Origin of the sequence: Mesorhizobium sp. AR07 (genome assembly GCF_024746815.1) — a bacterium.
Classification (GTDB): Bacteria; Pseudomonadota; Alphaproteobacteria; order Rhizobiales; family Rhizobiaceae; genus Mesorhizobium.
The window spans coordinates 2,156,682-2,213,066 of sequence record NZ_CP080525.1; the positions used below are offsets into that span (position 1 = coordinate 2,156,682).

Consider the following 56,385-nt stretch of genomic DNA (forward strand, 5'->3'; position numbering starts at 1 on the left):
TTCCAGCACTATGCGCTGTTTCCGCACATGACCGTCGGCAGGAACGTCGCCTATCCGCTCACCTTGCGCGGCATGGACAAGCCGACGCGCGATCGTCTCGTCGCGCGCGCCCTGGACATGGTCAAGATGGCCGACTTCGCGCATCGTTATCCCTCGGAGCTTTCCGGCGGCCAACAGCAGCGCGTGGCGCTGGCGCGCGCCATCGTCTTCGATCCGCCACTGTTGCTGATGGACGAGCCGCTCGGCGCGCTCGACAAGAAACTGCGCGAATGGCTGCAGCTGGAAATCAAGCGCATCCACCGCGAACTCGGCACCACGTTCGTCTATGTGACGCACGACCAGGAAGAGGCGCTGGTCCTGTCCAACCGCATCGCCGTGTTCAACCAGGGGCGCATCGAGCAGGTGGGAACCGGCCGCCAGCTCTACGACGAGCCGGCGACATTGTTCGTGGCGAAGTTCATCGGTGAATCGACCAGCTTGCGTGGCGATGCCGAAGCTTCCGGCGGCGAGACCGGCCTGACGATCGCCGGCCAGAAGATCGTTGCCGGCGGCAAGCTCGCCGGCGGCAAGAAGCCGGTGGTGCTGCTGCGGCCGGAAAAGCTTTCGCTTGCCAGAACGAACACGCCGCCAGCCGCCGGGCAAAACAGCCTCACCGGTCAGGTCAGCGAAGCGATCTATCTGGGCTCGGGTTCGAAATACCAGGTGACGCTTGGCGACGGCTCGGTCGCCATTGTGCGCGCGTCCCTGGAGGCCACGCCGTTCTCGATTGGCGACACAGTCGATCTGCGCTGGTCGGTCGTCGATGCAAAGCTTCTTGCCGACGACGACCGCGCCGACATGACGATGACCTGACCGCTCAATTCCCCCCGCAGGATTTTTAGACATGGACGCCAAAGTCAACGGCAACATCTCGTTCTGGTATGCCGACATTGGCGGCCTGCCAGCCTATCGCGCGCCGCTTCCAGGCGACCTCGAAGCCGACGTCTGCATCGTCGGCGCCGGCTACACGGGCCTGTGGACGGCCTACTATCTGAAGCAGGCCGATCCTTCGATCCGCATCGCCATCGTCGAAAAGGAATTCGCCGGCTTCGGCGCGTCCGGCCGCAATGGCGGCTGGCTGTCCGGCGGCTTCAGCTGGTCGCGCGAGAAATACCTGCGGACGTCGACCCGTGGCGCAGTCATCGACATGGAAACCGCCATGCATGGCACGGTGAACGAAGTGATCGCGGTGACCGAGGCCGAAGGCATCGATGCCGACATCCGCCGCGTCGACAATCTGACGGTTGCCACCAACCCGCCGCAGCTGGAACGGATCAAGGCTGCTTATGCCGATGCGATCGGCTGGAGCGTGCCACAGGATCGCGTCAGCCTGATCGGCCAGCAAGAGGCCAGCGCCCGCATCAACATCCGGAATGTGCTTGGCGGTTATGTCCACCACGGTACCGCGCGCGTGCAGCCGGCCAAGCTGGTGCGCGGCCTGTCGGAAGCCGTCGAGCGCCTTGGCGTGCCGATCTACGAACAGACTGCCGTGACGGGCATCGAGAAGGGCAAGGTCACGACCGATCGCGGCACGGTGCGTGCGCCGATCATCATCCGCGCCACGGAGGGGTTCACGGCCGGTATATCCGGCAATGAGCGTCTCTGGCTGCCGCTCAACAGCGCGCAGATCATCACCGAGCCGCTGCCGCAATCGCTGTGGGACGAGATCGGCTGGCAAGGCCACGAGCTTCTGGGCGATGCGGCACACGCCTATTGCTACGCCCAGCGCACCCGCGAAGGCCGCATCACCATGGGCGGGCGTGGCGTGCCCTATCGCTACGGATCGCGGACGGACGTGCGCGGCCAGACACAGCAGGCGACGATCGAAAGCCTGCACGCGATCCTCACCCGCCTTCTGCCGCAGACCAAAAAGCTTCGCATCGACCACGCCTGGTGCGGCGTGCTTGGCGTGCCGCGCGACTGGTGCACGACGGCCGGCCTCGATCTTGAGACCGGCATCGGCTGGGCCGGCGGCTATGTCGGGCTCGGCGTGTCGAGCTCCAACCTTTCGGGCCGGACGCTGCGCGACCTCATCCTGCGCCGCGACACCGAGCTGACCCGCCTGCCCTGGGTCAACCGCCAGGTCAGCAAATGGGAGCCCGAGCCGATGCGCTGGCTCGGCGTCCACTCGATGTATCAGCTCTACCGCGTCGCCGACGAGCGCGAGGAAGCCGACCTCCGGCACACGTCGAAACTGGCGGCCATCGCCGACCGCATCACAGGGCATTGAGCCCCGCGGCGCCGCACATCAGATTGACTAGCATTTTCAGTGCCTACCCGGAGACTGTCATGACCGCCTTCCAGACCTTCGCCCATCTCGCCTCGATTGATCTCGGCGAGCCCGAGCCCAAGCCGACCTCGATCAGCGGCGATCAGCTCGAAGCGTCGAGGACATTGTGGACGTCGCCGGACGGGACACTCGAAGTCGGCGTCTGGGAGTGCACGCCCGGCCGCTTCACCGCCTCGCGCGACACCAATTCCGAAACCTGCCATATCGTGTCGGGCCGGGTCTCGCTGCATGACCCCGATGGCCGCAGCAGGCAAGTCGGTGCCGGCGAAATGCTGGTTCTGCCGAAAGGCTGGAAGGGCGAATGGACGATCCACGAGCCGACGCGCAAGCTCTACATCATGCACTTCGAAGCGGCGTGAGCCGGGTGACGAGTTCCACCCCTTGTCATCGTTGGGCAATCGCATATGGATTCTTGCGAAGAAGGACCCCCACCCTAACCCTCCCCACAAGGGGGAGGGAATGCTGCCGCGCGCCTTTGTTCATCATACTCGGCGTCGAACTTGGGCAGTTTGCCGAGATCAGCGTCTATAGGAGACTCCCCTCCCCCTTGTGGGGAGGGGTTGGGGGTGGGGGTATTCGTAAGGCGAAAGCCTCGGCTTCCCATATGCGATTGCCCTGCATGTCATTGGGATGGAGCTGGCTCTAATCGCCTGAACGATCATCCCTGGTGGCGGTCGGCTTGGCTTCTATTGCGTGCCGCAATGTATCGTTGATCCGGTCCTGCCAGCCGGGCCCATCCGCCTGGAAATGGTCGAGCACGGCCCGGTCGATCCTGATCGAAACAAGCTCCCTGATACCTGGAGCGGCCGAGGGCTCGCGAACCGGAGCCACCGGCTTCTTGATCGGCTTGAAGGCGGCTTCGGCGGCCGTCATCGGATTTGTCGGTCGGCGCGGGGGATTTGCCATTGGGTGACCCTGACTGGAGGCGACTCATGCTCGCCGTTGAGGCTGCACGCTTGGCACCACCATAGCCCAACTGGCGCCACCGCGCAGGCCCATTTGGCCAGGACCTGTCTTCGATCCCCTCCTCTCAACCCGCCAGCGATTTCTCGCCGACATTAAGGACGGTCGCCCCGCAGCCATCGAATTGCAGAGATGCAACGTCGCCGCACGACGACTGCCACGCAATTGATAGCGTTTTCCCCTCACCTTGCCCTCTCGCAAATAATTCTGTGGATATTTGTGTTGTTACGCGTTGGTGTCGTATCGGCCAAGTGAAGGAGGCGTAACAGTAAGCAACTGGATCGGGGGGATTCATGAACAGGTTGCTTGCTGGCGCGGCTTTGCTTGCCGCTGGTGTATTCGGCGCGGATACATCTTTCATTTCTTATATTAGCGGAAGCGCGGGAATGGGTGCTCTTGCGCAAGAGACGCAAGGCACCTCGCTGCAACCTGGCGCGCCTGTGGGCTACGGCAACGGTGGCGCAGCACTGGGCAACGGGCAGCCGGCATTGGGTACGCCGGCGCCAACCTCATCAGACACTGCTACCCCCACTACGGATACAGCGTCAGGCGGGATCGAAAATCCGGACGCGGCGGCCAAGGTCGGCACCGAGCCGGCCGATACCACGGCAACCGATGGTGAGGCAGCACCCGAGGAGCCGGCGGTGGCACAGGCGGCGACCGCCACGGCTCCAGCCACCAGCGGCGATCCCGAGGCTATCGGCACGCCGAAGGTGGATCTGCCGAAAGCCGGCGGCAACGGCAATCTCGGCTATGCCATCGGCATCGATGTTCCCGCCTTCCACGGCATCGAGCCGCGGATCGCCTTGAACTACAACTCCTCGCGCAAGACCAAACTTGGCGGTCTCTATCAGGGCTGGCTGGGCTATGGCTGGGGGCTGGATGGCTTCGACGTGATCGAGCGGGCAAGCCCGGGCTATGGCATGCCGGCCTTCGATGACAACGACATCTATCTGCTCGACGGTCAGGCGATGGTCGCCTGCACCGCTGGCATGGTATCGCCATCCTGTTCGACCGGCGGCACGCATGCGACCGAAAATGAATCCTATCGCCGCATTGCGCTCAACCGCACCACCAATGAGTGGAAGGTGACGGACAGGGATGGCACCGTCTCGACCTTCAAGTCGGTCGGCGTCGTCGCAGGTTCCCCCCCGCCCAACGCAAACCTGGCCTTCGCTTACCGCTGGGTGCTGACCTCGGTCATCGACACCAATGGCAACACCGTCACCTATGGCTACGCCTGCCCGACGGTGCCGGTCTGCTACGCCACGACGGTCAGCTATAACGGCACGTTCATCTGGCTTCACTATGAGCAGCGGCCAGATACGATTCTGATGGGCAATGGTCTCGGCATTTCCGAGACGAATTTGCGCTTGAAGACGGTCAGTGTCTGGGTCAGCAACAGGCTGCGTGGCGCTTACCGGATGGTCTACGACCAGGCGCCGTTCTCCAACACCCCACGGCTCACCAAGGTCGCCCGCTTTGGCAGCGAGTGGACTGTCGAACCCGACGGCGACATCACCGGTAGTGGCAGCTCGAAATGGATCGGCCAGATGACCTATCAGGACACCGATGGGGTTTATTCGACGGTGGCTGGCCCGTTCATCAAGGGCAGCAAGGAAAACCCTAGGGAAAACCCTAGGGAAAACCCTCGAGATGTCGGCGATCTGGATGCGGACGGTCAAGATGAGATTTATGGCGATTATACCGAAACCACAACCACAGGAGGCCGCGACCCGACAACCACAACGACAAGAACAAAGTATGTCTACAAATTCAATTCGAACGGAACTTCTGCCGGAATCGTATCACAACAGATAGATTCTGACGGTGGTAGCGACCATTTTTCTCAGCCGGGTCGCTTTATCGCAGCCAAGAACACGATGGATTTTGCCGATACAGTTATCCACGCTTATACCAATGGCGCTACCGGTCACGTTGCCTATACGGCATCGCCATCGATCATCAAGACGGATGCAGCACTGGGGTTGGTGAAGGTCTCTTGTTCACCGGGCTATGAGGCTGTTTGTAGCGCGCTTCCAAATACCCCAAATACCTCAAAAACCAACCCTGACACTTCACCGTGGCCCATTGTAACCGACGCTGATGGTGACGGCATTGATACGCTCAACCCCATCTGGAACGGCGGCGACGCCTTTAGTTTCGCTGGCGTCGGTGATTTCCGTGGCAATGGCCGTCAGCAGCCGCTTTTGAGACTCGGCGGGTCCTTTCAGAAGGGTGTGCTGTCGAATGGCAAATGGCAGCCGAGCGGATTGTCATTTGCGGGCGGCGTGGTGGGCGATATCAATGGCGACGGCGCGTCAGATATGTTCCAATACGGCGACAACGGCGCTGCAACCGTGTGGCTGTCGACCGGAGTTGGCTTCAAAAGCTATTCGGTCGCCGCGATAGCGGGCCTGACTGCAATCCTTCGCGACTTCGACAATGACGGGAAGGCGGACGTTATTACGATTGGTGGCAGGCCATTCGATACTCAACCCGACAGAACCGACACGGTCAAGGTGTTCTCACTACAGCCTTCGTCGACTTCGATGACGCCGGTGGAGTTCACGTTGCCTACCGCGATGACAGCCGGCACGCTAGTTGGCGACTTCAACGGCGACGGCCTGCCTGATTTCACCGACTACACCAACATGTTCATCTCGAACGCCGGCACGAGCAACCCGAACCTGTTGAAGCAGATCACCACCGAGCTCGGCGGCACGGTTGCGGTCGAGTATGCCCCGTCATCCACTTGGGCGAACAACTACCTGCCGCAGGTGGTGCATGCGGTGTCGAAACTGTCGGTCGGCGATGGTCGTGGCCAGACGGCGGTGAGCACCTACACCTATGCCGGCGGCAAATACGATCCGGCGGCGCGCAAGTTCCTGGGCTTCGCCTCGATCGTCGAGACCCGGCCGCTGGCCAATGGCGAGACAGCACCGTCGAAGATCGAGACCACCTACCGCCAGGATCTGGCAAGCTACGGACTGCCGTCGCTGACGGTATGGAAGGACGGCTCGGGCGTGGTGCGCAAGCAGGTCGCCGAGACCTATGTGGCCGATGCGGTGAACAAGCCCTATCGGGTGTTCAACACCAGCACGCTGACGACGCTGACCGAGAACCTTTCGCTGTCGACCAGGGTCGATCGTTACTTCGACAGCTATAACAACGTCAATTACCTCGATGATTGGGGCCGCACCGATGTCAGCGGCGACGAGACGCGCACGGGATACTTCTTCGTGCCGAACACTTCAGCCTATATCGTGTCGCTGCCAAGGGCAGTCACGGTGCGACCGGCGCTCGACAATACGAGCCCGCTCATCGGCTATCAGGAGAACTATTACGACGGCAATACGGGCGATAATGTCACGGCGCCGACCAAGGGCAATCTGACCTGGAAGCGGAACTTCCAGAACCCCTATGCCTCGCCCCAGCAAGTCGCCAGCACGGTCTTCACCTATGACGGCTATGGCAACAAGGTCTCCGCCGCCGATGGCCTCGGCAACAAGACCTTCTGGGAGTATGACGCGACCTATCATCTTTATCCGGTAACCGAGTGGGCACCACGCTATTTCACCAGCGGCGGACAGCCGGCCGATACGCGGTTCTTCTCGACCGCGACCTACAATGCCATATGCGGGCAGCCGGCGACGAAGACCGACTGGAACGGCATCGTCCAGACCTTCACCTATGATGGGTTCTGCCGGCCGTCTTCCGTCAGATCCAGCGCCACCGGCGCCTATGTCATCACCAGCTTCCAGAACGAGGGCAATTCGCTCTATCAGTCGATCGTGAAGTCCACGGCGCTGCCCAATGGCGCCGGCAGTTATTACACCGCGGCCTATTATGACGGGCTTGGCCGGGTCTGGCGCACGCAAACACCAGGCGAAACGGCAACCGGCCCGGTGCGCATCACCGACACCGACTACGATCAGCGCGGCAATGTCGTGCGTTCGGCCTTCCCGAGGTTTTTAGGCGAAACGGGGCAGTGGACCTACAACGCCTATGACCGGGCCGACCGGCCGACAACGACGGTCAACCCCGATAACAGCCAGCGCACCTATGGCTATTACATGGAAAACAGCACGGCTTTCGCCACGCCGCTGTTCCGCAGCCAGGGCATGACGGACGAACTCGGCCGCTTCACCGCGCGCTATTACTCGGCGCATGGCGACGAGGTTCAGGTCGTTCGCGACGGCACGGGGCTGGCAGTTGGAGAGCAACGCAGCTACGACCGGTTCGGACGGCTGCTAACCGTCACCGATGCCGGCGGCGCGCGCTGGACCTATACCTACGACATGCTCGGCAACCGGCTGTACGCTTCCGACCCCGATCTCGGCACCTGGACCTACACCTACGATGCCGCCAATCGGCTCACCAGCCAGACCGACGCCAGAGGCATGGTCACCTATCTGGCCTATGACCAGATGGGGCGGCTGCTTGTGAAGACGGTTGCCACCAGCCCGGGTGGCAGCCAAGTGACGTTGACGTGGAACGCCTACGACCAGGCGGCGGCCAATTTCTACAACATCGGCCAGTTGACGACCTCGACCAATTCGGCGGCGACGCAAGTCTACAACTACGATGGCCTCGGCCAAGTGGCACGGCAGGATGCCACCATCGCCGGTATCATCCACTCCACCTACACCCCGCGCGATGGCTCGGGGCAGGCTTTGTTCAAGCAATACGCACCGGTGCAGCTCGACTTCGGCACCAACGCCAGTCATTTGCTATACACCGCCAACAATCTGCTCTATTCGGCCCCCGGCTTCATCACCTCGACGATCTACGAGGCCGATGGCCAGACCAAGGAGATCACCTACGCCAATGGCGTGAAGACGTCCTTCACCTATTCACCGACGCGGCGCTGGCTGACGCGCGTGACCACATCGAAGGGCGCGACCATCCTGCTCGACGATCAGTATGCGCGCGACAGTCTCGGCCGCATCACCGGCATCACGGGGCGAACATCAGCCGACAGCTGGAGCTATATCTATGACGGGGTTGACCAGCTGGTTTCAGCCGACAATGCCGGCGACTACACGCTGGACGAGGGTTTTGCCTATACGCTCAATGGCAACATGACGGCGCGCTGGCGCGCCGGCTACTACACCTATCCCTCGGCGGGCGCAGCTCGTCCGCACGCCCCCATCACGGTCGGGTCGAAAACGCTGGCCTATGATGCCAATGGCAACATGACATCGGACGGCAGCCGCACGCTCGCCTGGGACGAGGCCAACCGGCTGAAGACCGTCACGCTCTCCTCCAACAATGTCAATCTCGCCTATGGACCCGACGGGGCGCGGGCGAAGAAAAGCTCCGCTTTCGCCACCACGCTCTATCCCGACGCCTCGGTCGAGATCGACCCGGCGGCACCGGGGGCGAAATACACCCGCTATCCCCATCCCGACATCAAGGTCATCGACGGCGTCAAATACTTCCTGCACCGCGACCATCTGGCCTCAGTGCGCATGGTCACCGATGCCGCAGGCAACATTGTCGAGCAGACCAACTACGCCAGCTACGGCGAGCGCCTCAACACCGGCTTCCAGACGCAGAAGAGCTACATCGGCGAGCGTTTCGATCCCGAGACCGGCCTGGTTTATCTCAATGCCAGATACATGGATCCGCTGCTGGGGCGGTTTATTTCGCCGGATGACTGGGATCCGACGCTGCCGAGAGTTGGTACCAACCGGTATGCATATGCCGGGAACGATCCGGTTAACAAGAGCGATCCGAATGGGCACGTTTTCGGAGATTGGTTCCATTCTCAAAGTGATCGAGATGCCGAAAACAAATCCGGCGGTGACAGCATGCAGTCAGCCGCGGACAAGATGAAAGAGAAAGGCGGTATTCTAAATAACTACACAGCAGATCAACTGGCGAAAGAAGCAGCCCGGTATCGCGCTCGTGTTGGCAAGACGACGGCCCAACTGATGGGAATGGATTTTGAACATTTTCTGGCAAATGTGCCACCTATCGTGGGTGGGCCAGTGCCAACGAGCGCAGCCCTCTCGGAAGCTAGTTCTGTGTCGAGCCTCCGGGTTAAGACATCGGCGGAAGTCAATACCGAGTTGGCAGTGCCTTCCGAAGCTTATAATAGGGCTAGGCATTACGGGAAGACACCGACTGCTGCCGACAGGAAAGCAGCTGGTGTTGGACCTGATGAGGTTTTGGACCACCAACCCTCATTGGTAGAACGATACTATAACGGCGATCCGAAATTGGGTGAGAAGCCAGGCTTTCAAATGACTACGGCTCAGCGAAAGGCGAGCGGAGCAGATAGAAATAGAATGAGCCCACAGCCGCGTACAGAATCTAGCGCGCAGGGCGGCTATTTAAGTAATTTTTCCAAAGAAGTGAAGAAAGCGTTGGGCTTATGAGCTGGATTGATAAGATAGAAAATCACTACGAAATTGTATGGAAATCAAGGGGTGAGATTTGCGAATTTACAAATGGTCCCATTGACGCCCTTCCCGAGGGGTTTACCGTGCGAAAATTTCGACCCCATGCTGGTCGTGATATGTGGACCTTTGCAACCTGCGGCATGTCTCTGCAGAAAGATAAAAAGCCAATAGAACTGCACATATTCAGTCCAAAAGACAGTGTTGAGATCGTCGAGTTGCTCTTTTCTGCGGCACACTTCCACCGCACTGCTGAATTTTTAGGACTTTGGCACACTGTAAATTTTGGAAGATCATGGCTAGACGATTCTTTATGCACACACGGGTTAGTTTCTCTCCCATATCTTGATGGACCACTATTAGAAAATTTGGAATTAAACTCATTTTTGATTAAGTTTTATTGGCTTATACCAATCAGCCCCTCGGAGGTTGAATTTAAAAAGGCGAATGGCTTAGAGGCCCTTGAAGCAAAATTTGAGCAGGCAAATTTTAATTATATTGACCCTAGGAGACGAACTGTGGTTTAGAATTACGGTGACTAGAATTTGACGGTGCACTCATGTGATTTACGGTGACAGTGCACTTTTTACCATGTCCGCCCAGCCGTCATCATGTGTAAACTGGCCCGCGCCCGCATTGTCGTTCCCGGTCTGCCGCACCACGTGACGCAGCGCGGCAACGGTCGCGCCAAGGTGTTTTTCACACCCGACGACTATGCGCTCTACAAGACCCTGCTGGTCGAGCATTGCCGGCTCACCGGTGTCGGCTTCTGGGCGTGGCGCCTGATGCCGAACGCGGCAGCCAACCCGAACAACAAAAGCTGTGGCTAATCAGCCTCCCGTGCCTTCGCTGATATCCGCATCCCACCAGCAATTGGTGTAGTCTCACCCTGAAAACCCCAGCTGAGAATCAGCCGGGTGGCGGGCGGCTGGTTGTGGCGACACTCAACGCGCAGGGTCTGGATTTCTGGGACTGGTGGCTCGATGAGCTGCGAGGGGTCTGGTCGCGGGTCGCGCCCAGGCAAAAGAAACCGTCCACCGGCGACTGGATCGTCAGCCTGGCGGATGACGGCATCCGCGCCCGCGAGGCCAATGCGCCGGAGTTCCAGTCGATCCCGTTGGCGCTGACCGCCTCCTCGGACGAGATCCTGGCGCTGCTCCAGGGCGGCCCCCGGCGCAAGCGGCCGACCTTCGATGTCGTGATCCAGCCCGGACTGTTCCTGACCCGGCAACTGGCGGCGCGGCGGCTGCCGCTTCGGCAGGCGCGCGACATGGCCGAGCTCGACCTTCTGGCCTCGACGCCGATCGATCCGGCGCAGGTGCATGTCGTCTTCGCCAGACAGGTCGGGGCCAGGCAGGTTGGGGCCAGGCAGGTTGGGCAGGACTGCTGCTACCATGTCGTCAAGGCGAAGACGCTTGCCGCGGTGCTGGACGCGGTCCGCCGGGCTGGCGGGTCGGTCCGGTGCCTGTCGCTGTCGCAGCCGGACGGCGCGCTGCTGGCCGATCCGCTCAGCCTGGCCGCCATCTGGCCACCGACCGCGCGCGACCGGCGCGTCAGGACCGCCGGGATGGCGGCCTGTTCGATGCTGGCCGCGGCCGTGCTGGTCACCTTCGCTCATGCGCATTGGCGCAGCTGGCAGGCCGGCGCGGAGCTCGACGCGCGGATCGCCGACGCACAGGTGCTGGCCAAGGCGGCACGCAGCGCGCTGCAGAAGCGCCAGGCCGGCATCGAGCAGATCGAAAAAATCCGCCAGGAAAAGAAGACCACGCCGTCGCTGGTCCGCGTCTGGGGCGAACTGACGCATCTGCTTCCCGACACCACATGGCTGACCGATCTTTCGGCCAAGGGCGACGACCTGACCATCACGGGATTTTCCACGTCCGCCGCCGAATTGATCCAGCCGCTCGACGCCTCGCCGCTGTTTTCGGCGCCGGAATTCGCGGCACCGGTGGTCAAGGTTCCCGGCCAGGACGGCGAACACTTCACCATTTCGGCAAAGATCGGAGCGCTCTGACCATGCTCTCCGCCATCCTCAACACAAGCCCGCCGATCCGTCGCCTGATTGCGCTGGCCATCGCGGCGGTGGCGGCCTGCGCCCTGGCCTGGGTGGTGTTCGCCGCGCTCGACAGCGTCGCCGAGGCGCAGGCCGGGATCGAGGAAAAGCGCGAGCTTCTTGGCCAGTTGCAAAGCGTGGCGGCACTGGCCAAGCGCCTCGACAGCGCCGTCAGTCCGGTGGCCGCGGCAAATCCCGAATTCCTCACCGGCGGAAGCGAAGCGGTCATTCGCGGCGGGCTGCAGACCCGGCTGAACGCGATTGCCGCCGCCAACGGGGTGAGTGTTCTTTCAGCCGGCAACGCGCCGGCGCTGACCGAAGCCGGCGTCGATTTCATCGGCCTGCGGGCCAACCTTTCGGGACCGCTGGAGGGCATCCACAACGCGGTCCTCGCCATCGAAACGTCGCTGCCGGTGCTGTTCATTCGCGAGGCCACCTTGCGCACGACCGATGTCGGACCGGCTGCCGGGCGGACCGGCGACCCGGAGATCTTCGCCGAGATCCTGTTTTACGGCCCGTTGCAAACGCAGATCACGCCGCCCGCCGGGGTCAAACCATGACCTCGAAATTCGCCGCCCTGGCAATCGCGGCCATGATCGCGGGCCTCGCTTTGGTCAATGTCGCGCTCTACATCTCGCCGGTCGACATCTCGCCGGTCGCCTCCGGCAAGGGACATGACGGCGGATTGGCGGCCGCGGCCGGATCGCTGCAGTTTCCCGAGGCCGGCAATTTCAGCGAGACGTTCGAGCGTCCGCTGTTCACGCCGACGCGCCGGAAATTCGTGCCGCCGCCGGTCGCGCCGCCGCCGGTGGAGGTTGCGGCAGCACCCGTCGTGCAGTCCCCGCCCCCGCCGCCGCCCGAAGTCGCGCCGGCCGTTGCGCCTTCGCTTCTGGGCATCAGCATTCAGGGCGGAGCGGCAAAGGCCCTGCTGCGCGTCGCCGGCAGCGAAACCGCGATCTGGTATGGCAATGGCGAGACCGTCGACGGCTGGACGGTGTCGACGATCGACAAGGATCAGGCAGTGCTGGAGCGGGCGGGCAAGGTGGCGCGCATTCCGCTTTATCCGCCATGGAAGAATGTCCCGCCACCCGCAAATATCCCGCCCCCGAGCGAACCGCAATTATGAGCGGCCGCACATCTCATGAAAGCGCAAACGCAAGCGCCGGGGACGAAAGCGCTGGCAGCGGCTTTTCGCTGGTCGCCGTGCTGGTGTTCATGCTGATCGTCTCGGCGATCGTCGTGCCCTTTGCCGTGACGGCGAAAACGCGGCTGATGATCGCCAACAACGAAGTCGAGCAGGAGCGCCTGTCGCTGCTTGCCGAAGGCCTGGGCAATGTGGTGGCGAGCGAATTGATCGATGGCTTGGGAGCAAAAATTTTTGAGCTGGATTTCACGCCGGCCGCCTGCCGGGCGGGTGATCTCAGCTTCGATGTCCGTGTCCAGGATCATGGCGGGCTGATCAATCTCAATGCCGCGGACGACACGCTGCTGGCGCTCGGTTTCGCATCGCTCGGCTTCGAGCGGCAGACAGCGCAAGCGCTGGCCAAGGCGGCGATCCGGTTTCGTGACAGTGCCAAGCCGTTTGCTGGCAAGCCGCAGCCCAGAAGCCCGGCCGGGCCGCCCGAAGACAAGCAGGCGCCGTTCGAATCGGTGTCCGAGCTGCAGGAGTTTTCGGCCCTTGCGTCGATGTCCTTGCAAGACCTCCACGCTGTTTTCACGGTCAACTCGGAGCGCAGCACGATCAGCGCCGATCGTGCGCCAAACCGTCTTCGCGCTTTTCTTGCCCGCGGCAGCAGCGCTTCGGTCACCGAGGCGGCGGCCGATGCATCGGCCTACACGGTCGAATTGGTCGTGAGACGAGACGGAGCCGGGATCACGGGCGAAGCCGGGTTCATCATCAAGAGGTCTCCGGCCGACCCCAAGGCGTTCTGGCGCCTCTCCCGAAGCCCGGTCACCGCAGCCGCCGCATCGCCGGAAGCCGCCGGCACCGCAGGTTGCGAGGTGCTTTTCGGCGCCGAGGCAGCGCAGATCCTGCAAGGGTGGAGCTCATGAACGCCTCTTCCCAGACCCAGGGCCAGCCCCAAAACCAGACCCCGGGGATCGAGGCGTTTCTTGCCTTTCTCGAGGGCGAGAAAATGCTGACCGCGCACGCGGCCCAGCGCGCATTGGGGGCATCGCGAACATCCGGACATCCGTTCGATACGGTGATGACCGAACTCGGGCTGATCGGCGAGCAGGAGCTTGCCGACAGCCTCAGCCGCTACCTGAACGCACCGACGCCGGTCGAGATACCCGAACAGGTCAGCCCCGAAATGCTGGCAAGCGTGCCGCTGGCCTATCTGCGCGAAAACGCGATCCTGCCGCTGCGGATGGATGCCGAGCAGCTGGTTGTCGCCGTGGCCGATCCGTTCTCGTCGGCAACCATCGACGCGCTCGCCTTTCACTATGAACGGACATTGGCGCTGCGCATCTTGCCGAGGCGCACGATTGGCGAATGCATCGATCGCATCGAGCAATCGGCCATGGCTGCCGTTTCAAATGGCGGCAGCGGCGGCGAAACCCTGGATTTCGGCCCCGACGACCTCGAACGGCTGAAGGATTTCGCCCGTGAGGCGCCGATCGTCCGCTTCGTCGCCGAGACAATCCACAAGGCGGTCGATGCGAGAGCCACCGACATTCACATCGAGCCGCTCGAGGACCACGTCCGCATCCGCTTCCGGCATGACGGCATGCTGTCCACCGTCGACACCGCCTCGATCGCGATGCTGTCCGGCATCTCCACCCGCATCAAGATCCTGTCGCGGCTCAACATTGCCGAGCGGCGCCTGCCGCAGGATGGGCGCATGCGCATCGCCGTGCGCGGCCGCGACGTCGACCTGCGCGTCTCGATCATTCCGTCGATTCACGGCGAAGCCATCGTGCTTCGAATTCTCGATCGCGCAGGCGTCGAATTGCGGTTGGAGAAGCTGGGTTTCGACGGCGCCGCGCAGGCGAAAATCCGCTCCATGTCGCAAGCCGCCAACGGCATCGTGCTGATCACCGGGCCGACCGGAAGCGGCAAAACGACGACGCTCTATTCCATCCTCGCGGAGCGTTCGCGGCCGGATGTCAAGATTTTCACCGTCGAGGATCCGGTCGAATACCGGATGGCGGGCATCACCCAGCTGCAGGTCAATCCGGCGATCGACCTCGACTTTGCCGCCGCCCTGCGTTCGATCCTGCGGCAGGATCCCGATATCATCCTGCTCGGTGAAATCCGCGATCGCGAGACGGCGCAAGTCGCGGTGCAGGCGGCGCTGACCGGCCATCTGGTGTTTTCGACGCTGCACACCAACAGTGCCGCCGGCGCCCTGACGCGGCTTCGCGACATGGGCATCGACGGCTATCTGCTCGGCGCGACGATCCGGGGCGTCATCGCGCAGCGGCTGCTGCGCCGCATCTGCCCGGCCTGCCACGGCGCGGAACAAACCAGCCCGGCCTGCCGCACCTGCAACGGCTCCGGCTACAGCGGGCGCACGGTGACCTACGAAATGCTGCAGGTGTCGCCGCGCATCGCCGAACTGATCGACCAGGGTGCCGGTGAAATGGAGATCGGGAAAATTGCGGCCGAGGACGACCTCGTGCCGATGTCGGTCCACGCCACCGCACTTGCCCGGTCGCGGGTCACCACGATGGACGAGGTCCGGCGGGTCATCGATCTCGCGGGAGGTGGCTGATGCCGGCCTTTGCCTATCGCGCCTATCTCGTCGACGGCAGCACCGAGACCGGCGTCCTCGATGCGTCGACCAAGCAGGATGCCGCCCGCAAACTGGCGCAGCAGGGCCGCCGTTCCTATCATCTTGCCCCGGTGAACGGCGACAGGCAGCAGCTTCGCCTGCCGGGGCGCAGCGCGCTGACCTTTACCCGAAGGGTCGATCTCAGCCGCCTGTTTTCCGAGCTTTCGGTGCTTCTGAATGCCGGTTTCACGGTCGACCGCGCCTTGAGCGCCTTCATCTCGGGCCAGGCCAACCACCAGCGGCGCCAACAGCTGCAATCGGTGCTCGATCTGACGACAGGCGGCCGGCCGATCGCCGAAGCCTTTGCCGGCCTGCCGGGCATCACCTCCGACGTTGCCGCCTTGCTCGCCAGCGGCGAACGCAGCGGCAAGATGGCCTATATATGCCAGCGGCTGGCGGATGCGTTCGAGGCAACGGCCAAGCGCCGCGCGGCAATCGTCGAGGCGCTGGCCTATCCGGCTTTCCTGCTGCTGGTCATGAGCGGCGCGCTGGTCATTCTGGCCACGGTTCTGGTGCCGGCGCTGGAGCCGATCTTCGAGGGCTCATCCGCCCCAAAGCCGTTCACCATGACCGTGCTTTCGGCGTTCGGCACGGTGTTCAGGGACTACCCGTTCGTTTTCCCGCTGGCGGCGGTCCTGGGTCTGCTTTCCTATCTTTTTCTGTCCCGCTCGGCCGGCGCCAGAAAGCAGTTTTCGCATTGGCTGTTGAAGATCCCGTTGATTGGCGCGCTGGTCAGGGATGCCGTGGTCGCGCGCTACCTGGAAACGCTAGCGCTGTTGCTCGGCAATGGCGTGGCGATGACCGAAGCGCTTGGCCTGGCCGCCAACGTTTCCAGGCAAAGTTCACTGGCGGCAAGCTTCGCCACCATCGAGGAAACCGTCGCAAATGGCGCCCGCCTGCATGGCGCGATCGTCAAGGCGGGGATTTTCGACAACGCGACGATGTCGCTGGTCTCGCTCGGCGAAGAGGCGAATGCCCTGCCGGTGGTGCTGGATCGCGCGGCGAAAATGCTTCAGCTGACATTGAGCAGGCGGATCGACACGGTGCTGAAGCTGCTGACGCCGGCGCTGACGATTTCGCTCGGTTTTCTGGTCGGCAGCCTGGTCATTTCGGTGATGACCACGATCCTCAGCATCAACGATCTGGCGCTGCAATGACAGCCGCGCCAGGAGCCAGCGCACCGGCGGACGCAACGGCCGGATTCACCCTGGTCGAAATGCTGGTCGTGCTGGCGATCATGGCCCTCGTCGCGGCCATCGCCGCACCGGGGCTGGTCAGCAACTATCGCACCAAGACCGTGGAGACGCTGGCCGGCGAGATCACCATGCGGCTGCGCCTGGCGCGCACATCGGCAATCGCCACCGCCAGGCCGAAGCAGGTCGTTGTCGATCTCGGCACCCGCACCGTCCGTTTTGGCGAGCGAGATAGCATCGCCCTGCCGGACGATGTCAAAATGACCGTAATCACTGGTCAGGAGACTGTCGTCGCCGGCCGGCAGACGGTCTTGACCTTCCTGCCCGATGGCAGCGCTTCCGGCATGGACATTTCCCTGCAGCAAAAAGGTCGGACCACGCGCATTGCCGTCAATTGGCTGACCGGGCTTCCAACGTGGCGCACACTGCCATGACCGGGCCATCGTCGCAGCCCTCTCCCGAAGACGGATTTTCGATCCTGGAGATGATCGTCGCCATGACGATCCTGGCGCTTGTGCTGGGCATTGCCAGCCAGTCGATCGTGCTGGCCAGCCGCAGCATCACTGCCGCCAAGCGCCAGGTCGAAGCCGCCAGGACCGTCCGTGCGATGCTGACCGACTACGAAGCCCAAGTCCAATCCACGACACAATCCGGCTGGACCCTGAAGACCCGCACGATAGGGGTGGCGAAGGCGAAGGTAACCGCTGTCATCATCGAGAAGGCGGGTGGAGCATTTCCAGGCGGGCCGTTTCTGACCTTCGTGCCCGTACAGGGCAAGGCTGCTGCCCCGTGAGCGGCCTGTTCTTCCGGGCACGATCGAATGTCCGCGCCGATCGCAAGCGTCTTTCAGGCGCCCTTCCGCCGGGCCGCAAATCGCCGCCGGGACCATCGGCATCGGTTGAGGGATTTGCGCTCATCGATGTGTTGGTCGGGCTCGCCCTGATCGGCGTGATTACATCGCTGATGATGGTCTTTCTCGGCCAGGCCCGAACGATGATGCGCATCGAAAAGGCAACCGAATTCCAGATGGAGGTCGATGCCGCATCGCGGTTTCTGAAAACGGCGATCAGCCATGCCGAGCCATTGCCATTGTCCAAGTCGACGCCGGACATGGTGCTTTATCTCAACGGCGACAGTGCCCGGATTGAATTCAACGCCGTTCAGGCGATCGGCTTCAAATCCTCCGCTCTGCGCGAAATTGCCGTTTCGCTTGGCGATGGAGGCCAGGCCGGAGGGGCGCTGGCCATTGTCCAGAAAACCCGGCGCGGCGGCGACGCCAGCGCATCGAAGCCGAGCGAACCGGTGCGGCTGATCGGCGGCGTCACCGCCATGAGATTCGAGTATCTCGACAGTTCGGCCGCCCCCTCATCATGGGTGCCGAACTGGAATGCATCACGGCGCCTGCCCAGCGCCGTGCGCTTCACCATCTCGGTGCTGCGGGACGGCGCGGCCTATTCGTCGAGAGGTCTTGCACGCCTCGACCTGGCAAATCCGCCGGTGCCGCGCACGAATTCGCTCCTTTCGAAATGAAATCCTTGTTCCCTCAGTTGGAGACGTCCTGGTCTTCACCGGTTCCGTCCGGCTTGCCGTCTTTGCCAAAGGTGCGGATGATCACACCGCTCCCATCGGCCTTGACTTCGTAGGAATAAGGCCTCCCCCACGGATCCTTCAGGCCGGTTGTTCCCTTGAGATAGGGCCCGTTCCAACGCGGTTCGCCGGCGGGCGCGGTGACCAGGGCCGAGAGCCCCTCTTCCGCGGTCGGATATTTCGCATTGTCGACATAGTAGAGTTCGAGCGCGCTTTCGATGTTGCGAATTTGCGCCTTGGCGGCATTGGTCCTGGCCGAACCGAGATAGCGCAGGACCTGTGGCGCGGCCAGCGTCGCGATCAACGCGATGATGGCGAGCACGACCAGGAGCTCGACCAGGGTGAAGCCGCTTTCGCGATCGTCGCTTTCGCCGCCAGATTTTCTGGCGCGGCCGGATTTTTCGGAAAGTCGAGTGAAGCGCGGAGTGATCATCAGAGCAGTCCCATGTTCAAACCTGCGAATTGCTCCAGCCCCCAGCTGCAGCCGAGGCCGATGGCGATAAACGGACCGAAGGCGACACGGGCCTGCACTGCTGCCGGCCCTGTCGCGAGGACTTGCCCGCCGACGAACAGCAGAGCGCTGGCGCTGGCGATGAACAGCAGCACCGGCAGCAGCAGCGGGCTGATCCAGCATGCGGCAGCGGCCAGCATCTTGACGTCGCCGAGACCGAGACCGATCCTGCCCGTCATGAGGAAATGACCGCGCCGGATCAGCCAGGCAGCAGCAAAGGTCACGGCGGCAAACAGGAGGTGTACGGGGAGGCCATCCGCTTCCGTCGCCATCTGATAGAAAAGGCCGATGCCGGCCAGCGCCAGGTTGAGCCCGCCGGGATGATCTGCCTGCGGAAATCGGCGATCGAAATCGCGGCGAGAACGGCCACCAGGGCGACCGTGGCAGCCAGCACGAGAGATGGGTGCGCAGCCATCGTCAATACGCCAGCCTCTTCAGGTCCTGTTGCAGCTTGGTGCCGCCGCGTCGCTTCTGGATCGGCGTCTGCAGGCTGATCTTGCCGCGGAATTCGTCCGTCACTTCGCGGGCTTCGTTGATGTCACGGACAACATGCGGCCTGATAAAGATGATCAGTTCGGTACGTCCGATACTGTCCGTCTTTTGCTTGAACGCGTTGCCGATAATCGGGATGTCGCCGAGGATAGGCACCTGAGTGCGGTCGACATTGTTGCGCGACTGGATGAGGCCGCCCAGCGCCAGGCTCTCGCCATCGTTGACCAGAACGCGGGTCTGGATCTTGCGCTGCTGGATGGTCGGCGAATCGATACCGGAGCTGGTCGTCTTGGTCACATTGCTGACCTCCTGCTCGATGTCGAGCATGACCCTGCCGGCATTGTTGATGCGTGGCGTCACCGTCAGGATGACGCCTGTGTCCTTCATCTCGACCGAGACGACCGGCGAGCTGCCGAGCGTCTGGTCCACCACTTGCCTTGTGGCGATGGGCACCTGGTCGCCGACCTGCAATACCGCTTTCTGGTTGTTCAGGGCCATGATGGTGGGCGCCGAGATGACATTGACGTCGGTGATACTGGACAAGGCGTTCAGCGTCACCTGGATGTTATCGGTCGCATAGCTCCAGTTGAAGCCGGGGAGCGCTGCCGCGGCGGCGCCCTTGGCCACGTCCGACAGCGAAATCTTCATGCCGCCATTCTCGAAGAACCAGCGCAGGCCGTATTTCAGATCGTCGTTGAGCGTGACTTCGGCGATGACGGCTTCCAGCATGACTTGCGTCGGCAGCACGTCGACCTTGGCCAGGATCTGCTCGATGCGTGCGTAGTCGCGCGCCGTGGTCTGGATCAGCAGCGCATTGTTTTCGATATCGGCGACGACGGTGGCGTGGGTGGGCGGCTGTCCGTCCTGCAGCGGGGGCAGCGAAGGCGACGGCCCGGTCAATGGCGCCGGCGTGACGCCGTCCGACTGCATGGCGATCGGGGTCTGGTCGGGCGACACGTTCGAGCCGCCCGATCCCCCTTCGGTCTTGACCGAAGTGCCGAGAACGGAGCTCAGCACCGCGGCCAGTTCCTTGGCCGGGCGGTTCTGTATCTGGTAGACGAAGAGCTGGTCTTCGTTGGTCTCGGCCAGCTTGTCGAGCTTGTTGATCCAGGTCGCCGCCCGGCTGAGATAGGCCGGGCGCGAGGTGATCACCAGCACCGAATTCAGCCGGTCGTTGGGGATGAACTGGATGAGCTTGGCACCCGGCCCATCCTTGGTGCCGAAGATCGAATTGAGTTCGGCGGCAACCGCCTCCGGTTTGGAGGTCTTCAGCGGATGCAGCGCCACCGACATGCCGCGCATCCAGTCGACGTCGAACACCGAAACCGCTTCGCGAATGGCATTAAGGTCGCTGTCGTTGCCGGCGACGGTGATCAGGTTGCGGGTGGAATCGACCCGGAGCACCGAGCCCTGGCGGGTGATCGGCTCGAGAATGGTCTTCATTTCGTCGGCGGCGATGAATTGCAGCTGCAGCACCTGCACCTTGACGCCGGGGCCGGACGGCGAAACCGACGGCACGCTGACCGGCGGTGTGCTGGACATGACTTCGGAAAGCGGCACGACCTGGTAGGTGCCGCCGCGGTTGGTGATGCCGGCCGCGTTCACCGCCAGCGCCGATTGCAGGATGTCGATCAGCGCATCCTTCGACACCGGCTGCGAGGTCTGCAGCGTCACCGTGCCCTGCACGCGCGGGTCGACAATGTAGTTGAGGTGCAGGGCGTCGCCGAGCACCGCCTTGGCCGCCGCGGCAATCGGCGCGTTGACCAGATTGAGTTCGTATTGGCCCGAGCCATCGGTCGTCACCTTGGTGACAGGGGCGCCCGACGAGACAAACTGGCCCGAGCCCTGATACTGCGTGCCGGTAAAGCGCTGCGCCTGGCCGGCTGCCGACGTGACGGCGCCCGGCCCGGTATATCCTGCCCGCAAGGGGGAGTTCCTGGCGTGCAGGCTGTCGATGGTTTCGGTGAAGAAGTCCTTGCCAGGCGCGGACGTGCAGCCGGCAATCGCCAGCAGCGTGCACAACACGACGCGATTACTCGGCTTGATCGACATCCACCCGATTCCCCTGGGTTCCCAGTCTAGGGCTTCTTGCAAGCGGATGTTTGGAATGATGGGGGTCTTGTGGGTCTATCCACAGGGTTGGTGGTGGACGGTCCAATTCCAGTTTGCCCGGCAATCCGATCCAAAAATGCCTCGGTAAAAAAAGTGCACTGTCACCGTAATTCGTAATTCCAGTGCATGTCGCTCAACGACGGCTGTTCCTGGAGGTCCGCTATGGCCCGACCCGGCATCCCAGTGCGGACTTTCCCACCATTGCCGCCCCTGCTGTTGATGGAACGGACCAGCACGGAGTTCTCGGAATGGATGCGAGAGAGATGCAGGCGATCGGCGACACCCTCATGAGGATCGTGACGCCGGACATGACGCCCAAGCAGTTGATCAAGGCAGCCCGCAAGGAACACCCAAGCGCCTCAAAGAAAGACATCGCAAGGGCCGCGTTCTTTTCGATTATCTCGAACGCCGATCGGGACATGGGCAAGGCCAAGAACTTGCAGACCTTCGCCCTTGCCGAACGGACACAAAACTCTGACGATTGATCGATTGGCGATGCCGAAACCGGCAAGGAAATCTGGAGGCACGCGTTGCTGACCGAAGGCCGTGTTTCCGGAGACTGTCGACGCCAGTACCGACGCCGGATTTCCTTGCGCCGTTGGAAGACGATTCCGAGGCTGTGGGCATACGCCGCCGCCAACAGGGATGGGCCTAAAACCGAATCTGTCGTTCGGCCCATTGATGACATTGCCGCAGAACCGGTCATGTCCCTTAACGACCGCGGATGCTAAGCGAACCTGGCTTATCAGCTAGGTTGCCGCCGCAGCGGGCGGGGCCGTCTAGGCTCACCCATGGCGCATTCAAGCGAACCGGTATCCCACTCCCCGAGACGGGCGGCGGCATGATATGTACTTTCCAGGAAGGCCATCAGGGCTGCTTCAGGATCGGGCGCAAGCCGCACGGCGTCGTATGGCAGCAGGAACTCGCCCAGCGTCTTGTCAAAATAGGCTTCTTTGGGAAACACCTCCGCCTCGGCGTATCCTGTGGGACTGGGGTAGGCATAGGAATAGAACGCAGGAAAACCGATGCCACCGCCCGGCCAGAACCCGGCCGACGAAACTTCGTGGCTGTAAGCTTCGCGAGTGATCTCATCCGGCAAGGCCGGAATACCCCCTGGATGCAATGGCGCGGGCCTGCCTGAAAAGCGCGTTACCGCGAGGTCGAAGCCACCCCAGAAGAGATGAACGGGGCTGACTTTGCCCAGATAGGCGGTGCGGAATTTTTGCAGCACCAATGCCACCGATACGAATGCCCTGAAGAAACGCGCGACAGCCTCGGCGTCATAGGGCCGCTCGACCAGATCCTCGGCGAACGGAATCGCGTCGGGAATTTCATTCGGCCGGCCATGCAGTTCCGGTGTTCCTCCAAGCGTGCGAACGAGATCCAGGAAACGCGAATGGAACGAGGCAACCGACATCGGCCCAAGCGCCAGGCGTGCCACCCGTCCGTCGGTGGATGTGCCGACAAGCTGGTGATCGACAAGGTCGAAGCTCAACTCGATTCCACCCACGCCATCGGGCACCAGTCCGGTGGTGAAACCACGGGCATTCGGGTAGAAGGTAGCGTGCCATGAGTGGTTCACCCACGGCGTTCGCGCGAGCCGATATTTGCCAACGATCTGTGCGTGGAGCTGGAGCGCGGCGCCTGTATCGCGCCACGGCAGATAGGGGATATCGGGCCACCGCTCATTCATGTCTCACTCCATTCGCTCCGCCTGCCACGAACGGATGACCTCATACCATTTTGCGTCAAATTAACAGGTCCCGACCTGATTGCATCGCTGGCATCAACCGCGGCCTGCGATCTTGGGGAATCTGGACAGGCCCAAGCCTTGCGGTTGCTCCGTGTCCGGTCAGCCCTTGAGTGTGTTTTGAAAGGCCTTGAAGGCACTGGCCGCCGGCTTGGCGGTCAGTTGCTCCTGGAACTTGGCGAAGTCGGCCACTTCCCAGTGCTCCGCGAGCTTTCCGTCGGCGATCCGATAGAATTGGAAGGCTGCGAAATCGATGCGATTGCCGGTCGCCTTGATCTCACCGAAGTCATTCACCTGGGTGCCGCTGACGCGATTCATCACCGCCACCCGATCGCCCTCGCCGATGATCTGTTCGATGGTCCAGGTGAAATCGGGAAAGCTGGACTTCAGGCCCTCGAGATAGCCGCGGATGACGTCGATGCCGGAGGATTGTCCGTCCAGCTTGTCACCGTAGTCCTGCGAAACAATGTCGGCGAGCTGGGTCAGATCGCCGGAATTGAACATCTCGAAATAGCGACGGACGATGGCTTTGTTGGCATCGGAATCGGACATGGGTTGAACCTTCGCTGTGGCTGGACGCTCTAGATTTCTTTCGGCTTCAGAACGTGTTTGGCGGAGGCGTCGCCAGCGGCGACCGCCTCATATGCCTTGACCGCGTCCTTGAGCGGCCAGCTCTTCACAGGCGACGGTTTCAACGCGCCGCTTTCGAAGCCGGGGCGAAGCGCGTCCAGGATTGCCGCGATCTCGGCGCCCGTCAGTTTTGCCGTGTCCACCCCGATCAGGCGCTGACGGTTGTGGTAGAAATCCACGAGATCGAATTCGACGCGACGCGTGCCGACGCTCGTGATCACGACATGGCGGCCATCGAGCCCCATCGACTTCATTGCCGGCTCGAATACGGGACCGCTGACGGCGTCGAGAACCAGGCTGACGCCTTTGTTCCCGGTCAGGGCGGCCACCATGGCGGGCAGGTTCATGGTCTTGGTGTTGATGAAAGGGTCCGTGCTGGATTGGGGTTCCTCGTCGCGGCCGGCGCGGATGACACGGGCGTTCTTCCAATGGGCGATTTGGACCGCCGCCCGGCCTACCGCGCCGGAGGCGCCGGTAATGAGGACCGTGTCCCCGGGCCGGATTTCGCCGGCCACGACGAGAGCCGACCACGCCGTGACAAAGGGAACGCCTACGGCCGCGGCCTGCTCGACCGAGAGATTGTCGGGCATCTCGGAGAGCCAGGCTTCCGGCACGACGACAAATTGAGCGTGGCTGCCGTCACGCGTTATGCCGAAGCCGGCGCCGTTGCCCCAGACCGACTTTCCCGCCCAACGGGCCGATCCCGCGGCGACGCTGCCGGCATAGTCGCGCCCTGGGGTCCGCGGCAGCGTCGGCGCAAAGACGCCCGAGACGAACTTCACGTCGCTGGGATTGATCGCCGAAGCGGCCACTTCCACCAACGCCTCGCCGGGTTGTGGGACAGGCTTGGCTATCTCCATGACGCTCAGCACGGAGGGGGGACCATACGTCGAGAAGCGGACGGCACGCATTGTTGTCATCGCAAGTCTCCAGGCGACGGCGGCCTCCCCATGAAAGCCGCCGATGAACTCGACCTTCGGTGCGGCTCAGGCGATCAACGCTCCGGTGTCCAGCATTGTCGTCAGCCGCCGCCGCGCGAGCCGAGCAGCTGCCACTCCCAAGCGAGGCTTGTGCCGGTTGCGCCACCGTGGTCGAGCAGCACCTGCCCCAATGCCGGCACCGTCGACTCGCGAGCCCAGTCGCGCTGGAGTTCCGCCCCAAAGACGCCCCATGTCAGCGGGACACCACCAGCCTGGATCATGCGTTGAACGGCGCGGTCATGCGCCTCGACACTCACGCCGCCTGACGCATCGGTGACAAAATAGACCTCAAAGCCCTCGCCAAGGGCCTGGATGACGGGGAAAGCGAGACAAATTTCCGTCCAGAGTGCAGCTATGACGACTTTCTTGCGACCGGTGTTCTTGACCCAGTCGACACATGCCTTGTCTTCCCAGGTGTTGATGAACGTCCGGTCGATCGGAACTTGATCCGGAAACACGTCCTGGATCGGCTTCAGAAGGTCGCCGCCGCGATCCTTGATGACTGTCGTCAACAGGGTCGGGACGTTGAAGGCCTTCGCTGTTTTCGCGAGCGCAACCGTGTTGTTGATCATCAGTTGCGGATCGATGTTTCGAACGGCTGCAACCTGGAACGGCTGGTGGTCGATTAGCATAAGAATGCAGTTGTCAGGCGTTAACATTGCTTCGAGGCCAACTTTGGGAAATGTTGATGCTGACAAGGCGTCCTCCTAATTGGATGTTTTGCGGAACACCGTCGTCCCAAACCAGACACTGGGCCAAACCAGACACCGGGAAGAACGCTCGGATGTATGTGCAGATTTGCCTTAGTCGGCGCGCGCGAACAGCCAGATAAGGTCGAGCGTGACGTTCGACGCAATCGACAAGCCGTGGCGAGCCGAGTGGGGAACCGGTGTTTTCGCCCCCGGCGCGGGGTCCGACGTGACCCGGCCGATATATCTTTGGAAAAGATGACGATGGCTGGCTGCTTGATGCAGGCCATCGCACTCGGCGCAGGAAGTTATTGCCTGCATGAGCCCGTAGGCTGTGGCTGGGTCAGGCCTCTGGTTTCATCGACTCAATTGGAGGCCGCCGGCCTTGACGACGTTAGTTGCCTTCTCGCACGGCATCGCGACTATGTTGGGGCTTAATGACAATGGGACGAGTGGCGTCAGTCGATGCAAAAGTCTGCAAAGTACCACCATTCATGCCATGCGACTGACGATCGAACTGATCGATCAGGAACGATGCGGCGGGGCCAGGTGGCATGTCCGTTCGGTGAATTGCGAAGAAGCGATAGTGACCGCCTTTGAAATCCGGCATGTCGAGCAGTACGAGTCTGCCGGATGCGAGATCATCAAGGACCATCGGCTCCGGCATCGTACCCCAGCCGATGCCTTCCCTAAGCAGCATGTGTTTGGTGGCGAGGTCCGCCACCCGCCAGGTGTGCGTGCCCATGACACCGAGGTCCGAACCCGCGGTGAGTGCCGAGCGGTCCGTGAGAACCAGCTGAACGTGCTGGCGCCCGGCGCCGACCTCGACCGCCCCACATGCCAGGGGATGCGAGGGCGCTGCGACCGGGACAAGATGGACACTGCCGACGCCGATCCGCTCAAGGCCGTCGATTTCCACGTCGGGAGGGCCGCGGACGCCGATCATCGACGTTCGATCGAGGACGAGTTGGGTGACGGCGCCAAGCGCCTCCGCTCTCAGCCGCAGGGGGACGGTTGGAAATTCGTCTTGGAAATTCCTTAGCGCGTCGACCACGCGCGCTGCCGGCAACATCACATCGAAGGCGAGGTGGACCTCTGATTCGATGCCCTGATGAAGGCCCTTGGCCTTCGCGCGCAACCGGTTGAACCCCAACGCGACGTTGCGCGCCTCTGCCAGCAAGACACGCCCTTCGCTGGTGAGTTGAGGTCGGCGGGTGGACGCTCGCGCGAAAAGCGTAACGCCCAGTTGCGCTTCCAGATTGGTGATCGTGTAGCTGATGACCGAAGTCGCTCGGTTGGTTTGGCGCGCCGCTCCGGCGAAACTGCCGGCATCGACAACCGCGAGGAACACCCGCAATTGATCGAACGTTGGCGTACCCGGATCTGACATGCCGATTTCCTCGAATGAGCGGATCGAAATTATCCAGCTTTCGACGATATGTCACCACCGCTAGACCTCGAGGAATTTCAACGACTCTGATCGGGAAGCGGCTAAATGACCTATGCAATCGTCGGATCCGGCGCGATCGGCCATGCCATCGCAACGCAGTTCGCCCGTGGCGCTATTGAAGTTCTACTGGCCAACAGCCGTGGCCCCTCCTCCCTCACGGATGCCGTCCACGAACTGGGCCCAAGCGTCAGGCCGGTTACGGCTAATGAGGCGCTTCGGGCGGACGTGGTGATCCTGGCGATCCCGTTTAGCGCCATCAGCCCCCTTGCCCAGAGCGCGGCGGCGGAGGGGGTCGATTGGAGCGGACGTTTGGTGATCGATGCGAGCAACGCGATCGCGTTTCCCGCATTCAAGCCCGCCGACCTCGGTGGCCGCCTGTCGACGGAAGTCGTGGCCGGGGCTTTTCCCGGCGCGCGGATCGTCAAAGCTTTCAACACCATCCCTGCCGCCAAATTGGCGGAACTCCCGGAGCAGGCCGGAGGGCGCCGGGTGGTGGTGCTTTCGGGTGACGATGCGGACGCAAGGTCGCGGGCCGTCAGCCTGATCGAGCGCCTCGGCTATCGCCCGCTCGACCTCGGCACGTTGCGCCAAGCCAGTCATCTGCAGCAGTTCGGCGGGGCATTGGTCGCCAGGGATCTGGTCGAACTCAATTGATTGGCAGGTTTAGCGATGCCGATGAGCGTTGTTGGGCTGTGTTCACATGTCTGTTCATTCGAACATCCTCATCGACTGGATCCGACTGGCAGCGAAGAACACGTCTGAGCCAGTCTTCAGCAAGGTTGAGCAACCGGCGGGCGAGTAGCTCATAGAACAGATGAGCGGCGAAGGCGGTGCGAGCCTTGGCAAGACAGTCCCAGTCACAGCGAAGACGCGACGGATGTTGGCCCTGATTCCGCACTCCGCTCCGCGTCCCGATAAGGGCCGAGTGGGTCTTGGGGCAATCTTTTCGGCAGCTTCCGACGACCGTGCGGTCGACCGCTATACCGCCAACATATCCATCTGGTGTGCACTACTCCAGTATGCGGCCGAGCGATTGTCGTTCATACTTCGAGCATGTCGGATAGGATATCAGGCTTGCGCTTCGCCAGAGCACTTGCGGCTTTGCTGGCCGCGAGCGTCCCGCACGCCAAAGCCGATAGCACAACACCCCGAATCTTCGACGCAGGCGCCTATTCGTTTTCTGACGAACGCGGCGGATTCCGGATCACCTCAGCCTCGGGGACCGGAACAATAGCCGATCCAATCGTCGTCACCGAGGAGTTGAACTCGGCTGACCCGGTAACGCTGACCATACGTGCCATCCGGCCAATTCAACCGTATGGATCCTCGGGCGACTACGCCACTGGCTTCCTGCCGCTGAAGATTATCGTCCTCAACAACAGCGACCATGCCTGGATTGAATTCGAGTTCGAGTTGCAGTCGATTTTGAACCAGCCAAGTGATGACAGCGATGGGCTTTCCTTCGACCAGGCGCAGCGCCAGGAGAGCATGATCAGGTCCAACAGTTTCGCTGAATTCAGTCGCGAATTCCAGCCTTATGACAGGCTGCTGTTTCGAAAAGGCAAGGTTGATCCGCTCGATACGGTTTCGTTTTCTTTTCTGGTGACTGATTTCACGCCGAAGGAGCAGTTCTATCTTGTCGAAGAGCCGCGCCTTCCCTCTTCTTGAAAGAGCCTGCGCCCCGGCGAAGTGGCGACACCGCCGGGGGTGACCGGCACCCGGCAAGGATATTCAGAATCCCGCCATGCGATCAGTCCTACTTGTTGCGATAGCTTTCGATGGCTTTGCCAAGCGGTTGGATTGTGAAATTGACCGTCAGATTTCCATTTCGATCTGACCTGTCTCATCCCGATCCGGATCAGTTGAACACCTTGCGGTGCGTGTCGGGGCTCCTCGCCGCCTTGCCCCGCAAGTTGATGGACACCCAGATGTTCGGGTTCTGCTGCGATTGGCGTTTGAGGAAATAGTAACCCGTGGCATCCCACGACCTGATTTTGTTGACGAGGTTATCGAGAACAAAATCGCCCTTGTCGGTCTTCACCGTGAGAATGGCATGACCCTCGCCATTCAGGTCGTAAACAACCGTCATCAGCAATGCCTGCCGGGGGAATCCGGCATCAAGAAGCAGCTTTCGCTTGAACAGCGCGTAGATCTTGCAATCGCCCTTGCCATCGACCGGATAGTCCCAGTGGTCCTGCATCGTACCCCAATGCTCGAGGTTGCTGATTGGGACGATATAGCCGTTTACCTCTCTATTGACGCGGTCGAGGATGCTCCACGTCCTGGGCGTGAGTTTCAGGTCCACTGCTGGCAGGGCAGAGACCTTGCATTGCTCCGGACGCCGGCCGCAGAAATCCACCCAGCCGTAGGGAATGCTTGTCCTTCCGCCAACGGCTGCTGATGTCGCGGAGCCGATCGCCGTGCTTCGAGCCTGTGTGGCCTCGAAGGTAATCGCGTATTTGTTAAAGGAAGAAAGGTAGGTTTCCTTGTCCGCCGACGGCCGGACCGATCCCGCATTTGCCAGCGGCACCAAGCCTAGACATGCCGAAAAGATCGCTACGAAAAACCAGCGCGACATCACCGTCACCACCACGCCACAACGCTTATCCTGATGAGCAGCTAACGCGAAAACGGCAACCCAGGTCAACTAAATGTTTAATAAAAAGTTAACGCAGAGCGACCGGCATTCCTAAAATTGCTGGTGATTAAGATGAACTCGCTTTGCCAGAAGCGGTGGCTTCTGGCATCGGTCTGAATCGAGGCGGTTGCCACAGCGTCTCCTCCGGATGACAATTCACGACAACTCGACACGTTGACGAATGAGCCTCGATCAAATCACCCAAGCGACGATCGCCTTTATCCAGGCCCATGAAGCGTGGGGCATTCCCTTGGTGCTCGTGCTGGCTTTCGGGGAATCGCTGGCGTTCATCTCCCTGTTGTTGCCTGCGACAGTGATTCTGATCGGCGTCGGCTTTCTCATCGGCGAAAGCGGGATCGCATTCTGGCCGCTCTGGCTTGCCGCCGCCGTCGGAGCCGCATTGGGAGACTGGCTGTCCTTCTGGATCGGCACGCGGTTGGGGAGCAGGGTTGCGCATTACTGGCCCCTGTCGCGCTACCCGGACCTCATTCCGCGCGGTCACCAATTCTTCGAGCGATGGGGCGTGGCGGGGGTATTCTTCGGGCGCTTCTTCGGTCCCTTGCGCGCATCCGTGCCACTGGTGGCGGGCATCTGCGCGATGCCCCCCCTTACGTTTCAGATTGCCAACATCGCCTCTGCTCTCGTTTGGGCTACCGGCATTCTGGCTCCGGGCGCGTTCGGCCTCAAATGGCTGCAGCAGTGGATGTAACGGGCAGCCGGCCTGCGCAGCGTCCTTCCGTGCATGAAGCATGGGGGTGGCGCCTGCGCTTTGCGAGCGGACAGACGTTCCTCCGCCGATGGTCCGGACCAGTTTGGTCACGCGGCCGTCCGGAAAAATGCGCGTAGCGTGGGGCGCTGCGTGCACCAACCCCACCGTCGCAAAGCGCTTTGCGGACCCACCAGAGCGGGCCTGCTTCTATTGCCGCGCCCTCCCCCGCGCGCGCGGCCGGCAGGCTACTCCCCGTAAGGTACCCAGATGTTCTTGACCTGCGTCGCGCGGCGCAGGAACTCACGGCCCTGGCTGTCGGGCGATGCCCAGTCCCGCATGCCGCCGCCCCACACGGGCTTGAGATTGCCGGCGGATGCGGTTTCGACCGGACCCGTGCCGCCCGCAGAGCCGAAATCCCAAAGCGCGGCGACTTCATCATGCTCGGCCAGCATCCTGGCGAGGCCCGATGTCTCGCCAGTCACGATGCTGACCACGCCGGCCGGAACGTCGCTGGTATCGAGCAACTGGTAAAAGTCGGTCGCCGCCAGAGGATAACGCGCCGACGGGACGGCGATGACGCGGTTGCCCGCGGCAAGCGTCGGCATCACCAGCGAGACGAAGCCGAGAAGCGGCGCTTCATCGGGGCAGACCAGCCCCATGATGCCGAAGGGCTCGTTCATCGCCAGCGTCACATGCCGCGACTTGGTCGAGTGCACCGCGCCATCGTGCTTGTCGGCGAAGCCCGCATAGAAGAACGTCCGGCGGATCGATGCGGCCACTTCCGTTGCCGCATCCTTGGCCGAGGCGCCGGTCATCGAGCGCAGCCGCGCCTCGAATTCGGCCGCGCGGGCCGACAGGTTCTCGGCAATGTAGTAGAGGATCTGCGCACGGTTGTGCGCGGTGGCAGCCCCCCAGTTCCCCGCCATGGCTGCCGCCTCCACGGCATTGCGGATATCCTTGCGGTTGCCGAGGCCGGCCTGGCCGGCGGTCTTTCCCGCCGGACTGACGACGGCGTAGCTGTAACCGGAATCCGGCCTCGCCTGCTTGCCGCCGACATAAAGCTTCGCCGTGCGGTCGATCGCATCGCTCGACACCGCCACCGCCGTCATGGAGGAAGGTGCTGCGTTGAGCACGGGCCTGGCGGCCTGCTTGCCCTTTGCCGGCTTGCCATGGTCGGGCACCAGATATTCGTAGAGCCCTTCCCGCCCGCCTTCGCGCCCGAAGCCGCTCTCACGGTAGCCGCCAAAGCCGGCCGCCGCGTCGAACAGATTGGTGGCGTTGATCCAGACCACGCCGGCCTTGATGCGCGCGGCGACATCGAGGCTGCGGTTGATGTTCTCCGACCAGACCGAAGCGGCAAGGCCAAAGCGGGTGTTGTTGGCAAGTGCCACCGCCTCGTCGGGTGTGCGGAAGGTCATCGCCACGAGCACCGGACCGAAGATCTCGACGGTCGCCACCGTCGAGGCAGGCGCTACGCCGGTCATCAGCGTCGGCAGGAAGAAGCAGCCTTTCGCCGGCATCGGGATCGACGGTTGAAAGACGTCGGCACCTTCCTGCTTGCCCTTGGCGACCAGCGAGCCGATACGCTCCAGCTGTTCGGTCGAGACGACCGCGCCGATGTCCGTGGATTTGTCGAGCGGATCGCCGACGCGCAACGTCTGCATGCGTGCGCGCAGCTTGGCATAGAGCTTCTCGGCGATTCCCTCCTGCACCAGCAGGCGCGAACCGGCGCAGCACACCTCGCCCTGGTTGAACCAGATCGCGTCGACCAGCCCTTCGACCGCGCTGTCGAGATCGGCGTCGTCGAAGACGATGAAGGGGGATTTGCCACCGAGTTCCAGCGACAGCTTCTTGCCCGATCCGGCCGTTGCCCGGCGAATGATGCGGCCCACTTCCGTCGAGCCGGTAAAGGCGATCTTGCCGACCCCTGGATGGCCGACAAGTGCCGCGCCCGTTTCGCCTTCACCGGTCACGATGTTGACGACACCGTCCGGCAGGCCCGCCTCGCGGCAGATTTCGGCAAAGGCAAGCGCCGTGAGGGGAGTCTGCTCGGCGGGCTTCAGGACGACCGTGTTGCCCGCGGCAAGCGCCGGCGCGATCTTCCATGCAAGCATCAGCAGCGGAAAGTTCCACGGGATGATCTGGCCGCAGACGCCGACCGGTTGATGGCCGGGCATTTCGCTTTCGATCAGTTCCGCCCAGCCGGCATGGTGGTAGAAGTGGCGCGCGACCAGCGGAATGTCGATGTCGCGGCTTTCGCGAATAGGCTTGCCGTTGTCCATGGATTCCAGCACGGCCAGGAAGCGGTCGCGCTTCTGGATATGGCGGGCCAGCGCGTAGAGGTGCCGCGCCCGCTCGTGGCCCGAAAGCTTCGACCAGCTCTTGAAGGCGCGGGCGGCGGCGGCGACCGCGCGGTCCACGTCGTCAGCCGTTCCCAGCGCCACGCGGGCAAGCGCGGCGCCGTTTGCCGGATTTGTCACTTCGAAGCTGGCGCCCACCGCCGGATCGGTGAACTTGCCGTCGATGAAGTGGCCAAAGCCCACCTCATGCTGCCCAAGCCAGGCGATGATGTGATCGTTGCTTTCGGGCGACGGACCATATTCCATGGTTTGCAGGATATCCTTGATGAGGGCCATGGGTGTCTCTTTCAGGCGAGTGCGTGCCGGTAGGTGGCGGAGTAGCGGCCGGTGACATAGTGCTCGAGCTGGCGTTCGATATCGCCCAGCAGCGAGCTTGCGCCGATGCGGAACAGATCGGGTTCCAGCCAGCGCCGGCCCAATTCCTCCTTCATCAGGAACTGCCAGTTCAGGGCGTCCTTGGCGGTCTTCAGCCCGCCCGCTGGCTTGAAGCCGATCTTGAAACCGGTTTGCTGCCCATAGTCGCGCAGCGCCCGCAGCATGACCAGGCTGACCGGCAGCGTGGCGTTGACGTCTTCCTTCCCGGTCGACGTCTTGATGAAATCGGCGCCTGCCTGCATCGAGACCATGGAGGCTTTGTACACGTTGCGCAGCGTCTTCAGGTCGCCGGTCGCCAGGATCGCTTTCAGATGTGCCTCGCCGCAGGCTTCGCGCATGGCGGCGACTTCGTCGTAAAGCGCAAACCAGTCCTGACGGAACACCAGCGCCCGGTTGATGACGATGTCGATCTCCTGCGCCCCCTCGCCCACCGCATAGCGGATTTCAGCGAGGCGCTGCGGCAGCGGCGTCAGGCCTGCCGGGAAGCCGGTGGCGACCGACGCCACCGGAATGCCGGAACCGGCAAGCGCGTTGACAGCGGCCGGAACCATGGTTGGGTAAACGCAGACCGCCCCCACCCTTGGCGGCGTCGCCGTCAGCCCCAACCCCTCGACCAGTTCGTCGCTCAAGGGTCGTCTTGCCTTCGCGCACAGCCGCTGGACACGGTCGGGCGTGTCGTCGCCCGCCAGTGTCGTCAGGTCGATGCAGGTCAGCGCCTTGACCAGCCATGCGGCCTGATACTCCTTTTTCACCGAACGGCGGGTGGGCAAAGTCGATGCCCGTCGCTCCACGGCGCTCAGATTGACCTCGATTGCCTCAAAGGCGTCAATTCGAAGCGAAATGCCCTCGTTGCGTCGGAAGTTCTCAAGTCGCTGCAGCGTCGAATGATCCGGTTTTGTCACGGATGTTGCCCGTCCTCTGGTGTGGCTTGCAGCCTGCCGCTTAGGTGCGGCTTACGCAATATGTTATAGTTCAAACATTATGTTCGGATCGTTTCATATTGACGACGAAACTGTCAAGGGCGCATGGATCGGTTTATGGCGCTGCGGCGCAAAGCCGCCCCTGAAACGCGTCCGCAACGGAGAACGCATGAGCAGAGCAGGACACAGGGGCGAGCGGCTCGACGCACTTCGCACGATGCTGGACCGAGACGGCGTGCTCAGGCTTCGTGACACTGCCGTGCGGCTCGGCGTCTCGGAGATGACGATCCGGCGCGACATTGCCGAGGCCAGGGACCGCTTCACCTGCCTAGGCGGCCATATCGTGGGCGCGCTCGATAGCGCGGCGGGCGACTATGTCCTCGACGCGGAGAAGGACAGCCACGCCACGGCGAAGGCCGTTGCCTGTGCGCAGGCAGTGAAGCTCATCGAGGAGGACGACACGATCTTCATCGATTGCGGCACGACGACGCCGCATCTGGCGGCCCGCATTCCCGAGGGCATGCGTCTGACGGCGATATGCTACTCGATGAACGTGGCCGAGATCCTGTGCCACCGCAACAACATAAGGCTCATTCTGCTCGGCGGTCTCTATCATCCGGCGGCCGCGTCATTCTCGGGCGAGGAAGGGTTGGAGACCCTGGCAAGGATCAACCTGAACAAGGCCTTCATCTCGGCCGGCGGCGTGCACGAGACGCGCGGCGTCACTTGCTCCCATTTCCATGAGGTGCCCATCAAGCAGATGGTGATCGAGCGCGCGCTCGAATCGCACCTCGTCGTCGATGCGAGCAAGTTCGGAAAGGTCAGGCCGGCACATTTTGCCGAAGTTACGGCCTTCACGTCGATCGTCTCGGATCGCCCGAGCCAATAGCGGGCTTGCATTCCACATTGGCCGCCGCTTCCAGCATATCCGTCAGTTGAATCTTGGCCCCGACACCGGCGGACGCCAACGGGCGGCGTTCGCCGGTGCTGGGTGATTCCAACGTCAATCCGCCAAGCGATTGGTTTTGCGCCACTCCTCGTATTCGCCTCGGGCATCGTCATGCAGCGGATAGTAGCGCTGCAGCGGAGCACCCTGCATCAGCTTCATACGGGAGAAGTCCTCCCACTCGTGATGGACCTTCGAAGTTTCGATGACCTGCGCCGCAAGAGCAATGGGCAGGACGACGGCGCCGTCGTCGTCGGCCACGATGATGTCGCCAGGAATGACAGTGACGCCGCCGCAGGCAATCGGCACGTTGACCGCGAACGGCATCAGGCCGGTCTGGGTGTGGAAGTTGGGTGTCCAGCCGCGCACCCAGAGCGGCAGGTCGAGTTTCTTGAGATTGGGATAGTCGCGCAGACAGCCGTCGATGACCATGCCGGCGCCGCCGCGTCCTTTGAAGTAGGTCGACATCATGTCGCCGAAGACACCGGCGCTCATGTCGCCGCGCGCATCGACGACGACGATGTCGCCTTCCTGCACGTGGTAAAGCACGTGACGGTGGAGCTGTTTCTCCGGGTCGGCATATTCGCCTTCGCCGTAGAGGTCCTCGCGCTTGGGCATGAACTGCAGCGTCAGCGCGGGGCCGACGATCGACTTGCCCTTGTTCCAGCTCACCGGCCCCATGATGTGCGGGTTGCGGATGCCCATATGCCCCAGTGTGCCGGCGACGGTGGCCGAGCCTATGTCCTTGAGCGCACCGATGACGTTGCTGGGTGGCCGGGTGATACCGGGTGTATGGGTCATGGCAAATCTCCTTTGGCCCGCTGGGCCTACCAGTTGGTGACCGAGCCGTCCGTGCGGCGCAGGTGGGGGGCTTCCCAGAACTTGAAGCTTTGCTTCTTCACCAGCGCCTCATCCACCTCGACGCCGAGGCCGGGAGCGTCGCTCACGTCGTAGACGACGCCGTTGAGGCGGGGCTGGACGGTGAATATCCCGGCGTCGTCGAAGCCGTAATAAAGTTCGCCGGGCGACGCGCGGGTTTCGAGCCAGGTGAAATTGGCGACCGCCGCAGCGAAATGGATCGTCGCCGCCGTGCAGATCGGCCCGAGCGGATTGTGCGGCATCATGTCGACGTAATGTGCCTCGCTCCAGCCGGCGACTTTCATCGCCTCGGTCAAGCCGCCGACATTGCACACGTCGATGCGGTTGAACTGGTGAATGTCGCGCTCGATGTACGGCAGGAATTGCCACTTGCTCGAAAACTCCTCGCCGATCGCGAAAGGCACGTCGGTGAGTTTCCTGAGCGCCTCGTAGGCTTCCGGCGTCTCGTCGCGGATCGGTTCTTCAAGAAAATCGAGCGTGCCGGATGGCATTTTCTGGCAATAGCTGGCGGCTTCCGCGACCGACAGCCGGTGATGGTAGTCGACGCCCAGCACGACCGCCTCGCCAAGTTCCTCGCGGGCCTTGACGCACCATCTGGCCGTCTCGGCCAGGCTCTGGCGCGGCTCGTAGACGCCCAGGCTTTCGTGATCGGCCGGGAAAAGCCGGATGGCGTTCCATCCCATCGCCATCAGTTCCCTGGCTTGCTCGATCATCTCTGGCCCGCACGGACCCCTGGTCGTTGCAAAGGTCGGGATGTGGTTGCGCTGCTTGCCGCCGAGCAACTGATGGACCGGCACGCCAAGCGCCTTGCCCTTGATGTCGTGCAGCGCGATGTCGATGGCCGAGATCGCGGCGGTGAGCACCCGCCCGCCTTCGAAATACTGGCTGCGATACATCTCCTGCCACAGCGCGCCGATGGCGAAAGGATCGCGGCCGATCAGGAACTCGCGATAGTGTTCGATGGCCCCGACGACCGCCTTCTCGCGGCCAGACAGGCCGCTCTCGCCCCAGCCGTAAATACCTTCGTCGGTCTCCACCTTGACGATGAGCTGGTTCCGGATGCCGACCCAGGTCGGATAGGGAATGATCGCGGTGATTTTCATGAACTTTGCCGCTACGCCGCCTTGAGCGCCATTGTCGTTTCGCCGTCGAACAGATGCATCTTGTTCTGGTCGAACTCGATCCAGACGGGCTCGTCGGGCTGGATCACGACGCTCGGCTCGAGGCTGACCACCACGACCGCGGCACCCAGATAGATCTGCACGAAGGTGACATCGCCGGTGGGCTCGACGGTATAGACCTTGCCGGGCACGGCGCCCGGCGCTGCCTGTTTGCGCAGCCTGAGGGTGCTGTGGCGCGCGCCGAGCACGACTTTGTCCGAACTGGCGGACAGCGCCTTTCGGGCATTGGCGGAAGACAGCGGCAGATCCCAGCCTTCGGGACTTTGCAACGACACTTCGGTACCCTTGGTGACGGCCCTCAGCGGCACCAGGCTCATCGCCGGACTGCCGACGAAACTGGCGACGAACGTGTTCACGGGATTATCGAAGACCTGGCTCGGCGAATCATATTGCTGCAGCATCCCCCCGCTCATCACCGCCATCTTGTCGGCCATGGTGACGGCTTCGAGCTGGTCGTGCGTGACATAGATTACCGTCGCGCTGAGATCCCGCTGGAAGCGTTTCAGCTCCGAGCGCATCTGCACGCGCAGCTTGGCGTCGAGATTGGACAGAGGTTCGTCCATCAGGAAGACTTTTGGGTCGCGCACCAGCGCCCGGCCAAGCGCGACACGCTGCTGCTGGCCACCGGAAAGTTCACGAGGAAGCCGTTTCAGAAGGTGGACGATGTCGAGCACCTTGGCGGCTTCCATCACCTTCCTTTCGATATCCGGCTTGGCGAGTTTGCGCATCTTCAGCGGAAAAGACAGGTTCTGGAACACCGTCTTGTTGGGATAGAGCGCGTAGTTCTGGAAGACCATGGCGATATCCCGGTCCTTGGGATCGAGGTCGTTGACCAGCCTGTCGCCGATGTAGATGTCGCCATCCGATATCGGCATCAGCCCCGCCACCAGGTTGAGCGTCGTCGTCTTGCCGCAGCCGGAAGGCCCGACCAGCGCCACGAACTCGCCGTCCTCGACGGTCAGCGATACATGATTGACGGCGTAGAGATTGCCGTAGGTCTTGACGACGTCTCGCAGAACGACCTGGGCCATGCGGCTTCTCCCCTCACGCAGTCACGACTTCACGGCGCCTTCGGTCAGCGCGCGGACAAAATATTTCTGCAGCACAAGGAACAGCACCACGACCGGCACGCTCATCAGGAAGGTTGCCGCCATCAGGCCAGGCCAGTCGGTGGCGAACTCGGTGAAGTAACGCTGGATGCCCACCGGCAAGGTCAACTTGTCCTTGTTGTTCAGGAATGTGACGGCATAGACATACTCGTTCCAGGCGCCGATGAACGAAAAGATCGACGTGGCGATGATGCCCGGTGACGATAGCGGCAGCACGATCATGTAAAAGGCCTGGAAACGCGTCGCGCCATCGATGCGCGCCGCCTGCTCGAGCTGGATCGGGATGTTGTCGTAGAACCCCTTGAGCAGCCAGATCGAGAGCGGCAGGCCAAACGTCAGATAGGTCAGGATCAGGGACGTGTGGGTGCCCACCAATCCGAGCCGGCGCATCAGCAGGAACAGCGGCATCAGGAAAACGACCGCGGGAAACATGTTCCTGACGAGCACCGCGAAAAACAGGAACGTGCGGCCCGGAAAGCGGAACCGCGAAAAGGCATATGCCGCCGGCACCGCGACGACGACGCCAAGGATCGTCGTTGCCACCGAAACGTAGAGGCTGTTCCAGAAATATTGCAGGAATTCGTGGCCGACTGAGTTCGAGGGGTCGAGCAGCTTGCTGTAGTTTTCAAGCGTCGGCTCGGCCGGCCACCACTGCGGCGGGTATTGCATCGCGGCGAATTGCGACTTCAGCGACGTCAGCACCATCCACGCCATCGGCAGGACCGTGAAGATCAACAGGAACAGCAGGAATACGCGACCGCTCCATCGCCACCAGTCGATGGGTTTTCTGATACGAGACCGGCCGGCGTCGGCGAATGTGCTGGTCATGCCCTCGCCTCGTCGCCGCGAGTCAGTGCTTTCACGTAGAAGTAGCCGAGCGTCATCAGCACGATGAACAGAATGACCGCGTAGGCCGACGCCAGCCCCCAGCGCTGGCGCCCGAAGGCGAGCTGATAGATCTGGGTGATCCAGATATCGGAAGCGCCAGCCGGCCCGCCGCCCGTCATGATCCATGGGATGATGAAGGAGTTGAAGTTCGCCACCATCAACAGCAGCAGCGTGACCATCGAGACGCCTTTCAGATGGGGGAAAGTCACGTGGCGGAAGCGTTGCCAGGTATTGGCGCCATCGACCTGGGCCGCACGCAGCAACTGGTCGGGCACGGTCTGCAGGCCGGCCATCAGCATGATCATGGCGAAGGAAAATTCTCGCCAGATGTTCACGACGATGAGCGAGGGCAGCGCCGTGTGCAGATTGTCCAGGAAGTTGATCGGCCTGTCGGTGAAACCGAACTGCACCGACAGCGCGCCGATCACGCCAAAATCCGAGTGGTAGAGCCACTTCCAGACGTAGGACGCGGCAACCGCGCTAACGACATAGGGGATCAGCAGAACGGCGCGAAGCACGCCACGGCCGGCGAACTCGCGATGCAGCGCCAAAGCGGCGCAAAGCCCGAGCAGGAAGGAGAAGAGCGTCGAGGATATGGTCCAGATCAGGGTATTGACGGTGACATCACGAAACGACGCGCTCGTCAGGATCGTGACGTAATTGTCGAGCCCGACATAGATCTTGTCCTTCATCTGAAGGTTGGCGGGCGTTTTGAAGAGGCTCAGCTCAAGCGTATAGTAGATGGGATAGGCGATGACGATCATCATCACCGCAAGCGCGGGAAACACATAGAGATAGTCCGCGCGGTGGTTCACCACCCGTTGCAGAAGGCCAACGCGCCTCGGCGACCTTGCCGGTGCGGGGGCGGCCTGTTCCGTGGCGATGCTCACGGGCTACATCCTTTGTTAGAGCACGCGGGGACCGGCAGCACGAGGGCTGCCGGCCGTTCCAGGGCGGGACGCGACTTACAAGCAGCCAAGTTACAGGCCGCCAAGCAGCGCCTTGACCTTCGCGGCGGCATCATCGGCGGCCGCGTCGACCGTCATCTTGCCGGTCAAGGCATTCTGCAGCATGTCCGGGACGATGATGTTCATGATCTCCGGCGCTTCCGGGATCACCGGGAATGGGATGCCGTTGGGCAGCATGGATGTCGTCACGTCGAGGAACTTGATCTGGTCAAGACGCTCCTTCATCCACTTGGTCTTGAAGCCGCGCAGATTGCCGGGGTTCGAACCGACCCAGTTAAGCCGCGTCGACCATTCGGGGCTTGTCCACATGCAGATGAGGGCCTTCACCGCCATCTCGTCGGTTCCGCCGTCCACATACTCCGGCTTTAGGACATGAATGTTGGAGCCGCCAAACACCACGGCACGCCGCGCCGGACCTTCGGGTATAAGGCCATAGCGCATGTTCGCCACCACGGCGTCGGCCACTTTCTTGTCGGCGCCGGTCGCCTTGGATGCCAGGTCCACCATCTTGGCGTATTCGGCCGGATGGGCGATCATCATGGCCAACTGGCCGGCGATGAACGGCCCCTGGTTCTCGTTCTGCGTGTTGGTGAGCGCGGAAACCGGGACCGATTTGTCGCGCACATACATGTCGTAGGCAGCCTGCAGCGCCGCCTTGGCGCCAGGGCTGTTGAGACCGATGTTGTGATAGGTCGGGGCCGGGTCGGCCTCGTCGAGCGCCGCGCCGCCATAGGCCCAGAGTTGCGGCATGAAGCGGAACGGCGTGTTGCCGGCGTTCTGCTTGGCCACCAGGCCGTAACCGGCAATGCCGAGCTTGTCGTGGATCTGCTTGGAGTATTTGACGACGTCATCCCACGTGGCTGGCGGTTTTTCCCCATCGAGGCCGGCATCCTTGAAGATCTTGGCGTTCCAGATGAAGGCCATGGTCTCGTTGTTGGTCGGGATGCCGTAGGTCTTGCCGTCATAGGTGACCGATTTCATGGCGCCGGGCCAGAAGTCCGCCGTCGTATATCCGACGTCTTCGGGCTTCAGTTCCTGCAGGTAGCCCTTGGCTGCAAATTCCACGCCGCCCAGGATTTGCAGCCGCACCACCATGGGGCCGGCGTTACCCAGCAAGGCCGTGCGAAACTTGTCGAGAAGATCGTTGTAATTGATGTTCTGCGCGTCGGTCTCGATGTTCGGGTAAGTCGCCTTCCACGCCACCCAGAATTCCTTGTCCATCTGCTTGGTGATTTCGGGCTCTGCGTCGGATGGACCGGTGTACCAGTAGGTCAGGCGACCCTTGTAATCGAGCGGCACGACCTTGGAGCATTCGGCGGCGGTATTGACTTCTTCGGTGCCGGCAATGCTGCGGACATATTCCGGAGACCACTTGCTGAGGTCGACGCTCTGCGCGTGGACCGCGGTGGACATCAACGACGCGGCCAGTCCGAGCGCCAGCGAAGATGTCAGAATCTGACGACCGGCCTTGGCTGCGCGATTTCTCGAAGTCTTCATTGAGATTTCTCCTCCTCACGACGGCGGGTTGCCCAGCCATCCGGCAGGGCGTCCGACCCACAGCTTGCGCTCCTCCCTGGGCGATCGAATTTGTTCGACTTCAGCCAAGGTTCACGAGACTTCCAGACAAAATTGTATCTGTCAACCTGAATGAAATCGTACATTATTTTGATAAGTTAACGTACTATGGGCTTGGCTAGTGTGAAAAAGGTGCATAAAATCAGCGCCCATGAGCGAAATCACACTCATCGACAGACCATCGGGGGAAACCTTCGATCAACCCGGCTGGGTCTATGAAATGATCCGCGACGAAATCATTTCGGGTCGCCTCGGACCCAATGTGAGGCTCAAGATCGCGGATCTGGCGACCCAATACGGCACGTCGACCAATCCGATCCGCGAGGCGCTGCAGCAATTGCGGGGAGAGGGCTTCGTCTTGATCGAGCCCAATCGCGGCGCCCGCGTTCGGCCCATCGATGAGGCCTTCGTACGCGACATCATCGAGATCGAAGTGCTGATCGAGCCGGCCCTCACGCGCTGGTTCGTCTCGATCGTCGATGACACCGATATTGCCAGGCTCGAGGCGGCGCAGGCCGCGATCGAAGAACTCAACTTCGCCGATCTGGCCCAGCACGGCGTGCTCGACACGCGTTTCCACCAGCTGATTTACGACCGCCACTACAACCGGCATGCCGCCGAACTCTGGTGGAAACATCGCGAGATACTGCGCGCCATCAGCCGCCGCTTTCCGACTTCGCTCAGCCGGCGCGTCGCGGTGATGCGCGAGCATCGCGAACTGATCGAACGGATCAAGGCGCAGGATGCCGATGGCGCAGCCGCCGTCGTGGCCCGGCACGTGGAAGGGTCGGGCCGCCATATCATCGAACAGATGGGTGTCGCCAGGCGAGCGGGCCAGGCGGGCGTCAAATCCTGATCAGTAGGAGAGAGTGGAACGATGGCGAGACACAACAGTGCGGCTGAGACGATCGAGAACAATGTCCGCACCAGCTCGCGGCCGAGCGACCTGCGCATCACCGACCTGCGCGTCGCCGAGATCGTCGGCGCGCCGTTCACCTCGGCACTCATCAAGATCTACACCAACCAGGGCATTGTCGGCCTGGGCGAAGTGCGCGACGGCGCCAGCGCGACCTATGCGCTGATGCTCAAGAGCCGGTTGCTGGGCGAGAATCCCTGCGACATCGACCGGCTGTTCCGCCGCATCAAGCAATTTGGCGGCCATGGGCGGCAGGGTGGCGGTGTCTCGGCAGTCGAGATCGCCCTCTGGGACCTCGCCGGCAAGGCCTATGGCGTGCCGATCTACCAGATGCTCGGGGGACGGTTCCGCGACAAGGTGCGTGTCTATTGCGATACCGACGCGGAGAAGCCCAGTGGCACCGAGACCGGCAAGCGGCTCAAGGCGCGGATGGATCTCGGTTTCACCTTCCTCAAGATGGACCTCGGGCTGGCGCAGATCTCCCACATCCCAGGCGCGGTGGTCGCGCCGGCCGGCGTGCTCGACGGTTTCCGCACACATCCCGCTCGCGGCCGGGCACGCACCCCGGACGAGCGCCGGGCGCGCAACGCCGCCTATGACGCGCAGAACGTGCCGCATCCCTTCACCGGCCTCCACTTCACCGAAAAGGGCATCGACCTGCTCGATCAATATATTCACGAGGTCCGCGAGGTGATCGGCTACGAGATTCCGCTCGCCATCGACCATGTCGGACACGTCTCGCTGCAGGACGGCATCCGTCTCGCCCGGCGGATCGAGAAATACGCACCAGCCTGGCTCGAGGACGTGATCCCCTGGCAGTACACCGAGCAGTATCGGCAGTTGCAGGCGGTAACGTCGGTGCCGATCTGCACGGGTGAGGACATCTACCTCAAGGAGGGCTTCGAGCCGCTGCTCAACTCAGGCATCTCGGTCATCCACCCGGACTTGCTTACCACCGGCGGCATCCTGGAGACCAAGAAGATCGGCGACGCCGCCCAGGACCATGGCATCGCCATGGCCATTCACATGGCGGAAAGCCCGATCGCCGCGATGGCCGCCGCGCATGTCGCGGTGGCCACGGAAAACTTCATGGCGCTCGAATATCACAGCGTCGAAGTGGACTGGTGGGACGATATCGTCACGGGCTTGCCCAAGCCGCTGGTCAAGGACGGGTTCATCACCGTGCCGGACAAGCCGGGCCTGGGTATCGACGACGTGGTTGATGAAGTCATCAGCCAGCACCTGCAGGAAGGGGTCAAAGGCATCTGGCAGCCGACCGATCACTGGGATGACGAATATTCCTGGGACCGGACCTGGAGCTGACCGCCTCACCTTTGGGGAAGGCAAGAAAGGGAAAGCATGAAGATCACCGATCTCCGGTGCGCCGTCATCGGCAAACATCCCATCGTCCGCATCGTGACCGATGAAGGCGTTCATGGCCTGGGCGAGGCGGAGTACACCAAGCCTTACCTCAAGCCCTGGGTGCTGCATTTCCGCGAGGCGCTGATCGGTGAAGACCCGACCGACGTCGAACGCTGCATGCTGAAGATCCGCCAGCGCGGCTCGTTCAAACCCTATGGCGCCGCCGTCAGCGCCATCGAGCATGCACTCTGGGACATCGCCGGCAAGGCGGCGGGCGTTCCGGTCTACAAGCTGCTCGGCGGCAAGGTGCGCGACAAGGTGCGGGTCTACAACGGCTCCATCCGCAAAAAACGGACCGGAGATAAGCCAGAGGACTACGCGGCGGACGTCAAATGGATGATGGAGCGGCCTGAAAACTTCTTCATGGTGAAACAGGGCATCAGCTTTCACTCCAACATGAAGACAAGTGTCCCCGACTTCCACTACGGCGTCCGCCAGCCGCCGACCTATCACGGCGCGATGGATCAGGGGCAGATCAGCGAGCGGGGCATGGCGCATATGATCGAATGCGTCATTGCAATGAAGGAAGTGCTTGGCGACAAGGTCTCTCTGGCCCTGGATTGCGGTCCTGGCTGGTTCCTGCCGGACGCCATCCGCTTCGCGCAGGCGGTGGAAAAATACAATCTCATGTGGTTGGAGGACATGCTGACGGGCGACTACGTGCCATGGGTCAATCCGCAGGCCTACCGCGAACTCACGACATCCACGTCCACCCCCATCCATACAGGAGAGCAAATCTACCTGCGTCACAACTTCAAGGAACTGATCGAAACGCAGGCCGTCCGCGTCATCGGTCCGGACCCCGCTGATATCGGTGGCATCGCCGAACTCAAATGGGTGGCCGAGCATGCCTATTTGCACTCGATCATGATGGCGCCGCACGGCACGGCGAACGGTCTCCTCGGCCTCGGCGCGCTGATCAATGTCTGCGCCACCCTGCCCGCCAACTACATCGCCTTCGAATATCCCAGCGCCTCCGACCCCTGGTGGGAGGATATCGTCATTGGCCTGCCGACGCGGATCGTGAAGGATTCGATGATCGACTTGCTCGAAGCTCCCGGATTGGGCGTCGACATCGATGCCGCGGGCGCGAAGAAGCACCTCAAGGAAGAGGACGCCGGCTTCTTCGACTGAGTATCGCTTGCCATATCACCAACTTGGAGCGGTATCGCTAAGGGATGCCGGTAGCAACCCTTAAGAAAGTCTGATCGGGTCATAACAGCCGGACGGCTCGAATGTTGCCCGTCGTGGAATTGCCCTAGTGGGGAACAGATCGTTCAAGGCGGGCACTTTCGTCGGGCGGGGTTTCAGGTCCGACACGGAAGGCGAAGGACAAGACCCTCGTCGCATTGGTGTCTACCTCGCACCGGAAGCTCAAATCATACCAAGTTGTTCGCGTACGGAAATGAGTATTCGGCTGGTCGATAATATTGCCCGCGTTCAACCGAAAAGCTGGCACCCAGTCGGGAATATAAGAAGCGTTCTCCAGTTGTTGGTACAACGTGCTGGCACAAAGTTGGCCTGCGCGCTCGTAGCGAGGCACGTCGGCCATCGACATTGTAGCCAGCGCATCACCGGTAGCGCCTTGCGAGTAGAGCCTGCGGACGCCTGGAAGGTCCGAATAAACCCGCGATGCGGCAGCCGCCACGTCGGTGGAGCTTGGCCTTCTGGCGCTGCCGCTTCCAGACTTCGAAACCTTCGCAGGGCTGGGTTTCGGCGCGTTTTCGGGTCTGGGTTTCGGCGCTTCGGCCGACGTGGGAAGCGCGATCTCAATGTCGCCGCCGGCGGCGGCCAACGGCGTTGCCGCCGCGGCTGCTCCCGCCTGCTGTTTGTCTGCTTCCTGGTTGCCCATGTCCTGGGTTGAAGTTGCCTGCTTCTCCTGTGTGGGCTCGATGTCCTTCGCTGCGGTTACCGGCTTCTCGCCGACCTTGGTTGGATCTGCCCGCTCTCCCGAGTCTGGCGACGCGGCAGATTTGTTCTCTGCATCTTTCGGCACGACAGGCGGCTTCGAATCCTTATCCTTGGCCGGCGACGGCGAGTTGTCTTGAGCGCTGCTGCCATCCAAGGATTTCCGGGGGCCGGCATCCTTGTCGCCGAACTGAAAAACAGGCCTCAGGACCTCGACTGGCGACGGCTTTTCCGGCGCAGGCGGCTTTTCAACATTCTGCTCCGGCGGCTTTTCCACTTTCGGTTCCGGCGGCTTTTTGGCCTCGGGTTTCTTTGGAGGCGGCGCGGGAGCAGGTTTCGGTTTTGGCTGATCGGGAGGGGGCACGAGTGCGACGTTTACCGCTTGCTCCTCCTGCGGCTGTTGGGGAGGCATGGGCAGGCCGTAGACCAGGAGCGCGGTGATGAGCGCATGCAGGATCAGCGATGCGGGCAAGGCCCACAGCAAAGTCCGACGCCGCTCACGTGTCTCGTCCTTCATCCTGACCGATGTGGAATGAAATAGCGGCGGTATCAAGCATGGCCGCCGGATTGGCGCAATTTAGCCGCTGAACAGGTTGGTGATATAAAATGACCACGCGCGGGCCGTCAAAGCGGAATATGATTGGCATTGTCGTGTCGTAACCTCAGGCGGATATCTTCGATGCGTGATTGAGGATCACATCGCCTCCGGGAATTGGAAACAGGCGCCTCCATCGGCTATCGTAGCCGCAGGAGGAGCCAAAATAGCCCGCGGGAGCGGAGGCGGACTCGGCAACCGTGTTGCCCTTTTGCTGATGCCCGCTGGCTGGCTTTCTATTGCCGAACCAGATCGATCAGAATGTTGCCCTGACCATCGGACGTGGAAGAAAGCAAATGCAATCCATCGCGGAGGCAAGGAATGCCTCTTCGATGGCCGCCACGGCTATTTCGACTAGCCTGCGCTCGCCCTAAATATCCAGGCGCCGCAAGGCGCCCAAGCCGTCCATCTCTCGAGCACTGGCTTCAGCCGTTTTTGGCAGGTCTTTCACATCCAGCTCGGGCGCCGAACGGGACGGGCATGTCGGTAAAGATGCGCGAGACGCTCTACCGAATTATCGAAAAGGTCGCGACACATCCTCATTCGATCCTCAAACCCTAATCGTCACTACGCCCTAGTATTTCTGAGGCAAATCGCGCTATGATGTACGCGGCCTTCCTGCCGGACAGCGTCCCTCGGAATGCCGGAGGAACCGAGGATGGCCGTAGCGCTCGTACTCGTTTTGATTGTTGTCGGCTCGGTGCTGTTCCATGTGCTGAGCCCTTGGTGGTCAACGCCGATAGCCTCCAACTGGGGCTATATCGATAGCACTCTTGTCATCACTTTCTGGATCACCGGGACGGTCTTCTCCGCCGTCGTACTGTTCATGGCCTATTGTGTTTACCGCTTCCGGCACAAGGAAGGACAGAAGGCGAACTACGAGCCCGAAAGCAGAAAGCTCGAATCCTGGCTGACCGCGTTCACCGCTGTCGGCGTTGCGGCATTGCTGGCGCCGGGCCTGTTCGTGTGGAGCCAGTTCGTCACCGTTCCCAAGGACGCGACCGAGGTCGAGGTCGTCGCGCAGCAATGGCAATGGAGCTTCCGCTTGCCCGGTGTGAACGGCAAGCTCGGCACGTCGAACGCACGGCTCATCAGTCCCGACAATCCGCTCGGCATCAATCCACAGGATCCGAACGGTCAGGACAATGTCGTGGTCGTGGCGGCCGACCTGCATCTGCCGGTCGGCAAGCCGGTCAAGATGGTGCTGCGCTCGATCGACGTAATCCACGATTTCTACGTGCCGGAGTTCCGCGCCAAGATGGACATGGTGCCGGGCATGATCACCTATTTCTGGTTCACGCCCACCAGGACAGGAACGTTCGAAATCCTTTGCTCCCAGCTTTGCGGTGTCGGCCATGCCTTCATGCGTGGCGTCGTGAAAGTCGACACCGAGCAGGATTATCTGGCCTGGCTGCAGCAGCAATCGACCTTTGCCCAACTGTCGGCGCCCGCCAAGACGGGCGCGCTTGTCGAACCGGCAAAGGCGAAGGCCGACTAGGGAAAGGCATTTGGCGAGACGACCCTGGAGGTTGCCTTGCGTGAGACGGAAACGAGCGAGGAGGTGTACGAATGGTTGATATCACGCCTCATGGAGCAGGCCTCATTCCGGTTGCGGAAGTGGCTGAGGTTGAGCTCTATCATCCGCACGGCTGGTGGACGAAATACGTCTTCTCGCAGGACGCCAAGGTCATCGCCATCCAGTATGCGGGCACGGCGACAGCGATTGGCCTTGTCGCGCTGGTGCTGTCCTGGCTGATGCGCTTGAAGCTCGGTTTCCCCGACACGTTCACGTCCATCACGCCGGACATGTATTATCAGTTCATGACCATGCACGGCATGATCATGGTGATCTACCTCCTGACCGCGCTGTTCCTCGGCGGTTTCGGCAATTACCTGATCCCGTTGATGGTCGGCGCACGCGACATGGTGTTTCCCTATGTCAACATGCTGAGCTACTGGATCTACCTGCTCGCTGTTCTGGTGTTGACGGCCAGCTTCTTTGCGCCGGGGGGGCCGACGGGCGCCGGCTGGACGCTCTATCCGCCGCAGGCCATCACCTCGGGCACGCCCGGCGGACAGGACTGGGGCATCATCCTGATGCTCGTTTCGCTGATCCTGTTTATCATCGGCTTCACCATGGGCGGCCTCAACTATGTGGTGACTGTGCTTCAGGGTCGTACGCGTGGCATGACGCTGATGCGCCTGCCGCTGACCGTCTGGGGCATTTTCACAGCCACGGTGATGGCGCTGCTTGCTTTCCCCGCGCTCTTCGTCGCCTGCGTCATGATGCTGTTCGACCGGGTGATCGGCTCGAGCTTCTTCATGCCTGCGATCGTGGAGATGGGCACCACCCCACTCCCGCACGACGGCGGCAGCCCGATCATGTTCCAGCACCTGTTCTGGTTCTTCGGCCATCCCGAAGTCTACATCGTGGCGCTGCCCGCCTTCGGCATCGTCTCCGATCTCATCAGCACGCATGCGCGCAAGAACATCTTCGGCTATCGCATGATGGTGTGGGCGATCATTAGCATCGGCGCGCTTTCCTTCGTCGTCTGGGCGCACCACATGTATGTCTCGGGCATGCATCCCTATTTCGGCTTCTTCTTCGCCACCACCACACTGATCATTGCCATCCCCACCGCTATCAAGGTCTACAACTGGGTGCTGACGCTGTGGCGCGGCGACATCCACCTGACCATTCCGATGCTGTTTGCGCTCGCCTTCATCGTCACGTTCGTCAATGGCGGATTGACCGGCCTGTTCCTCGGCAATGTGGTGGTCGACGTACCACTGGCACAAACGATGTTCGTGGTCGCGCATTTCCACATGGTGATGGGCGTGGCGCCGATACTCGTCGTCTTCGGCGCAATCTATCATTGGTACCCCAAGGTCACCGGCAGGATGCTCAACGAAGCGATGGGTCGCTTTCATTTCTGGGTGACCTTCGTCGGCGCCTACATGATTTTCTTCCCGATGCATTATGTCGGGCTGGTTGGCGTACCGCGGCGCTATCCCGAGATCGGCGACACTGCCTTTGTCCCGCCTTCCGTGCACGCGCTGAACGAATTTATCACCATCGCAGCACTTGTGGTCGGCTTTGCCCAGATGGTGTTCCTGTTCAACCTTCTGTGGAGCATCCGGCACGGCCGGCCGGCCGGCGACAACCCGTGGCGGGCGACGACGCTCGAATGGCAGACGGCAGGCACACCGCCGCCGCACGGCAATTTCGGCAAGGAGCTGCCGGTGGTCTATCGCTGGGCCTATGACTACAGCGTGCCCGGCGCGCCGGAAGACTTCATTGCGCAGAACGATCCGCGCCCGCTAACGCAGGGCGGCAGCGCATGAGCGCGATCGTGATCTTCCTCGCCGCGATAGCCGCCGTGGTCGGCTGGTGGCTGTCGCACCAGCGGCTGATGTCCAAGCCATGGCTGGAGGCCGGGCCGGTGACGGCATTTCCCGAGACGGAAGCGTCGCTCATGCATCCGGCCAAGATCGGTCTTGGCGTGTTCCTCGCTGTGGTCGGCACGCTGTTTGCACTGCTCATCAGCGCCTATTTCATGCGCATGGTCTATGCCGACTGGCAGGCCGCTCCCGTGCCCAGGGTCCTGTGGCTCAACACCGCGATGCTGGTGCTGGCAAGCATTGCGCTGCAGGGCGCAGTGTCTGCCGCGCACAAGGGACGACTCGACAATCTCCGGCTCGCCCTTTTCATCGGCGCCCTGGCATCGGTGGCCTTCCTGGGCGGACAATTGCTGGCCTGGCACGATTTCGCCGCCGAGGGCTATTTCGCAACCGAGAACCCGGCAGCCAGCTTCTTTTATCTTCTGACCGCGATGCACGGCCTCCACATCATCGGCGGATTGGTAGCGCTTGGCCGGGTCAATGTTCGCGCATGGCAAAGCGCCCGGTCCGAGACGCTCGTTCTGCCGACCGAACTCTGCGCGATGTATTGGCACGTGCTGCTCGTCGTCTGGCTGGTGCTCTTCTGCGTGCTCATGGGCTGGGCGGCGGACCTGATCGACATCTGCAGGGGATTGTTGACCTAGACGCCGCGCGCGGCGCGCGACGGGTTGTACCCGAGAAGGAAACGCTGATGGCCGAGACCACGCTGGGACATGCCGACCGTACCGCTCCACGGCCGCCTGGCCTGCACGGTGTTGCGGCCGACTGGTCATCCGACCAGAGGGCGTTCAAGAACGTCTCGTGGGGGAAGGCCATGATGTGGATCTTCCTGCTCAGCGATACCTTCATCTTTGGCTGCTTCCTGTTGTCTTACATGACCGCGCGCATGTCGACGACGGTGCCATGGCCCAACCCCAGCGAGGTGTTCGCATTGCATCTGTTCGGCCAAGACATCCCGCTGATCCTGATCGCCATCATGACCTTCGTGCTGATCTCGTCGAGCGGCACAATGGCGATGGCGGTCAATTTCGGCTACCGGCACGATCGTCGGAAGACAGCGGTGTTGATGCTGGTCACTGCCGCTCTCGGCGCGGCCTTCGTCAGCATGCAGGCTTTCGAGTGGACGAAGCTCATCACAGAGGGCGTGCGGCCCTGGGCAAATCCCTGGGGCGCCGTGCAATTCGGTTCATCCTTCTTCATGATCACCGGGTTCCACGGCACCCATGTCACGATCGGCGTGATCTTCCTGTTGATCACAGCACGCAAGGTGTGGCGCGGTGACTACGAAACCGGCGTGCGCGGGTTCTTCACCAGCCGGCGCGGCCAGTACGAGAGCGTCGAGATCATGGGGCTCTACTGGCACTTCGTCGATCTGGTTTGGGTGTTCATCTTCGCGTTCTTCTATCTTTGGTGAGGTGTAGTGATGGCACAGGCAGAAGCGCAGGATCACGGGCTACATGGGGGCGCCGCCGCGCCCGCCCCGACGGTGGGACACGCGGAAGGCCAGCAACACCCAATCAGGCTCTATCTCGTCGTCTGGGGCTGGTTGTTCATCCTCAGCGCTGGCTCCTACAGCATCGACTATTTCGGTCTTCAGGGGGATCTGAGGTGGGGCCTGATCATTACCTTCATGATGCTCAAGGCCGGGCTGATCGTCTCCGTGTTCATGCACATGGCGTGGGAGCGGCTGGCGCTTGCCTATGCAATCCTCGTGCCGCCACTGCTTATCCTGGTCTTCGTCACGATCATGGTTCTCGAGTCAGGCTACACTGAGCTGACCCGTGTCTTGTCCTTCAGCATGGGATCATAGGAGCCTCACCATTTGAAAACGCTGGATCGCGTTCTTCGTTGACAGGAAAAATGATGAGAGGAGAATGCTTGGCTCGTTCTCCGACGCGTCACCACCTCGAACAGAAAGGCGCCCACGATGACGATTGCCAGGAAACTTCAGGACTACATTACCGGCAAGGGCATCCGCTACGATACCGTTGCCCACCACCGGACCTCGACTAGCAGCCAGACGGCGCAGGCGGCGCATGTTCCGGGCCGAAGGCTCGCCAAATCGGTGTTGGTTCATCATGAGACGGGCTATGCGCTGGCTGTCGTTCCGAGCAGCCACCGGGTCGAGTTCAACACGCTGCAGGACGTGATCGACAGGCGGCTCGGCCTCGCTTCGGAAGATGAGGTCGGCCAGCTGTTCAGCGACTGCGACACCGGCGCCGTGCCACCCGTGGGTGCCGCCTATGACGTGCCGGTCATTCTCGATGAAAGCTTCGGCGCGGAAGGCGACGTCTATTTCGAAGCAGGCGACCACAAGACCTTGGTGCATGTCACGGGCGGCGACTTTCGCAACCTGTTGCAGGGTGCGCGGGTCGCTCGCTTCAGCCACCCGGCGTAGTATGCACTCTCAAGCGCCCGCCCCAGGGAGGGCGCTTTTCTTTTCTCCGGCCGACTGGTGCCGGGAGCAGGCGCGGATCAGTTCCCCTTGCGCGTCTCGACTTTGGCGAGAGCTGGCGCGGGTTCGATCAGTTTGCGGTAAAGGTGCCAGGTCGAATGACCGAGCACTGGCAGGACTACTGCCAGCCCGACCAGTAAGGGCAGTGAGCCGGCGGCCAGGGCAACGGCCACGATGAGGCCCCAGAGCAGCAACGGCACGGGGTTCGTCATGACCGCGCGCGCCGAGGTCTCGATGGCGGCGTAGGCGCCGATGTCGCGATCGAGCAACAGCGGGAAGGCGACGACCGTGGTGCTCAAAACAACAAGCGCAAACAGAAAGCCGATGACGTTGCCGAGGATGATCAGCACCCAGCCACGCTGCGTGGTCAGAACGTCTCCGATGAAGCCGAACAACGATGCCGGCACGGCATCACGGTAGAGGTGGGCATAGAGCGCATGCGCGGTCAGCATCCAAGCCGCGAACAGCACCAGCAGCATGAAGCCGAGGACCGCGATTGCCGGCATGGCGGGCGATTTTCGGACGTCGAAGGCATGACGCCATGACGTGTCGAGCTTCTGCTCGCGCCGGCGGCTGATCTCGTAAAGACCAAGCGCGGCTAAGGGGCCAAGAAGCGCGAAGCCGGTCATCAAGGGATAGACAAGCTGAAGCGCATTGCCCCCCGAGGACCAGGTGATCAACACAATGCCGGCGACCGGATAGATCAGGCACAAGAAGACGTAATGTGAAGGTTTGTCCCAGAAATCGTCAAGACCCAGGCGAAGCGCGTCGAAAATGTCTGAGACCGCTATCCTGCGTATGGCGGGATGTTCGACGTTGCTGCCGGTGCCTGCTGCGTAGACATGGAAACCTGCCATGACCATTCCTCCCAGATAGGGCTCGGTCGCGGCGTGCGATGCTGCCGTTTGGCGTGACTGGTCACGCGAAAACCGCGACCTGTATCGTCAAGGATCATAGTATTATTCTTGGGCCTTGTCGCCCCCGACGATGATCCCGCATACTGCATGGCGCTTTGCCATGCGTGGCGGTAGTATCCACCGCGTCGATACGATGCGCCAGGTGAGGAGGATAATGCCATGAGACTGACGGCACTGGCCGTACCGGCCCTTCTTGCAGCTTCATTTGTCGCGGCCGTCCCGGCAATTGCAGCGGGCGATGCCGACGCAGGAAAGAAGGTCTTCACCAGATGCATGATCTGCCATGAAGCGACCACCGACACGAACAAGATCGGCCCTTCGTTGCACGGTGTCATTGGCCGCAAAGCTGGTTCGCTGCCAAGCTTCGAAAGCAAATATTCCGATGCGATGAAGAAGGCCGGCGCGGATGGTCTGGTTTGGGATGAAACCAATATCGCAGCCTATATCAAGGCGCCGAAGGTAAAAGTGCCCGGTAACAAGATGCCCTTTGCCGGTCTCCAGAACGAGACCGACATCGCCAATGTGATCGCCTATCTGGAAGCTGTTGCTAAGCAATAAGACGGCAAGGAGCAGGCGATCGTGATCTGGTCGTCACTGCGGCAGGCGGCCTCCCCGGCGAGGCTATGAAAAACTGGCGCGTCAAGGCGCCAAACACCATTGACCGTGAGTTCGGCTTCTCATGCATGGGCCTGGAAGGATGTAGCAAGAACATTGATTTCATTGACTTTTTCGTGAGCCAAAATCGAATGTTTTCCCGTATTGTTCCGTATCCGCCACCGATGGCCGCCCCATATCGAAACCACCGATAGTGACATTCGCTGATGCTGGCCATCTGAATGGAGGGTTCGTCTCGAAGCAAACCCGCACGATAATCCTGGTGCACAAACATCCCGCTCGACACCCCACGACCATTGTGGATCACGACTGGTCACACTTCGATCCAATTTCCACCTGAAATCAGGGATTTGCGAGTTCACTTTGGCCTGCCAACCGCCGTGCGACGGGTGATAAAGTGTCCCAGTTTCCAGCAAGGGCGTTGTCGGGGCAAGACATGCGCCCTTCGTGCCCCACAATGCAGCGCCCATTTCGCGCCTCTGCACCTTTGCCGAACCTGCTGGACGTTGGAGATATCGGCAATCGCCTCTCGCTGAAAGGATATATTGCTCCAGGAACGGCCCTACTGGCCAGCGATCGGATGACTGAAATGGGCCGTTAGCGGACTGGCAGCTTCGAGGCTCGAATCGTCAGAAGCAGACCTTCAGATCGGCGCGGGGCATCGACATGATTGACCCATTGCAGATATTCGGCTCGACGTGATCAAAGCCGTAAAATCAACATTGGACCGCCACCACCGCGACGCAATCGCCCGCTTTGACGAGACCCGGAAAGTGACGCGCTGCGAGTAGGCCCGACATTTTCGCCCTGATCTCCAGAGGAATTTGACCGGTCCGGCCGGTCAGATGGATGCGCGCCAGCACCGCGCCCTTCTCGACGGGCTCACCGAGATCGACCATGGTTTCGATCATGCCGTCGTCTTCGGCGAAGGAGAAGCAATCGCCGGATGGCATGTCCAGCCACTGGGTTTTGCCCTCCTCGACCGCCCCAGCAACAATGCCGGCGTGACGCAGCACATTGAGAATGCCGCGCCGCGCGATCCGCACGGTTTGCGCACGCGAGGTGCCGCCACCGCCCAGCTCGGTGCTGACAAAGACCTTGCCCATTTCCTCCGCCGCCGTATCGTACATGCCGACGGCGTCGATCTCGATCATGCGCATCGAGTACGGTGCTGAGAATGCCGCCACCGCGTCAAAGGCTTTCTGCTCCAGTGCCTTGTCGGGCAGAGTGTGCGCGGCGCAGAACGGCACGAAGTCCAGCGTCTTCCCGCCGGAATGGAAGTCGAACACGATGTCGGCGCGGGGCAGCAATTCACGCTGGAAATAGTCGGCGATCTTCTCGGTCACCGTACCGTCCGGGCGACCGGGAAAGCTGCGGTTCATGTTGCCCTTGTCGATCGGCGAGGTGCGCGTGCCGGCGCGGAAGGCCGGATAGTTCATCGCCGGCACGATGATCACCATGCCACTGACATGCCTGGGATCGAGTGTGCGGGCGAGATCGTAGAGCGCCAGCGGTCCCTCATACTCATCGCCATGGTTGCCGCCGGACAGCAGAGCCGTCGGCCCCTTGCCGTTGCGAATGACACAGATCGGGATCATCACCGACCCCCACGCCGAGTCATCGCGGCTGTAAGGCAAGCGCAGGAACCCATGCTGCACACCGTCGCGATCGAAATCGACAGTCGGCGCGATCGGCGACGGACGGAGACTGGACATCGGGTTCAATCCTTCACCACCAGCTTGCGCGGCACATTGGCCAGACATTCCATACCGGTCTCGGTGATCAGGATGGATTCGGTGATCTCCAGCCCCATCGTCTCCAGCCACAGGCCGGTCATGAAATGGAATGTCATGCCTGGCTTGAGCTCGGTGCGGTCGCCAGGGCGCAGGCTCATCGTGCGCTCGCCCCAGTCAGGCGGATAGGACAGGCCGATCGAATAGCCGGTGCGGTTGTCCTTGACGATGCCATACTTCTTCAGCACTGCGAAGAAGGCATTGGCGATGTCCTCGCACACGTTGCCGGGTTTCGCTGCCGCCAGTCCCGCTTCCATGCCTTCCAGCGTCGCCTTCTCTGCATCGAGGAATTCCTGCGTCGGCTTGCCGAGGAAGACGGTGCGCGACAGCGGGCAGTGGTATCTGTGGTAGCAGCCGGCGATCTCGAAGAAGGTGCCCTCTCCCTGCTTCATCGGCCTGTCGTCCCAGGTCAGGTGCGGCGCCGAGGCATCCGCCCCCGACGGCAGCAGCGGCACGATGGCGGGGTAGTCACCGCCAATGCCATCAACGCCGCGCGTGCCGGCATCATAGATCTCGGCGACGAGATCGCATTTGCGCATGCCGACCTCGATCTTGTCGACAATGCGCTGATGCATGGCTTCGACGATGCGGGCGGCCTTGCGCATATAATCGATCTCGGTCGGGCTCTTGACCGCGCGCTGCCAATTGACCAGGGCGGTGGCATCGACAAAGCGGGCATTGGGCAGATGCTTCTGCAGCGATCCGAAGGCAGCGGCGGAGAACCAGTAATTATCCATCTCGACGCCGATCATGAGCTTGCCCCAGCCGCGGTCGGCGAGCCCGCTGGCGAGATAATCCATCGGGTGGCGTTCAGTCGACTGCACATAGTGGTCGGCATAGCCGACTATGTTGTCGTGTGTGAGATAAGCGGTGCGCTTGGCGCCGTTGGCGT

General features: G+C 61.9%; 53 protein-coding genes (2 of these 53 running past the window's edge). 30 read left to right on the plus strand and 23 right to left on the minus strand.

What is annotated here, in order from left to right:
- The 3 genes in view from BPNPMPFG_RS10965 to BPNPMPFG_RS10975 are tightly spaced (at most 59 nt apart) and all read left to right on the plus strand, a layout consistent with a single transcriptional unit that may run on beyond the window.
- On the plus strand, positions 1-852 hold the 3' portion of the coding sequence (locus BPNPMPFG_RS10965; RefSeq protein ID WP_258595342.1) for an ABC transporter ATP-binding protein. The gene continues 267 nt to the left of window position 1, outside the view; the window shows 852 of its 1,119 coding nt (coding positions 268-1,119); the start codon falls outside the window, past its left edge; it ends in the stop codon at positions 850-852.
- A gap of 31 nt (positions 853-883) precedes the next feature.
- Positions 884-2,269 (plus strand): NAD(P)/FAD-dependent oxidoreductase, encoded by a 1,386-nt coding sequence (locus BPNPMPFG_RS10970; protein WP_258595343.1) that lies wholly within the window; start codon positions 884-886, stop codon positions 2,267-2,269.
- A gap of 59 nt (positions 2,270-2,328) precedes the next feature.
- Positions 2,329-2,688, plus strand: a complete 360-nt coding sequence (locus BPNPMPFG_RS10975; RefSeq protein ID WP_258595344.1) for a cupin domain-containing protein — start codon at positions 2,329-2,331, stop codon at positions 2,686-2,688.
- A gap of 283 nt (positions 2,689-2,971) precedes the next feature.
- Here BPNPMPFG_RS10975 and BPNPMPFG_RS10980 read toward each other — a convergent pair whose 3' ends face one another.
- The gene (locus BPNPMPFG_RS10980; RefSeq protein ID WP_258595345.1) at positions 2,972-3,235 is read right to left on the minus strand and encodes a BrnA antitoxin family protein; all 264 of its coding nucleotides are present in this window, start codon (positions 3,233-3,235) and stop codon (positions 2,972-2,974) included.
- A gap of 443 nt (positions 3,236-3,678) precedes the next feature.
- On the opposite strand from BPNPMPFG_RS10980, the gene BPNPMPFG_RS10985 reads away from it, so the two are divergent.
- From BPNPMPFG_RS10985 to BPNPMPFG_RS11040, 12 genes are all read left to right on the plus strand, one after another.
- Positions 3,679-9,678 carry an RHS repeat-associated core domain-containing protein gene (locus BPNPMPFG_RS10985; RefSeq protein WP_258595347.1) on the plus strand — a complete coding sequence of 2,000 codons (6,000 nt, stop codon included), beginning with the start codon at positions 3,679-3,681 and terminating at the stop codon, positions 9,676-9,678.
- Positions 9,675-10,226 (plus strand): suppressor of fused domain protein, encoded by a 552-nt coding sequence (locus BPNPMPFG_RS10990; RefSeq protein WP_258595349.1) that lies wholly within the window; start codon positions 9,675-9,677, stop codon positions 10,224-10,226. Before BPNPMPFG_RS10985 ends, BPNPMPFG_RS10990 begins: the two co-directional genes overlap by 4 nt.
- An 84-nt stretch (positions 10,227-10,310) precedes the next feature.
- Complete coding sequence (locus BPNPMPFG_RS10995) at positions 10,311-10,529, plus strand: hypothetical protein (RefSeq protein ID WP_258595350.1); 219 nt, start codon at positions 10,311-10,313, stop codon at positions 10,527-10,529.
- 104 nt (positions 10,530-10,633) lie between these two features.
- On the plus strand, positions 10,634-11,713 hold the full coding sequence (locus BPNPMPFG_RS11000) for a PilN domain-containing protein (RefSeq protein ID WP_258595351.1): 1,080 nt from the start codon (positions 10,634-10,636) through the stop codon (positions 11,711-11,713).
- Between the two features lie 2 nt (positions 11,714-11,715).
- Entirely contained in the window at positions 11,716-12,312 is a 597-nt protein-coding gene (gspM, locus tag BPNPMPFG_RS11005; RefSeq protein WP_258595353.1) for a type II secretion system protein GspM, read from the plus strand.
- Positions 12,309-12,878 carry a hypothetical protein gene (locus BPNPMPFG_RS11010; protein ID WP_258595354.1) on the plus strand — a complete coding sequence of 190 codons (570 nt, stop codon included), beginning with the start codon at positions 12,309-12,311 and terminating at the stop codon, positions 12,876-12,878. The genes gspM and BPNPMPFG_RS11010 overlap by 4 nt, the downstream gene beginning before the upstream one ends.
- Positions 12,875-13,804 (plus strand): general secretion pathway protein GspK, encoded by a 930-nt coding sequence (locus tag BPNPMPFG_RS11015; RefSeq protein WP_258595356.1) that lies wholly within the window; start codon positions 12,875-12,877, stop codon positions 13,802-13,804. The genes BPNPMPFG_RS11010 and BPNPMPFG_RS11015 overlap by 4 nt, the downstream gene beginning before the upstream one ends.
- Complete coding sequence (locus BPNPMPFG_RS11020) at positions 13,801-15,468, plus strand: GspE/PulE family protein (RefSeq protein WP_258595357.1); 1,668 nt, start codon at positions 13,801-13,803, stop codon at positions 15,466-15,468. Before BPNPMPFG_RS11015 ends, BPNPMPFG_RS11020 begins: the two co-directional genes overlap by 4 nt.
- Entirely contained in the window at positions 15,468-16,685 is a 1,218-nt protein-coding gene (locus BPNPMPFG_RS11025; protein ID WP_258595358.1) for a type II secretion system F family protein, read from the plus strand. Before BPNPMPFG_RS11020 ends, BPNPMPFG_RS11025 begins: the two co-directional genes overlap by 1 nt.
- A complete protein-coding gene (locus BPNPMPFG_RS11030; protein WP_258595359.1) occupies positions 16,682-17,155 on the plus strand; it encodes a GspH/FimT family pseudopilin in 474 nt (157 codons plus the stop codon). The genes BPNPMPFG_RS11025 and BPNPMPFG_RS11030 overlap by 4 nt, the downstream gene beginning before the upstream one ends.
- Entirely contained in the window at positions 17,152-17,514 is a 363-nt protein-coding gene (locus BPNPMPFG_RS11035; RefSeq protein WP_258595360.1) for a PulJ/GspJ family protein, read from the plus strand. Before BPNPMPFG_RS11030 ends, BPNPMPFG_RS11035 begins: the two co-directional genes overlap by 4 nt.
- On the plus strand, positions 17,511-18,251 hold the full coding sequence (locus tag BPNPMPFG_RS11040; RefSeq protein WP_258595361.1) for a type II secretion system protein GspJ: 741 nt from the start codon (positions 17,511-17,513) through the stop codon (positions 18,249-18,251). The genes BPNPMPFG_RS11035 and BPNPMPFG_RS11040 overlap by 4 nt, the downstream gene beginning before the upstream one ends.
- A 13-nt stretch (positions 18,252-18,264) precedes the next feature.
- Here the strand turns inward: BPNPMPFG_RS11040 and gspG are convergent, their stop codons facing one another.
- From gspG to gspD, 3 genes are all read right to left on the minus strand, one after another.
- A complete protein-coding gene (gspG, locus tag BPNPMPFG_RS11045) occupies positions 18,265-18,741 on the minus strand; it encodes a type II secretion system major pseudopilin GspG (protein ID WP_258595362.1) in 477 nt (158 codons plus the stop codon).
- Positions 18,741-19,091, minus strand: coding sequence for a prepilin peptidase (locus BPNPMPFG_RS11050; protein WP_258595364.1), 351 nt, complete (start codon positions 19,089-19,091; stop codon positions 18,741-18,743). Before BPNPMPFG_RS11050 ends, gspG begins: the two co-directional genes overlap by 1 nt.
- 145 nt (positions 19,092-19,236) lie before the next feature.
- Entirely contained in the window at positions 19,237-21,363 is a 2,127-nt protein-coding gene (gspD, locus tag BPNPMPFG_RS11055) for a type II secretion system secretin GspD (protein WP_258595366.1), read from the minus strand.
- A 308-nt stretch (positions 21,364-21,671) separates the two neighbouring features.
- Between gspD and BPNPMPFG_RS11060 the strand changes: the two genes are divergently transcribed.
- Complete coding sequence (locus tag BPNPMPFG_RS11060; RefSeq protein ID WP_258596713.1) at positions 21,672-21,908, plus strand: hypothetical protein; 237 nt, start codon at positions 21,672-21,674, stop codon at positions 21,906-21,908.
- A gap of 260 nt (positions 21,909-22,168) precedes the next feature.
- Here BPNPMPFG_RS11060 and BPNPMPFG_RS11065 read toward each other — a convergent pair whose 3' ends face one another.
- The 5 genes from BPNPMPFG_RS11065 to BPNPMPFG_RS11085 form a co-directional block, all read right to left on the minus strand.
- Complete coding sequence (locus BPNPMPFG_RS11065; protein ID WP_258595367.1) at positions 22,169-23,116, minus strand: DUF5996 family protein; 948 nt, start codon at positions 23,114-23,116, stop codon at positions 22,169-22,171.
- Between the two features lie 159 nt (positions 23,117-23,275).
- On the minus strand, positions 23,276-23,725 hold the full coding sequence (locus tag BPNPMPFG_RS11070) for an ester cyclase (RefSeq protein WP_258595369.1): 450 nt from the start codon (positions 23,723-23,725) through the stop codon (positions 23,276-23,278).
- 29 nt (positions 23,726-23,754) lie between these two features.
- Complete coding sequence (locus BPNPMPFG_RS11075) at positions 23,755-24,723, minus strand: quinone oxidoreductase family protein (protein WP_258595370.1); 969 nt, start codon at positions 24,721-24,723, stop codon at positions 23,755-23,757.
- A gap of 101 nt (positions 24,724-24,824) precedes the next feature.
- Positions 24,825-25,415 (minus strand): hydrolase, encoded by a 591-nt coding sequence (locus BPNPMPFG_RS11080; RefSeq protein ID WP_413776841.1) that lies wholly within the window; start codon positions 25,413-25,415, stop codon positions 24,825-24,827.
- Between the two features lie 451 nt (positions 25,416-25,866).
- Complete coding sequence (locus BPNPMPFG_RS11085) at positions 25,867-26,862, minus strand: LysR family transcriptional regulator (RefSeq protein WP_258595374.1); 996 nt, start codon at positions 26,860-26,862, stop codon at positions 25,867-25,869.
- A 105-nt stretch (positions 26,863-26,967) separates the two neighbouring features.
- On the opposite strand from BPNPMPFG_RS11085, the gene BPNPMPFG_RS11090 reads away from it, so the two are divergent.
- Positions 26,968-27,576: an NADPH-dependent F420 reductase gene (locus BPNPMPFG_RS11090; protein WP_258595375.1), complete on the plus strand. Its 609-nt coding sequence runs from the start codon at positions 26,968-26,970 to the stop codon at positions 27,574-27,576.
- Between the two features lie 420 nt (positions 27,577-27,996).
- Complete coding sequence (locus BPNPMPFG_RS11095; protein ID WP_413776842.1) at positions 27,997-28,590, plus strand: hypothetical protein; 594 nt, start codon at positions 27,997-27,999, stop codon at positions 28,588-28,590.
- A gap of 190 nt (positions 28,591-28,780) precedes the next feature.
- Here BPNPMPFG_RS11095 and BPNPMPFG_RS11100 read toward each other — a convergent pair whose 3' ends face one another.
- Positions 28,781-29,569 carry a transglutaminase-like cysteine peptidase gene (locus BPNPMPFG_RS11100; RefSeq protein ID WP_319945983.1) on the minus strand — a complete coding sequence of 263 codons (789 nt, stop codon included), beginning with the start codon at positions 29,567-29,569 and terminating at the stop codon, positions 28,781-28,783.
- A gap of 172 nt (positions 29,570-29,741) precedes the next feature.
- Here BPNPMPFG_RS11100 and BPNPMPFG_RS11105 point away from each other — a divergent pair, with 172 nt between their 5' ends.
- Positions 29,742-30,269, plus strand: coding sequence for a DedA family protein (locus BPNPMPFG_RS11105; protein WP_258595377.1), 528 nt, complete (start codon positions 29,742-29,744; stop codon positions 30,267-30,269).
- Between the two features lie 245 nt (positions 30,270-30,514).
- Here BPNPMPFG_RS11105 and BPNPMPFG_RS11110 read toward each other — a convergent pair whose 3' ends face one another.
- Complete coding sequence (locus BPNPMPFG_RS11110) at positions 30,515-32,905, minus strand: aldehyde dehydrogenase family protein (protein ID WP_258595378.1); 2,391 nt, start codon at positions 32,903-32,905, stop codon at positions 30,515-30,517.
- Positions 32,906-32,916: 11 nt separating this feature from the next.
- Positions 32,917-33,906: a deoxyribose-phosphate aldolase gene (deoC, locus tag BPNPMPFG_RS11115; protein WP_413776843.1), complete on the minus strand. Its 990-nt coding sequence runs from the start codon at positions 33,904-33,906 to the stop codon at positions 32,917-32,919.
- A 187-nt stretch (positions 33,907-34,093) separates the two neighbouring features.
- On the opposite strand from deoC, the gene BPNPMPFG_RS11120 reads away from it, so the two are divergent.
- Positions 34,094-34,813 carry a DeoR/GlpR family DNA-binding transcription regulator gene (locus tag BPNPMPFG_RS11120; RefSeq protein WP_258595379.1) on the plus strand — a complete coding sequence of 240 codons (720 nt, stop codon included), beginning with the start codon at positions 34,094-34,096 and terminating at the stop codon, positions 34,811-34,813.
- A gap of 114 nt (positions 34,814-34,927) precedes the next feature.
- Here BPNPMPFG_RS11120 and BPNPMPFG_RS11125 read toward each other — a convergent pair whose 3' ends face one another.
- The 6 genes from BPNPMPFG_RS11125 to BPNPMPFG_RS11150 all read right to left on the minus strand — a co-directional run bounded on the left by BPNPMPFG_RS11125 (position 34,928) and on the right by BPNPMPFG_RS11150 (position 41,308).
- On the minus strand, positions 34,928-35,671 hold the full coding sequence (locus BPNPMPFG_RS11125; protein ID WP_258595380.1) for a ribonuclease activity regulator RraA: 744 nt from the start codon (positions 35,669-35,671) through the stop codon (positions 34,928-34,930).
- 26 nt (positions 35,672-35,697) lie between these two features.
- Entirely contained in the window at positions 35,698-36,852 is a 1,155-nt protein-coding gene (locus BPNPMPFG_RS11130) for a mandelate racemase/muconate lactonizing enzyme family protein (RefSeq protein WP_258595381.1), read from the minus strand.
- Between the two features lie 11 nt (positions 36,853-36,863).
- Positions 36,864-37,961, minus strand: coding sequence for an ABC transporter ATP-binding protein (locus tag BPNPMPFG_RS11135; protein WP_258595383.1), 1,098 nt, complete (start codon positions 37,959-37,961; stop codon positions 36,864-36,866).
- 21 nt (positions 37,962-37,982) lie between these two features.
- Positions 37,983-38,867, minus strand: a complete 885-nt coding sequence (locus BPNPMPFG_RS11140) for a carbohydrate ABC transporter permease (protein ID WP_258595385.1) — start codon at positions 38,865-38,867, stop codon at positions 37,983-37,985.
- The gene (locus BPNPMPFG_RS11145; RefSeq protein ID WP_413776871.1) at positions 38,864-39,754 is read right to left on the minus strand and encodes a carbohydrate ABC transporter permease; all 891 of its coding nucleotides are present in this window, start codon (positions 39,752-39,754) and stop codon (positions 38,864-38,866) included. Before BPNPMPFG_RS11145 ends, BPNPMPFG_RS11140 begins: the two co-directional genes overlap by 4 nt.
- A 153-nt stretch (positions 39,755-39,907) precedes the next feature.
- On the minus strand, positions 39,908-41,308 hold the full coding sequence (locus BPNPMPFG_RS11150; protein WP_258596718.1) for an ABC transporter substrate-binding protein: 1,401 nt from the start codon (positions 41,306-41,308) through the stop codon (positions 39,908-39,910).
- 313 nt (positions 41,309-41,621) lie between these two features.
- Between BPNPMPFG_RS11150 and BPNPMPFG_RS11155 the strand changes: the two genes are divergently transcribed.
- The 3 genes from BPNPMPFG_RS11155 to BPNPMPFG_RS11165 are packed head-to-tail and all read left to right on the plus strand — an operon-like array spanning position 41,622 to position 44,942.
- Positions 41,622-42,326, plus strand: a complete 705-nt coding sequence (locus BPNPMPFG_RS11155; RefSeq protein WP_258595387.1) for a GntR family transcriptional regulator — start codon at positions 41,622-41,624, stop codon at positions 42,324-42,326.
- A 21-nt stretch (positions 42,327-42,347) separates the two neighbouring features.
- On the plus strand, positions 42,348-43,709 hold the full coding sequence (locus BPNPMPFG_RS11160) for a mandelate racemase/muconate lactonizing enzyme family protein (protein ID WP_258595388.1): 1,362 nt from the start codon (positions 42,348-42,350) through the stop codon (positions 43,707-43,709).
- Positions 43,710-43,745: 36 nt separating this feature from the next.
- Positions 43,746-44,942 carry a mandelate racemase/muconate lactonizing enzyme family protein gene (locus BPNPMPFG_RS11165; RefSeq protein ID WP_258595389.1) on the plus strand — a complete coding sequence of 399 codons (1,197 nt, stop codon included), beginning with the start codon at positions 43,746-43,748 and terminating at the stop codon, positions 44,940-44,942.
- 124 nt (positions 44,943-45,066) lie between these two features.
- Here the strand turns inward: BPNPMPFG_RS11165 and BPNPMPFG_RS11170 are convergent, their stop codons facing one another.
- A complete protein-coding gene (locus BPNPMPFG_RS11170) occupies positions 45,067-46,233 on the minus strand; it encodes a DUF930 domain-containing protein (RefSeq protein WP_258595390.1) in 1,167 nt (388 codons plus the stop codon).
- The gene (locus BPNPMPFG_RS11175; RefSeq protein WP_258595391.1) at positions 46,214-46,363 is read right to left on the minus strand and encodes a hypothetical protein; all 150 of its coding nucleotides are present in this window, start codon (positions 46,361-46,363) and stop codon (positions 46,214-46,216) included. The genes BPNPMPFG_RS11170 and BPNPMPFG_RS11175 overlap by 20 nt, the downstream gene beginning before the upstream one ends.
- Positions 46,364-46,969: 606 nt before the next feature.
- Between BPNPMPFG_RS11175 and BPNPMPFG_RS11180 the strand changes: the two genes are divergently transcribed.
- From BPNPMPFG_RS11180 to BPNPMPFG_RS11205, 6 genes are all read left to right on the plus strand, one after another.
- A complete protein-coding gene (locus tag BPNPMPFG_RS11180) occupies positions 46,970-47,809 on the plus strand; it encodes a cytochrome c oxidase subunit II (RefSeq protein ID WP_258595392.1) in 840 nt (279 codons plus the stop codon).
- 71 nt (positions 47,810-47,880) lie between these two features.
- Positions 47,881-49,656, plus strand: coding sequence for a cbb3-type cytochrome c oxidase subunit I (locus tag BPNPMPFG_RS11185; protein WP_258595393.1), 1,776 nt, complete (start codon positions 47,881-47,883; stop codon positions 49,654-49,656).
- A complete protein-coding gene (locus BPNPMPFG_RS11190; RefSeq protein WP_258595394.1) occupies positions 49,653-50,357 on the plus strand; it encodes a cytochrome c oxidase subunit 3 in 705 nt (234 codons plus the stop codon). Before BPNPMPFG_RS11185 ends, BPNPMPFG_RS11190 begins: the two co-directional genes overlap by 4 nt.
- A 47-nt stretch (positions 50,358-50,404) precedes the next feature.
- The gene (locus tag BPNPMPFG_RS11195; RefSeq protein ID WP_258595395.1) at positions 50,405-51,127 is read left to right on the plus strand and encodes a heme-copper oxidase subunit III family protein; all 723 of its coding nucleotides are present in this window, start codon (positions 50,405-50,407) and stop codon (positions 51,125-51,127) included.
- Positions 51,128-51,136: 9 nt separating this feature from the next.
- The gene (locus BPNPMPFG_RS11200; protein WP_258595397.1) at positions 51,137-51,523 is read left to right on the plus strand and encodes a cytochrome C oxidase subunit IV family protein; all 387 of its coding nucleotides are present in this window, start codon (positions 51,137-51,139) and stop codon (positions 51,521-51,523) included.
- 117 nt (positions 51,524-51,640) lie between these two features.
- Positions 51,641-52,111 (plus strand): aminoacyl-tRNA deacylase, encoded by a 471-nt coding sequence (locus BPNPMPFG_RS11205; protein ID WP_258595398.1) that lies wholly within the window; start codon positions 51,641-51,643, stop codon positions 52,109-52,111.
- 77 nt (positions 52,112-52,188) lie between these two features.
- Here the strand turns inward: BPNPMPFG_RS11205 and BPNPMPFG_RS11210 are convergent, their stop codons facing one another.
- Positions 52,189-53,025, minus strand: coding sequence for a DUF2189 domain-containing protein (locus tag BPNPMPFG_RS11210; protein ID WP_258595399.1), 837 nt, complete (start codon positions 53,023-53,025; stop codon positions 52,189-52,191).
- 219 nt (positions 53,026-53,244) lie between these two features.
- Here BPNPMPFG_RS11210 and BPNPMPFG_RS11215 point away from each other — a divergent pair, with 219 nt between their 5' ends.
- Positions 53,245-53,643 (plus strand): c-type cytochrome, encoded by a 399-nt coding sequence (locus BPNPMPFG_RS11215; protein WP_258595401.1) that lies wholly within the window; start codon positions 53,245-53,247, stop codon positions 53,641-53,643.
- Positions 53,644-54,416: 773 nt separating this feature from the next.
- On the opposite strand, the gene doeB is transcribed toward BPNPMPFG_RS11215, so the two are convergent.
- Both doeB and doeA read right to left on the minus strand, forming a co-directional pair.
- Complete coding sequence (gene doeB / locus BPNPMPFG_RS11220; protein ID WP_258595402.1) at positions 54,417-55,415, minus strand: N(2)-acetyl-L-2,4-diaminobutanoate deacetylase DoeB; 999 nt, start codon at positions 55,413-55,415, stop codon at positions 54,417-54,419.
- 5 nt (positions 55,416-55,420) lie between these two features.
- Positions 55,421-56,385: the 3' portion of an ectoine hydrolase DoeA gene (doeA, locus tag BPNPMPFG_RS11225; protein ID WP_258595404.1), read on the minus strand. 214 nt of this gene lie beyond the right edge of the window; only the last 965 of its 1,179 coding nucleotides appear in the window; the start codon falls outside the window, past its right edge — the gene reads right to left on this strand; its stop codon occupies positions 55,421-55,423.

Bases quoted from the DNA above. Each gene is read 5' to 3' on its own strand.
- BPNPMPFG_RS10970 (WP_258595343.1), top strand. From the start codon at position 884: ATGGACGCCAAAGTCAACGGCAACATCTCGTTCTGGTATGCCGACATT.
- BPNPMPFG_RS10975 (WP_258595344.1), top strand. From the start codon at position 2,329: ATGACCGCCTTCCAGACCTTCGCCCATCTCGCCTCGATTGATCTCGGC.
- BPNPMPFG_RS10980 (WP_258595345.1), bottom strand. From the start codon at position 3,235: ATGGCAAATCCCCCGCGCCGACCGACAAATCCGATGACGGCCGCCGAA.
- BPNPMPFG_RS10985 (WP_258595347.1), top strand. From the start codon at position 3,679: ATGGGTGCTCTTGCGCAAGAGACGCAAGGCACCTCGCTGCAACCTGGC.
- BPNPMPFG_RS10990 (WP_258595349.1), top strand. From the start codon at position 9,675: ATGAGCTGGATTGATAAGATAGAAAATCACTACGAAATTGTATGGAAA.
- BPNPMPFG_RS10995 (WP_258595350.1), top strand. From the start codon at position 10,311: ATGTGTAAACTGGCCCGCGCCCGCATTGTCGTTCCCGGTCTGCCGCAC.
- gspM (WP_258595353.1), top strand. From the start codon at position 11,716: ATGCTCTCCGCCATCCTCAACACAAGCCCGCCGATCCGTCGCCTGATT.
- BPNPMPFG_RS11010 (WP_258595354.1), top strand. From the start codon at position 12,309: ATGACCTCGAAATTCGCCGCCCTGGCAATCGCGGCCATGATCGCGGGC.
- BPNPMPFG_RS11015 (WP_258595356.1), top strand. From the start codon at position 12,875: ATGAGCGGCCGCACATCTCATGAAAGCGCAAACGCAAGCGCCGGGGAC.
- BPNPMPFG_RS11020 (WP_258595357.1), top strand. From the start codon at position 13,801: ATGAACGCCTCTTCCCAGACCCAGGGCCAGCCCCAAAACCAGACCCCG.
- BPNPMPFG_RS11025 (WP_258595358.1), top strand. From the start codon at position 15,468: ATGCCGGCCTTTGCCTATCGCGCCTATCTCGTCGACGGCAGCACCGAG.
- BPNPMPFG_RS11030 (WP_258595359.1), top strand. From the start codon at position 16,682: ATGACAGCCGCGCCAGGAGCCAGCGCACCGGCGGACGCAACGGCCGGA.
- BPNPMPFG_RS11035 (WP_258595360.1), top strand. From the start codon at position 17,152: ATGACCGGGCCATCGTCGCAGCCCTCTCCCGAAGACGGATTTTCGATC.
- gspG (WP_258595362.1), bottom strand. From the start codon at position 18,741: ATGATCACTCCGCGCTTCACTCGACTTTCCGAAAAATCCGGCCGCGCC.
- BPNPMPFG_RS11050 (WP_258595364.1), bottom strand. From the start codon at position 19,091: ATGGCGACGGAAGCGGATGGCCTCCCCGTACACCTCCTGTTTGCCGCC.
- gspD (WP_258595366.1), bottom strand. From the start codon at position 21,363: ATGTCGATCAAGCCGAGTAATCGCGTCGTGTTGTGCACGCTGCTGGCG.
- BPNPMPFG_RS11060 (WP_258596713.1), top strand. From the start codon at position 21,672: ATGGATGCGAGAGAGATGCAGGCGATCGGCGACACCCTCATGAGGATC.
- BPNPMPFG_RS11065 (WP_258595367.1), bottom strand. From the start codon at position 23,116: ATGAATGAGCGGTGGCCCGATATCCCCTATCTGCCGTGGCGCGATACA.
- BPNPMPFG_RS11070 (WP_258595369.1), bottom strand. From the start codon at position 23,725: ATGTCCGATTCCGATGCCAACAAAGCCATCGTCCGTCGCTATTTCGAG.
- BPNPMPFG_RS11075 (WP_258595370.1), bottom strand. From the start codon at position 24,723: ATGACAACAATGCGTGCCGTCCGCTTCTCGACGTATGGTCCCCCCTCC.
- BPNPMPFG_RS11080 (WP_413776841.1), bottom strand. From the start codon at position 25,415: ATGCTAATCGACCACCAGCCGTTCCAGGTTGCAGCCGTTCGAAACATC.
- BPNPMPFG_RS11085 (WP_258595374.1), bottom strand. From the start codon at position 26,862: ATGTCAGATCCGGGTACGCCAACGTTCGATCAATTGCGGGTGTTCCTC.
- BPNPMPFG_RS11090 (WP_258595375.1), top strand. From the start codon at position 26,968: ATGACCTATGCAATCGTCGGATCCGGCGCGATCGGCCATGCCATCGCA.
- BPNPMPFG_RS11105 (WP_258595377.1), top strand. From the start codon at position 29,742: ATGAGCCTCGATCAAATCACCCAAGCGACGATCGCCTTTATCCAGGCC.
- BPNPMPFG_RS11110 (WP_258595378.1), bottom strand. From the start codon at position 32,905: ATGGCCCTCATCAAGGATATCCTGCAAACCATGGAATATGGTCCGTCG.
- BPNPMPFG_RS11120 (WP_258595379.1), top strand. From the start codon at position 34,094: ATGAGCAGAGCAGGACACAGGGGCGAGCGGCTCGACGCACTTCGCACG.
- BPNPMPFG_RS11125 (WP_258595380.1), bottom strand. From the start codon at position 35,671: ATGACCCATACACCCGGTATCACCCGGCCACCCAGCAACGTCATCGGT.
- BPNPMPFG_RS11130 (WP_258595381.1), bottom strand. From the start codon at position 36,852: ATGAAAATCACCGCGATCATTCCCTATCCGACCTGGGTCGGCATCCGG.
- BPNPMPFG_RS11135 (WP_258595383.1), bottom strand. From the start codon at position 37,961: ATGGCCCAGGTCGTTCTGCGAGACGTCGTCAAGACCTACGGCAATCTC.
- BPNPMPFG_RS11140 (WP_258595385.1), bottom strand. From the start codon at position 38,867: ATGACCAGCACATTCGCCGACGCCGGCCGGTCTCGTATCAGAAAACCC.
- BPNPMPFG_RS11150 (WP_258596718.1), bottom strand. From the start codon at position 41,308: ATGTCCACCGCGGTCCACGCGCAGAGCGTCGACCTCAGCAAGTGGTCT.
- BPNPMPFG_RS11155 (WP_258595387.1), top strand. From the start codon at position 41,622: ATGAGCGAAATCACACTCATCGACAGACCATCGGGGGAAACCTTCGAT.
- BPNPMPFG_RS11160 (WP_258595388.1), top strand. From the start codon at position 42,348: ATGGCGAGACACAACAGTGCGGCTGAGACGATCGAGAACAATGTCCGC.
- BPNPMPFG_RS11165 (WP_258595389.1), top strand. From the start codon at position 43,746: ATGAAGATCACCGATCTCCGGTGCGCCGTCATCGGCAAACATCCCATC.
- BPNPMPFG_RS11170 (WP_258595390.1), bottom strand. From the start codon at position 46,233: ATGAAGGACGAGACACGTGAGCGGCGTCGGACTTTGCTGTGGGCCTTG.
- BPNPMPFG_RS11175 (WP_258595391.1), bottom strand. From the start codon at position 46,363: ATGCCAATCATATTCCGCTTTGACGGCCCGCGCGTGGTCATTTTATAT.
- BPNPMPFG_RS11180 (WP_258595392.1), top strand. From the start codon at position 46,970: ATGGCCGTAGCGCTCGTACTCGTTTTGATTGTTGTCGGCTCGGTGCTG.
- BPNPMPFG_RS11185 (WP_258595393.1), top strand. From the start codon at position 47,881: ATGGTTGATATCACGCCTCATGGAGCAGGCCTCATTCCGGTTGCGGAA.
- BPNPMPFG_RS11190 (WP_258595394.1), top strand. From the start codon at position 49,653: ATGAGCGCGATCGTGATCTTCCTCGCCGCGATAGCCGCCGTGGTCGGC.
- BPNPMPFG_RS11195 (WP_258595395.1), top strand. From the start codon at position 50,405: ATGGCCGAGACCACGCTGGGACATGCCGACCGTACCGCTCCACGGCCG.
- BPNPMPFG_RS11200 (WP_258595397.1), top strand. From the start codon at position 51,137: ATGGCACAGGCAGAAGCGCAGGATCACGGGCTACATGGGGGCGCCGCC.
- BPNPMPFG_RS11205 (WP_258595398.1), top strand. From the start codon at position 51,641: ATGACGATTGCCAGGAAACTTCAGGACTACATTACCGGCAAGGGCATC.
- BPNPMPFG_RS11210 (WP_258595399.1), bottom strand. From the start codon at position 53,025: ATGGCAGGTTTCCATGTCTACGCAGCAGGCACCGGCAGCAACGTCGAA.
- BPNPMPFG_RS11215 (WP_258595401.1), top strand. From the start codon at position 53,245: ATGAGACTGACGGCACTGGCCGTACCGGCCCTTCTTGCAGCTTCATTT.
- doeB (WP_258595402.1), bottom strand. From the start codon at position 55,415: ATGTCCAGTCTCCGTCCGTCGCCGATCGCGCCGACTGTCGATTTCGAT.